Source organism: Bradyrhizobium sp. Leaf396, assembly GCF_001424605.1.
Lineage (GTDB): Bacteria > Pseudomonadota > Alphaproteobacteria > Rhizobiales > Xanthobacteraceae > Bradyrhizobium > Bradyrhizobium japonicum_C.
In genome coordinates this window covers 113,521-168,291 of the sequence record NZ_LMQJ01000001.1, presented here as the reverse complement: position 1 = coordinate 168,291, position 54,771 = coordinate 113,521, and the positions used below count along the sequence as shown (strand labels likewise).

The following is a 54,771-nucleotide window of genomic DNA, read 5'->3' as shown; positions in this document are numbered from 1 at the left end:
ATCTCGTCCATCTGGTCGGCCTTGTCGGGATCGGCCATCGCAGCCTCGAGCTCGCGCAGCTCGGCCGCGACTTCGCTGACGGGACCGGCGCCATCCATCACCTCGGCCACCGCGCTGCGGCCAGACATCTCGCCGACGTCCTGGTTGAAATAGCCGATGGTGATGCCGCGGTCGGTCGAGACTTGGCCCTCGTCCGGCAGCTCCTCGCCCGCGATCATCCGGAACAGCGTGGTTTTGCCTGCGCCGTTCGGGCCGACAAGGCCGATCTTCTCGCCCTTGTTGAGGGCGGCGGAGGCTTCAATGAACAGGATCTGATGGCCGGCTTGCTTGCTGACGTTGTCGAGGCGGATCATGGGGTCTTTGTGGGGGGATTTTGCGTTGCAGCGTCATAGGCCATGCGGGCCGCCAGGGGAAGCCCGGGACAGGCGAAGTCGACTGCAATCCCCCCGTTTAAGCCGCAGCTCGGAGGATTTTGGACCCAGATGATCCGGCTATCGGTGCTCGAGCTGTCGCCCGGCGCCGGTGATCGTCACTTCTTGAGAATACCCGTGTTGGTGTTTCCAAGCTGCTGGACCGCAGCATTTGCCGCGGGGGTGTTGTAGTTCGGTCGAGATCCACCGCCCTCCTGTGTAGGAGCGGCGACGCCAAGTCTCTCACCCGTGGTGCCCTGGCCTTTGGCATTGGCCGAGTTCGGACCTGGCGAGCCGCCGGTTCCGCTGAGTGTGGTCCCGTTCGACAGCGTCGAGCCACCGCCAGAGCCAGAACCAGCTGCGCTCGCCCCTCCGCCGGATGAAGAACCGCCTGAAGCGCCTCCTGAGCTTTGCGCCATGGCTAACGAAATGGTGCTCAGAAGAATGGCTGCGGCCAAAGCTGGAATTCTCATGTCCGTCCTCCGTCTGCCAGCCGGCTCCTGAACCGCTGGGTTCCTTGTCACGAAGAGCTCCTATCGCCGGCGCGCGATCCATGCTCCGGCCAGGAACGCAATAAGCAATGACCGTAACGGCGCCTTGACAGTGATCTCGCGCAGCTGGTCAGCCAGCCGCTTCGCGGCGTCTGCAGGCGGCGACCGGAGCTGCGGATCAAAAGCTCCGCTTTGCCCTCCGGAGCCCGACCGCAAGCTCGAACTCTGCTCTATGCCGCCCTGATCGTCCGTCAGCCCGGAGGCCTCTGTCATCGCGGCGGCTTCCTTCGTGTCCATGCCCATGCTCCAATCCTGCTGCGGTTGCAGAACAACCACGTCCTCTCGGGTACCCGTCCGACCCCGGCACCAATGGGAGCAGCTATGGCGTCGGCATCGACGCGAACTATATGTCTTCTCGAAAGCCTCGCCGTACCGCTCCCTTGAAAAAGCCCTTGCTGATCTTTCTGTTCCTTGTCTTCGCCCCGCTGACCGCATCCGCCGTCAGATATTTCTGGCTGGGCGATGGCCGCCAGAACTGGCAAACGGCCGATCGGTCGAGTGCCGGTCTCTTGACTGCCGCTGCCGATCACCCTGCAGCCGTCATACGGGTGTTCGGGGCGAGAACGGTGAGATGGCGCAGCATCTTCGCCATTCACACCTGGATCGTCGTCAAGGAGAAGGATGCGGCGACCTACACCCGGTACGACTACACGGCGTGGGGCGAGCCGCTCCGCACCAACGGCTTTGCTCCGGATGGGCGGTGGTTCGGCGCCGCGCCAGAAATCATCGTGGCAGTCGACGGAGAGCGAGCGGAGGCGCTGATCCCGAAGATCCGGCATGTGATCGAAAACTACAGGTTTCGATCCTACGGGGATTACAGCGTCTGGCCCGGTCCCAATTCGAACACCTTCGTGCAGGCCGCACTCGACTCCGTCCCTGAACTCCGGGCCGTCCTGCCGCCGACCGCGATCGGCAAGGACTTCCCGTACACCGGCAAATGGTTCGGCCTGACGGCCTCCGGAACGGGCATCTTTGCTTCGCTCGCCGGATACGTTGGCCTGTCCATTGGCTGGGTCGAAGGCGTGGAGATCAATTTCTTCGGCGCCGTTCTCGGCCTCGATATCCGCCGCCCGGCGCTCAAGCTGCCTGGCCTCGGCCGCCTTGGGGTAACGCCAGGCGCGTAACAGGCTCTCCTGTTGTTGCGGCTGTCAACGAAGCTGATCGGCTGCTACCTGAAATTGCACCAACTCGTCGGCGGGAATGCCGATTGCCGAGACGCACGAATAGACGTGACGATGCAGATCGATGAGACCGGGCATCACGATCTTGCCTGAGCGCGGTATGCTGCGGCGCTGATCGTTGCTCAAACATCGAACGTCAGCTCCGATCTGGTGCCGCGGCGACCTTCGCGATTCGATATGGTGAGTTTCGCCCCGACCTTCGCAAGCGCGAGCTTGACGATCGCGAGGCCCAGCCCGCTTCCGATCGGGCTCCTCAGCCTTCCCCGGAAGAAGCGTTTGCCGATCTGGTCGAGCTCGTCGGGAGGGATTCCCGGCCCCTCGTCCTCGATCGCGATGGCGTTCTTGCCAGCGCTCCAGACCACACGTCCTTCTCGAGTGTGCTGTACGGCGTTTTCATGCAAGTTCCGAAGCGCGAGTTGGAGGCATTCGGCATTCGTGTTGAGCACCATCGTTCGGACGCCGGCGTCGATCGTCACGGTCGTCCGCTCGTGCCTTGGCGTAGCGGCGACGATTTCCTCCAGAATGGGCCCGACCGCGACGGGCGCCAGCGGCGCGTTGACAGCGTCGGAATCCAGCCTTGCGATCGTCAGCAATTGGCGCACCAGGCGCGTGCTGCGATCGACCGCGGTTACGATCTGCTCGAGCGCACCACGGACGACCTGCGGATCATCGGCAGCCAGAGCCACCTGGGCCTGCGTCTTCAGGCCCGCGAGCGGCGTGCGCAGTTCGTGCGCGGCGAAGGCGGTTACCTCGCGTTCGTGCCGGCGTGCGGCCTCAACCCTGCTGAGAAGGCCGTTCAGGGCGAGGGCCAGCGGCCTGACCTCGGCCGGGGCCCGCTCGGTTTCCACCTGCCGCATGTCGTCCGGCTCCCGCGTGCCGAGGTCCTGAGCCATTTGTCGCAGCGGGCGCAGGCCCTGTCCGACACTCGCCCAGATCGCGGCACCGAGCAGCGGCGCGATCAGCAGCGCGGGCAGCATGAGTCCCTTGATCAGATCCGTCACCAGGCGTTCCCGCAGCCCGACACGGTCCCCGACCATCACCCGCAGATTGTGGTCGGCGTCCTCGACGGAGAACACGCGCCAGGGTTCGCCGTCGATGATCCGGTCCGAGAAGCCGGATGCGGCGGGCGAGAGCTGCTGGTCGGGCGCGCCGCTCGACTTGGCGACCATCCGGCCGTCGAGCGACCAGATCTGGCACGACAGCTGGCGTTCGTAGCTGCCGAGCGGCTGCGCGGCCGCAGGCACCGAGTTTCCGGGGAGATTGTCGAGTCCCGACGCCAGCGAGGCCACCATGCGCGCGGCCTCCTGCAGGCGCGTGTCGAGAACATGCTCTACCTCGTCGCGGCTTCCGACGTAGATCCAGACGACCGCCGCGACCCAGACGATCCCGGTCGCGGCAAGCAGTATCGCGAACAGTCTCAGTCTCAAGGACCTCATCGGACGGTCCCCATCCGGTAGCCCACGCCGCGCAGCGTCTGGATTGCATCCCTCCCGATCTTATTGCGGAGATTGTGGATGTGAACCTCGACTGCGTTGCTTTCCACGTCCTCCTGCCAGCCGTAGAGGCGTTCCTCCAGTTCGGCACGCGAGCGGACCTGCTCCGGACGCTCCATCAACGCTGCCAGGATGGCAAACTCGCGGCGCGACAGGTTGATCGGTTCGCCTGAGACGGTCGCCGAGAGATCGGCCGGTGAAAGCACGATGGCGCCGTAGGTCATCGTTGGACCCGCACGCCCGCCTTCCCGGCGGACGATGGCGCGCAGGCGCGCGGCCAATTCATCGAGATCGAACGGTTTCGCCAGGTAGTCGTCGGCTCCAGAATCCAATCCGGAGACCTTGTCGCCGACGCTATCGCGCGCCGTCAGGAGAAGAACGGGCGTCGCGTCCTGGCGTCCCCGGAGCCTGCGCAGCAAATCCAGGCCGCTTCCATCCGGCAGCATGATGTCGAGCACGACCGCCGAGTAGCGGGTCGTCGAGAGCGCGTTATCGGCGTCCTCGCAGGTGGCGACCGCGTCGACGGTTGCGCCCGTCAGAGACAGGCCCGCTCGCAGACCGTCGGACAGGATCGGATCATCTTCGACAACGAGTATGCGCATCATTTTCTCCGAGACTCCCCTCGGTCGCCCGCCTTAAGGCTGGCTTAAGGCAGACTATCCAAGTCGCGGCATCCGCTCACAAGACGCAGGGCCGCCACAGGATGCCGGGCTTTCATCGACTATCGGTCATATTGGTCGTTCTTCTGTCGTCCTCCTTCGCGGTGGCCCGGGCAGGAACGCCGCCTCCCGCCGACGAGGCGTTCCAATTGAAGGTTTCGCGCGACGATGCCGGGCTCTCCCTCGTCTGGGCGATCGGACCGGGCAGCTACCTCTACCGCGCCATGATCGCCGCCAACAACGCAGTGGTTCCCGGGACGCCCGTCGCGGTCCGGACGCCGCCGGGAGAACCCAAGGATGATCCGGACTTCGGGTCGCAGGAAATCTACCGGAACTCAGCAAAGGCCGAAATCGCATCCACCGATCTGCAAGGGCTGCACCAGATCGTAGTGACCTATCAGGGCTGTGCGGAAGAGTACCAGATCTGCTACCCGCCGGTCGCCAAGACGATCGATCTGCAGACGCTGGCCATCAAGAACCGCGACGACACCAGCGCGTTGTCGCCCGGATCCTCATCACCTTTCGTGGATGCTCCGGTCGCAGCCGGCGTACCGGAAGACGATGGTTTGAAGACGGCCGCCCTCACACCTGACGTGGACATCTCCTTCTGGGTGACGCTCGGCGGCACGCTGGCATCGTTCTTCGGCTTCGGCGTTCTGCTATCATTCTCACCCTGCACCTTCCCACTTGTGCCGATCTTCTTCGGCGTATTGGCCCGTTCGCAGGAGGAGCTTTCGTTCAGTCGCGGTCTCGCCCTGGCGGCGACTTTCGTCGGTGCGTCGGCATCGGCCTACGCGACGCTGGGCGCGTTCGCGGCCTGGTCCGGCTCCGGAGAGAACCTGCAGATCCTGCTGCAGACACCGCTCGCGCTTGGCGTGATCAGCGCGGTGCTCGTCATCCTTTCGCTGTCGATGTTCGGCTTATTCGACATCCAGCTGCCGGCCGCCTTTGTCGCGCGTATACCGGACGTGGCCTCCGGCGGCGGTCGCGGACCGCTGGCCGCCGCCGCCGTTCTCGGCTTCGGATCGGCGCTGATCGCGGGGCCCTGCGTCACACCTCCGCTTGCCACGGCGCTGCTGTATGTCGCCAGGACCGGCGACGTCGTGTGCGGCATGGCCGCCCTTTTCCTGTTCGGCGTCGGCATGGGCGTGCCGCTTCTCCTCTTTGGAGCGCTAGGGCCGAGATTCCTGCCCAGGCCCGGCCGCTGGCTCGTCCGTGTCAGGCATGGCTTCGGGTTCATCCTGCTCGCCGTCGCGATCTCGATCTTCTCTCGCGCTCTGTCGCAGCAGACCACGCTGCAGCTGTGGGGCGCGCTCGCGACGGGTATCTCCGTCTATTTCGGCACCCAGTTCCTGACAGCGCATAGTCGATGGAGGTTCGTCTCGATGGGCATGGCGAGCTTCGCGCTTCTGGTCGGCTCGGTCCTGATGATCGGCTCGGCGGACAACGACAATCCGGACGCGACGCGCATCCTCGACCAATTCGTGAGCCGCGACACCGGACCCGACCCCTCCGTCCGAACGATCCGATCGGTCGCCGCGCTGGACCATGAACTCGCCGCGGCGCGCGCCGACGAAAGGCCGGTCATGCTCGACTTTTCCGCCGACTGGTGCGTCGAATGCAGGGTCATGGATGCCGTCCTGCGCAAACCTGAAGTACGCAAACGGCTGCAAGACTTCAGGATAGTGCGTGCCGACGTCACCGCTGTCGACGACGCGAGCCGCGCCCTGATGAAGCGCTTCGGAATCGTCGGGCCGCCGACGATCCTGCTGTTCGGCGCACACGGAAGCGTCGATCCCACGACCAAAATCATCGGCGCCGTCGATGCCGACGCCCTGCTCGGAAAATTGTCGGCCGTCGCCTCGGCCGACTGACCCCAAACTCACGGAAGAAGAAAGGCAGACATGATTCAGCACATCTCCCGACGCACGCTCGCTCAGATGATCGCCGTCGCCGCCATCCCCTGCCTGGTCGGGCCCGCGCGCGCCGACGACGGCCCCTCCGAAGCAGACGTATCGCGCGAGGCGATCCTGTACGATCCCGCGGCACCGACCGCGGGAAACCCGAAGGGCGATCTGACGATCGTGGTTTTCTTCGACTATAATTGCCCCTTCTGCAAGCAAGCGGAGCCCGAGCTTGAGCGGTTGGTGAAGACCGATGGCAACATCCGCCTCGTCTACAAGGACTGGCCGATCCTAACGCCGGACTCGATCAAGGGCGCTCAGTGGGCTCTGGCCGCGAAGTATCAGAACCGCTACGACGCCGCGCACTTGGCAATGATGGGCATTCCCGGGCCGAAGATTCCCGCCGAGCGGATGCGGGAAGCGATCGCGAAGTCCGGCGTCGACATGGCTCGTCTCGATGCCGATCTCCAGGCCCACGGCGACGACATCACCAAGCTCCTGCGCCGCAATCTCGCCCAGGCGGACTCGCTGGGGCTGATGGGCACGCCCGCCTACATCGTCGGCCAGTACCGTGTGACGCAGGCCCTGAACTACGAAGGCTTCAAGCGCGTCGCTGCGGACGCGCGTGCCCGCGCGGCAAAGAAGTGAGCAACGCGGAGCCGCTCTCAAACCTGGCGTAGGCTGTAGATCGAAGCTTGCCGCCATCGGCGGTGGCACGCCGGGATCGTCGAATCTCGGAGGCACGCCTTCTCTCAAGGACGGACGCATGGAGCGTAGGATATTTCCCGGGACCGGGTACGCCGGCGTCCCTGATCAGCGATCTTCGCTACGACAAACTCGACTACGTCGGCTTCCGCCGGGCTGTCGCGAACCCGCGCCGACAGGCGGCGTCGAAGGAGCCGAAATGATGTCTCACAAGCGATGGGCGGTAGCTGCGGCGCTACTTCTGCCGATGGCGCTCGCAGGCTGTGTGTCCGGTTCCGACATCATGCCCAAGGCCGCGGCCTACGCGTCGACGTCCGGTTCTCGATATGATGCGGTCTCGGACGGAGACTACACTATTGCTGCTGTTCCTGCCCGCGACTTGAAGACTCGCTACATGCGTCAGCTCGTCGACGATCCGACCGGAGAGTCTGTCGGGACCGTTGTCGTAGATCCGAAGAACCGATTCCTCTACCTTGTGCAGGAAGGTGGCAAGGCATTGCGTTACGGCGTGGGCGTCGGCAGGGCCGGCATGGCGTGGTCAGGTACGGCCAAGGTAGCCATCAAACGTGAATGGCCGAGCTGGACACCGACCAGGCACATGATCGCCCGCGAGCCGAACAAATACGTCAAGTGGGCCCGAGGCATGGACGGCGGCACGCAGAACCCGCTCGGTGCGCGCGCGCTCTATCTGTTCAGAAACGGCAAGGACACGCTGTACAGGATTCACGGCACCAACGAGCCGTGGTCGATCGGCCAGGCGATGTCCTCCGGCTGCATTCGCATGATGAACCAGGACGTGATCGATCTGTACCGTCGCGTTCCATCGGGAACCAAGGTCGTGGTGCTTCCGGCCGCCGTGGAGTCCGCAGCCGCCCGCGAATGATTTCATGCCGCGATTGAGGTCCGACATGTCGTCACCGACGAGGCGAGTAACGCCAGCGCGACTTAGATCGCTTCGACCGCCGCCCTCAACTCACGGCGAACTTGTTCCGCGATGGCTCTCAGGGATTCGTTTTGTATCGCCTGCATTGACGCGACCGGATCGACCGCCGCGACCTCCGTCTTTCCGGCAACTTCCTGAACAATCACGTTGCACGGAAGCATGGTGCCGATCTTGTCCTCCGCCATCAGCGCCTCGTGAGCCATCTTTGGATTGCAGGCGCCGAGTATAACGTAGGGCCGGAAGTCGGCCCCGGTTTTCTCCTTTAGAGTCGACTGCACGTCGATCCTGGTCAACACCCCGAACCCGCGGCCCTTGAGCGCCGATATCGCTCGGTCGACGCCTTCCGCGAAAGGAACGTCAAGCTTCTTCGCGAAGTAGTAGGACATTCCAGACTCCTCTACTGGGTGACCGGCAGAGCTACGCCGGTACGGTCGCGTTCGTCCTACCGGTAGAAGCCCGAAGGGCCGCGTCGGCGCTTTCAGCCACGTGTCCGAAATCGCCTCTCAGCGCCATGAGGGCTCGGCGTTCCTCCTCGATTTCGTAGGACGTCCGGAAGCCCAGCTTTCTCAAAACCGGGACCGGAGGGCACCAGCCTTGGATCGCGTGCTGAAATAGAAAGCTCGTGACCAACGCCGGAAGGGCGAGCCAGCGCCGGCTGTTAGTGGCGGCCAACGCGATGCCGGCGAAGCCGATAACCGCGGCATTGGCTTCGATCGCCCTCTCGATATCCCACTCCTCGTCGATTTCACGCAGTCGGCCGGCGATCTGATCGCGGTGTTCGGCGAAATAGGCAACGTTGGCCTGCATCGTGCGTTTGATGCGCAGGTTGTCGCTTTCGGAAGAATGGAGAGGCACACGGTTTCGCGTCGTCGTCATGAATCCTCCACGCGTTGGCCCGACTACGCACGGGGTTTTGGTTTGTTCCTAATCTACATGGCGATAGGTTTGGTCCGCGCCGCCTGGGTCGGATCGCGGGAGTTGCTCCTCGCCAACATCGGCCCCAGCTCAAGCCGCTTCGCTCCCGAAACCTGCTTCGGCCCAAGGACACCGTTCAAACTTGAACAGCATTCATGTTCAATCGAGTGGCTGACACAACCGTGTGAGTACGGGTCCTACGCCCTTCTCATCAGCTTGAGCGAGGCCGCAAGGCGCAAGCTGCGTTTGCCGGCAAGTGCGATGCCTTCGAGCTCGCCGCTGTCTTCCGTGCAGGTTCCGGAGAACCCGATCCCGACCTCGAGGCCGCCGAACACCGGGTTCTCCCCCTTCGCCGGCGTATGCTCCTGGTTCAGCATCTCGCCCTTCCAGCGGCCGTCCGCCGAGGAATAGGAGCCAAGATAATAGAAGAACGCATCGCCGCCGAGGATGCGACCGTCGATCAGCAGCATCACTCCGGACAGTCCGGCATCGATGCCGTCCAGCGCGCTCAGCTTCATCCCGTAGAGCCCGTTGGCGATGCCGCCCGGCCCGACCGCACCGCTCGGAGGCAAGCCCTCGTCGTCAAGTCGCGTGAGATTGGCCCAGAATCTGGCGCCCGGCATCGTGTCCGAGCTGCCCTCCAGACGGATCTCGTTGCCATACAGCCGGCCGCGCGCCCCGATCGAGGCGACGTCCGCACCCATCAGCGGCTTGTAGTTGGGATCGTGGTTGTGCCGCTCGGTGATGACCCCGGCGATAATCTCGCCGTCGCGCTCGACGTACGTGCCTAGATGCGCAAACCCCGAATTGCCGCCCAGCATCTTGCCGTCGTGCAAGCACATGATGCTGCGGCCAAAACCGTCGTTGACGCCGTATTCAACCTTGTAGAGTCCGTCCAGCAACGTCATGAACCCGAAATCGGAAAGAATTGCGCGCTACCTAGCATCGTGGCCGGCTTGAAGCCACACGGCTTTTCCGCGCATGACCGCTCACGGGACCCTCAGCGCTACGATGCCAGTATGTCCCTGTTTTGCCCGACAGGTCAAATCGACTGCGCAAAATCCGCATTCGTGTGATTTCAGTGGCTCGGCTACTGTGCATGGGGTCGTTTTTCGATTTCGTGTGCGGCTCGCGCAAGAGACCCCGGACGCAGTCGGCATGACGCTTGAACCGGCTTCCTCCAAGGCACGACCAAGCGGCATGAATGCGACACCGCAAGCAGCCGATGACGAGCTCAGCGCGATCATCTCCAGCGCCGCAAGGCAGCCGCTGCTCGATGCGGCGTACGAGCTCTGGCGCCAGCGCCATCGCCTGGATACGATTGCGGGCCGGCCGACGGCCGAAGAGATCCGTTTCAACCGCACCCTCACCCCTGAGCAGCTCAGCGGCAAGTACCGCCAAGATCGCGACCACGCCCATGAAGGGCCGATGTTCGGCTATGTGAAGCGTGCCCATCCGCGCGCCGACGACCAGGCGATCCGGCAGGCCATCATGACCGCCGTCAAATTCGAGGATGAATACAACAAGCAATTCGACTGGAACGGCGATTTCTGGAATTGCGTGGTGCGCGCGGTGGCGCAGGCCGGGCGAAAATATCCGGACTATCTCGAGACCACCTACCGCGACGCCCGCAACGATCTTGCCTACCACATGAAGTGAGCTAGAAGCACAGCGTGGTGACGAGCTTGCCCTGCTTGTCCTTGATCGCATAGGGGCAACGAATGCGCTCCAGCGCCTTCCTGGCGTCCTCGTCGCCGAGCGCGGCGGCGCGCTCGTAGTACGCCTTCGCCGCCTCCTTGTCTTTCGCACCGCCGCGGCCTTCCTGTGCGAATGCGCCCATCCTCTCCAGCGCGCCGGGATGGTTTTGTGCCGCCGCCTTCTCGAACAGCGCACGCGCGGCGGCATCGTCCCTGGCGCCGCCCGAGCCTTCGGACAGCATCAGGCCAAGCTGGTACTGCGCTTCCGCATTGGTCTCAGCTGCCTTGCCGAGCAGCGCGCGCGCCTGGGCGGGGTCGGCCGGCGCGGCGCCACCTGCGCCGCCGAGCGCGGCGAGATTGCTGACGCCGCGAGGGTTGCCGGACTGCGCCGCCTTCTCGAACAGCTTTCTCGCTTGCCCTTCGTCCTTGGCAATGCCGGAGCCGGTGGCGTAGGCGACGCCGAGCTCGACCATGGCCGCACTCGATCCCTTCTCGGCAGCCTTGCGCCAGGCCGCAATCGCCTCGCCGGTCTGCCGGTTGGCCGCATGGGCTCGGCCGAGCGCGAACATGGCGCGGCGCGCTGACGGCGCGGCCTGCTTGCAGAACTTGATGGCGGTGGCGACGTCTGACGGCGCGATTTCCGTCACGCCCTTCACGTCCGCCGGTTTGTCGGGATCGCTGGGATCGGCGGCAATGCGGTCGCACAGGACGAGGTCGGCCGATTGCGCATGCGCCATCACGGGCACGGCAAGCGCGAAAATCATCGCGAGGAGATTGGTTCGCATAGTCGTTACGTTGCGTCCCCGCCCCGGCAAATTCAAGGCTCAAGTCTCGACCAGCAACGCAGACACGAGCGTCAGAGGAACGAGCATCATCACGATGCAAAAATCCGCCGGAGCTTTCGCTCCGGCGGATTGAGACCAACCCGGGCCAGCCCCCCAGCCCGGGCCGGGAGGATCTTAGGCGGCGGCCTTCTTGTCGGTCGGCACGGACGCGATCGTCTTCAGGATCTGCGAAGCGATCTGGTAGGGGTCGCCCTGCGAGTTCGGACGGCGGTCTTCCAGATAGCCCTTGTAGCCGTTGTTGACGAACGAGTGCGGAACGCGGATCGAAGCACCGCGGTCGGCCACGCCGTAGCTGAACTTGTTCCAGGGCGCGGTCTCGTGCTTGCCGGTCAGGCGCTTGTCGTTGTCCGGGCCGTAGACGGCGATGTGGTCCATCAGGTTCTTCTCGAAGGCAGCCATCAGCGACTCGAAATACTCCTTGCCGCCGACCTCGCGCATATAGGCAGTCGAGAAGTTGGCATGCATGCCGGAGCCGTTCCAGTCGGTGTCGCCGAGCGGCTTGCAGTGGAATTCGATGTCGATGCCGTACTTCTCGGTCAGGCGCAGCATCAGGTAGCGGGCCATCCACATCTGGTCAGCAGCGGTCTTGGAGCCCTTGCCGAAGATCTGGAATTCCCACTGGCCCTTGGCGACTTCCGCGTTGATGCCTTCATGATTGATGCCGGCAGCCAGGCAGAGGTCGAGATGCTCTTCGACGATCTTGCGGGCGATGTCGCCGACGAACTTGTAGCCGACGCCGGTGTAGTACGGGCCCTGCGGCGCCGGATAGCCGTATTCCGGGAAGCCGAGCGGACGGCCGTCCTTGTAGAAGAAGTATTCCTGCTCGAAGCCGAACCAAGCGCCGGGATCGTCGAGAATGGTGGCGCGCTTGTTGGACGGATGCGGGGTCTTGCCGTCGGGCATCATGACTTCGCACATCACCAGCACACCGTTGGTGCGCGCGCCATCCGGGAACACCGCGACCGGCTTCAGCACGCAATCGGAGCTGTGACCTTCGGCCTGCATGGTGGAGGAGCCATCGAAGCCCCAGAGCGGAAGCTGCTCGAGCGTCGGGAACGACGCGAATTCCTTGATCTGAGTTTTGCCGCGCAAATTCGGAGTCGGCGTATATCCGTCGAGCCAGATGTACTCGAGCTTATACTTGGTCATTGAGCCTCTCTGTAGATGATGCGAAAGGTTGGGGGCCCGGGAGGCCCCCGCACGTTTTGTACCCGGCCATCATCGGCCGGGCCTTCCCAAGCATTTGTCGTGCCAAAAGGACGCAGGGCGAGAGGTTTTCCGCGGAGCGGGTCTCTCCGTGTCACCGACGAGGCCCCACCTGGACTGTGCGTCATAGCGGCGCACCCTCGCGTGATGCTGCACGGCGGGAATGGCGGGGAAAGCGCCCGTTTCTCAAGCAGTGGACGGGCACTTTGAGGTTGCCGACCAAACGCGCATCAACGGCCGGCAATTTTCGCAAAGGCTGACACCCCTGCCCAGCAACCTTTGGAACGGCCTACGCGTTAGCCTTCGAGACGCTGCCTCGGAAGATGCAGCAGGCCGCCTGCCTACAAAATAAGCGGCAACTGATCTCCTTTTCAGCACTTTCCAATTCGGGAAGCGCGGCCGATATGGGGACTCCAGTAACCACAATCGAACGAGTCGGGCGCACCATGGAGGCCAAGGCGCTTCGACCAAGGAGAAATCGCAATGATGAACAATGGTCTAAGTCACGGATCTGCGAAGATCTATCAATTCCCCGCCGGGGGCCGCGCGGCTCTCGCCGGACGCCGCTATGGCGACACCCGCCTTCCTGCCGATCACGCTTCGCCGCCTTCGAACGTCTCGATTTGCAGCGACAGCTGGTATCATCAGGATGCAGTCGACGAAGCCAAGCCGAAATGGGACCGCTGATGCCTTTACTCGGTTTGAAAGCGCCGCACCCTCGCCGTCACGCGGTGGCAGTTCGAAAAGGACCGAAACAACGGAGTTTCGGTCCTTTTTGATTCCGGCGCGAACCACATCATTCAGATCACCGCGCAGGCCGTAACCGGGCGCTTCAGGTGCTTCACCGTCGTGGGCCCGGCCTTGGGAATCCTCAATGTGACCCCAGCCCCCGAATAGCGTATCCCCGAAACCGCCGGTCTCCTGGCCAGCGTGACCGGCTCACCGTCGATCTGGAGGAAGGCGCGCCTGTCGCCGTCATAAAGCCCGATAATGAACTGCGTACCATCGACACAGCGATAGGTCTGGAACGTCTGTGCGTCGGCCCGCCGTGCTGCCAGGATTCCGGCCACCAGCATGGTGACGACCAAAACAATGGCCTTGTGTCGGTCCATGTTCGCCCTCTCTAATGGACTCAAGGATGCCGTAGCGCATCCATGGAACCATAACCCAACCTGATCTCATGTCAGACTCTCCTGCCCGTCATCTTGCCCTGCAAGGCGCCAGCAATTTTCGCGATCTGGGCGGTTATCCGACCACCGACGGCCGCATCACGCGTTGGCGGCACATCTTCCGCTCCAATCATCTCGGCCAGCTCACCGCTGCCGACATCGAGATCGTCCGCGCACTGGGCGTCAGAAGCGCATTCGATTTTCGCGGGCTGGAAGAGCGCGCGGCCGGGCTCTGCGCCCTGAACGAGATCATGGTGCATCCGCTTCCGATCGAGCCGACCGTGGTGGCCGCGCTACGCACCGAACTCGCCCGGGGCAAGCTCACGGCGCCGGTGGCGCTGGAGCTCATGCGCGAGTCCTATCGCAACTATGTTCGCCACAACACGCACTGCTTTCGCGCGCTGTTCGGCCATCTGCTGGAAGACCGCGCGCCGCTGGTGATTCACTGCACCGCCGGGAAGGACCGGACCGGCTTCGCCAGCGCGCTGATCCTGCATGCGCTCGGCGTGCCCGATGACGTCATTGCCGAGGACTACCTCTTGACCAAACGGCACTACAGGCGCGACGTGTCAACCGCCTCGGATCTTCCCGCCGATGTTCTCGAGGCCATCGGCAGCGTCGATGCCTCCTATCTTGCTGCGGCTTTCGAAGCCGTCGGCCATGAATATGGCGATCTCGAAACCTATCTGCGCGATGGGCTCAAGCTCGGCGCGGCAGAGCGAAGCGCGCTAAAGGCTCGCTATCTGCAATCATAGGCGGCCGCGCCGGAGAACGACATGCAAGACAGAGTCCTGATAGTTACAGGCGCACGCGGCGCGCTCGGCAAGGTGGTCGTCGAGATCGCACAATCACGCGGCGCGCGCGTGGCCGGCATCGATCATGCACCGTCGCAAGAGTCCGCAACGCTTGAGGGCATCGAGATCGGCGGCATCGATCTGTCCGACGCGGCTCAAGCGAAAACTGCGGTCGATGCGGCGGCAAGGCATTTCGGCCGGCTCGATGCGCTGATCAACGTCGCCGGCGGCTTCGCTTTCGAGACTGTTGGCGACGGCGACATCAAGACCTGGCAACGCATGTACGCGCTGAATGTCCTGACTGCACTCAACACTTCACGCGCGGCGCTGCCGCATCTCGCCGCATCCAAGGCTGGCCGGATCGTCAACATCGGCGCAACGGGCGCGCTCCAGGCCGGCAGCGGCATGGGTCCCTACGCGGCGTCGAAAGCCGGCGTGCATCGCCTCACCGAAGCGCTTGCCGACGAGTGGAAGGGCAAGGTCACGGTCAACGCCGTGCTGCCTTCGATCATCGACACCCCGGCCAACCGCGCCGACATGCCGAAAGCCGACTTCTCCAAATGGGTGACGCCGCAGGAGCTCGCCGAAGTCATCCTGTTCCTCGCCAGCGCCGCCGCGAGCGGCGTCACAGGCGCCCTGATCCCCGTCGGCGGACGAGTCTGATCACGCACTGTCTGGTTGCTGGCCCGATTCAATCGGAGCCGAGAAGGCACTAGACTGGCCAACAACTGATTCTCCGACTCGGAACGACCTTGGAAACCGCGCTCTATCTGCCCGTCAAACGCTTCCTTGAGGAGCTCGGCTTTACGGTCAAGGGCGAGATCGGCGGCTGCGATCTCGTCGGGCTCAGCGCGGGCGATCCTCCGGTCGTTGTGATCGGCGAGCTAAAGCTTGCCTTCAATCTCGAACTGATCCTGCAGGCGGTCGATCGCGCGCCGGCCGGCGACGAAGTCTGGATCGCAGCCAAGATGTCAGCGCGTGGCAAGGGACGCGAGAACGATGCGCGCTACCGCAATCTCTGCCGTCGTCTCGGCTTCGGCATGCTGGGAGTGACCGATCGCGGCCAGGTCGAGGTGCTGGTCAAGCCGCCGACCGCGGCACCGCGGCGCGAGCCGAAGGTGCGCTCGCGGCTCGTCGCCGAGCATCAGCGGCGCCAGGGCGATCCGGTGCTCGGCGGCAGCACCCGCGCACCGATCATGACGGCGTATCGGCAGCAGGCATTGGCCTGTGCATCCGCGCTCGCCGAGGGTCCGAAGCCCGTGCGCGAACTGCGCGAACGCTGTCCCGACGCCGGAAAGATCTTGCTCAACAATGTGTATGGCTGGTTCGACCGCACCGAGCGGGGAATCTACGGACTCACCGAAGCCGGACACGCGGCTCTGAAACGTTGGCCCCAGCAGCGGGTTGGGGCTAATGCCGGTCCGGCGACACTGCCGTGACGCCGGCCAATGCATAGCTGAGATGCCACACCGATTTCATATTGCAATGCAACATTCTCGGCACTAGGTATCCCGGCATCACGATGAGGCCGTTATGAGCGCAGACTGGAACACCAAATATGGCACGCGGCGTGTCCGCCACGATCCGCCCACCTTGGACGAGGCAATCTTCGCCGCGGTCGGCATCACCGACGATCAGGCGCAGCAGGCCGAGATCGCCGCAGCCTTGATGGGAATGCCGCTCGACGTCGTCCAGGCCGAAGTGAAGAAGCAGGCTCGAACCAACAGCCGCCTCACCGCAACCCGCGTGATCGCCGGCGAGCAAGGCGCGCAGCGCTCCGTGGTCGTCGAGCGCCGCGTCGTCCGCCGTTTCGGCAACGACAAGCGCACCGGGACCTGAGCGTTTATTTCATACCCGGAATACGAAAGCGGACCGGCCTTGCCGGTCCGCTTGTGATTCCTGCCCGTTGTTTTCGGGCTATGCGGCGCGATTGCCGTACATGCTGGAGATCAGCTTCCAGCAAGTGCTGTTGAAGCTCAGGAGAGCACGCCCGGTCGTGAACGGCGAGGCTGCGAGATCGGCGAGTTCTGCCTCGGGCGTCTTGACGAGGTCGATCGTACCGGTCGACTCCCCGTGGCGGAAAGCCAGATGCGCGCCGAACTTCCGGGCGAGCGCCCGCATCGCGTGATTCTCGGCGCCCGTGGTGATCCGCAGCTGCTTGTAGCCTTTCCAGCGCGCCTCCGCGATCAGGCGACGGAACAGCACGGTGCCGACACCCTGGCGACGCGCGGAGGCTTCCACGCTGAAGGCGACTTCAGGCAAGCAATCACCTTCCGGCGGGTGCAGTTCGGCCGCGCCACGCACGACGCCATCGACGATATAGGCAACGATGACGGTGCCGTCCTCAGCGCAGCGGGCAGCGTAGCGCTCGATGAAGCTGTCATCGAGAAAGCCGTTGAAACGGTCGTGTCGGCTGGCGGCATCGAGCCTCAGCAAATGATCGCGCAGGAGCGGTAATTCTTCCTGCTGAATCAGGGTCCGCACATAGCCGGGAGCCGTGCGGACGGTATCTTCAAGTACCACGTCAGAACTCCTCTTGGTGTCCCTCGAGGAGGCGTTCGAATCCCTAGGCCCCCTATATTGTGCATCGCAGCATACTTTGCAAGACGAGGACCTGCCCAAGTTTGAGGCATGGAAAACGACCAATTCGTTAACAAAATCAGAGTCCCGTAGTCTTACAGGACGAGCTGAGTCTGGGTGACCACGGCAACGAGCTTGCCGTCTTCGGTCTCCAGCCGCGTGGTCCAGACCTGGGTCCGTCGTCCCCGATGGACCGGCGTTGCCGTGGCAATGACCGTGGTTCCCTCCTTCGCCCCACCGATGAAATTGGTCTTGCTCTCCAGCGTTGTCGTGCCCTTGGCATCTTCGGGCAGATTGATCACGGTAGCAGCCGCGCCAACGGAATCGGCCAGCGCCATCACCGCCCCGCCATGGATGGTGTGGTGAAGTGTGCAGAGATCAGGCCGAACCGTCATCCGCGCCACCACGCGATCCTTTCCGGCCTCGATGAACTCGACGCCCTTGAACTCGGCGAACGGCATCTTCATCGCTTTAAGTTTCTCGAGCGGCGTCATCATATCTCCTCCCAATTCGTTGTTCTCGCAGCGTGAATTGCTTGACGCGGCAAAGCAATGACCTCGGAGGTAATGGCCGTGCTGACATAGGCCCGCTGCGCCGACAGTCTCGTGTCCCGGACGCGCAGCGTTGCTGCGCCGCGTTCGGGCACAGCAGAGCTCACGTCACCGCATTCACGACCTGATATTCTGGCCGCCGCCACACCTCGTCCACGATCACCTCCTCGATGATCTCCGCGGCCCGCACAATCTCGATCTCACCTATGTAGAGCGGCGTAATCCCGAACCTCATGATGTCAGGCGCGCGGAAATCGCCGATGACCCCGCGGGCGATCAAGGCCTGCATCGCTGCGTAGCCGGCCTCAAAGGCAAAGGAGACTTGCGAGCCGCGATGCTCATGTGCCCGCGGGGTGACGAGCTTGAGCTGCGGGCAGCGGCGCTCGACTTCACTGATGAGGAGATCGCCCAGCGCCAGCGAACGCGCGCGGACCTCGGCGATATCGACACGGTCCCATACGTCCAGTGAGGCTTCCAGCGCCGCCATCGCCAGCACCGGCGGCGTGCCGACGCGCATCCGTTCGACGCCGCCGGCGGCCGCATAGGCGAGCTCGAACGCAAACGGCTTCGCGTGGCCCATCCACCCCGACAGCGCAGCACGGGCGCTCTCGGCATGCCGCGGCGAGACGTAGAGGAAAGCCGGCGCACCGGGACCGGCATTGAGATATTTGTACGTGCAGCCGGCGGCGAAATCGACGGCGCAGCCGGAGAGATCGACCGGCAGCGCACCCGCGGAATGGGCGAGATCCCAGACCGTGACGATCCCGAGCGCATGCGCTTTCGCGCTGAGCTTCGCCATGTCGTGGCGGCGTCCGGTGCGGTAGTCGACCTCGGTGATGTAGAGCACTGCAATCTCCTCCGACAGCGCAGCCTCAATCGCCTCCGGAGCCACCAGGCGCAATTGATGCCCGCGCCCGAGCGTCGCGATCAAACCCTCGGCCATGTAGAGGTCGGTCGGGAAATTGCCGGTGTCGGAGAGGACGACCCCGCGCGAAGCATTCATGTCGAGCCCGGCGGCGAGCGCCTGATAGACCTTGAGCGAGAGCGTGTCTCCGACCATCACCGAACCGGCTGCAGCCCCGATCAGCCGCGCGATCCGGTCGCCGAGATGACGGGGTTGGGCGTACCAGCCTGCGGTGTTCCAGGCGCGGATCAGCTCGTTCCCCCACTCGGCCGTGATGACGCGGTTGACGCGCTCGGCAACTCCGAGAGGCAGCGCGCCAAGCGAGTTGCCGTCGAGATAGATCACGCCGTCAGGCAGATGGAATAACGCCCTGGTGTCGTCGTAGACGCGAAGCCTGGCCATGACATCCCTACAGAATCGTCCGCACGCGCCAGAGCTCGGGAAACAGCTCGACCTCCAGCATACGCTTGAGATAGCTGACGCCGCCCGTGCCGCCGGTGCCGCGCTTGAACCCGATGACGCGCTCGACCGTGGTCACATGATTGAAGCGCCAGCGGCGGAAATAGTCTTCGAAATCGACCAGCTTCTCGGCCAGTTCGTAGAGCATCCAGTGCGTCTCCGGCGCCTCGTAGACGATGCGCCAGGCCTGCAGCACGCCTTCGTTGAAGCTGTGGGTCTCGCGAACATCGCGCGCCAGCACCGCCGCAGGCATCCTGAGCCCGTTCCGGTCGGCCAGGCGCAACACCTCGTCATAGAGGCTTGGCGTCGCAAGTTCGGCTTGGAGCAGCTTCGTCGTCTCCGCATCGTGCGCATGCGGCTTCAGCATGGCGTGATTGCGGTTGCCGAGCAGGAATTCGATCAACCGGTATTGGGTCGACTGGAAGCCTGAGGACTGCCCGAGCTGCGAGCGGAAGCGGGTATATTCGCTGGGCGTCATCGTGCGAAGCACGTCCCATGCCGCGTTGAGCTGCTCGAAGATGCGCGACATCCGCGCCAGCATCTTCATCGCGGGTTGCACCTCATCTCGCGAGATCGCTCGGCGCGCTGCGGTGAGCTCGTGAATGGCAAGGCGCATCCACAGCTCCGTGGTCTGATGCTGAATGATGAACAGCATCTCGTCATGTGCTTCCGAGAGCGGATGCTGCGCGCCGAGGATCGCATCCAGCGCCAGATAATCGCCATAGGACATCCGCCGGGCGAAATCGGTCTCGGCGCCTTCGCTCGTGGGATCGTAATTGCTGGACGTCATGACGGGTGCCTTTCGATCCATGTTCCCCGCTTCAGTCAAGGCCGATCAGGCGGGCTGTGATTGCCGACGACGCATCCTTCAGTCCGTCGACCACGGTAAAATGGTTCAGCCCTGGATCGATAACGAGGCGGGTGGGTACGTCGAAGCCGGTCCAGATATTGGCCATCAGATCCGACTGGCGAATGAATTCGGGCCGTTCGCCGCCGCCGACCCAGGCGGTCAGGGGCGAATGCCCGCGCGGCAGATGCAGCGCCGCGCTTTCCAGCGTCGCCTCCTCCATCGTCATGCGTAACGTCTCGTTCATCCTGGTCTTGAGCAGCGGACGCAGATCGTGCAGGCCGCTGATCGAAAGCGTGCCGGCAATGCGATTGTAGACGGCGGGCTCCAGCCGGCTGTCGTCGCACAGCATGCGCGTGACGAGATGGCCGCCCGCGGAATGTCCCGCGAGCCGGATCGGCCCTGGTATGAGCGCTGCCGCTTTGGTGATTGCCGCGGCGATCTCTGCAGTGATATCGGAGATGCGTGCGGCCGGAGTCAGCGTGTAGCTCGGCAGCGCCACCGTCCAGCCGTGATGCCGCGCGCCTCCGGCGAGATCGGTCCAGGCCGATTTGTCGAAGCGCATCCAGTAGCCGCCATGCACGAAGACGACGAGGCCCTTGCTGTCGCCATCGGGCAGGATCAGATCGAGCTTCTGGCGCTCGCCGGCGCCATAGGCGATGTCGGAGCGAAATTCCTTCAGCCCCGCGCGGTAGGCCGCCGCCCGCTCCGCCCAGAGTGCCGGCAGCTTGTCCGAGCCCGGGACATGGGCCGAATTGGCATAAGCATCGTCCCAATCGCGCATTGTGACTCCACCGTCTCGTCCAGCGATCGGGCGCCAGTCTGCCACCGGTCAGGGCAGCATCCTAGTCTTTATTTTAAGCTTAAAGGATTAGCGAAGCCGGTGGATGGGCAGCGAGAAGCGCCCCTCCCGTTTGGTTGGCGGCGGTGCGAGAGCGCCTTGCCCACCTACTATCATCCGTCATCGCGAGCGCAGCGAAGCAATCCAGAACCTATCCAGGGCGGCAGTCTGGATTGCCTCGTTGCAAGAAGTCCTCGCAATGACGGTGGAGAGACGCCTATGCCTTCTCCACCCCGCACCACTCGGCAATGAACAGGGCCATCGCCTTGGTCGTCTTCCTCAGTGATTCCAGGTCGACGAATTCGTTGAAGCCGTGCATCTCGCCGCCGCTGGCACCGAAGCACAGGCTCGGAATGCCGTGGTTGAGGCCGTAGAAGCGCGTGTCGGTGAGCGCGGTGAAGACGAGATCCTCGACCGCACCGCCATAGACGGCGTTGAAGGCCTTGCCGAACGCGGTTTCCGGCGCGGCGGCGTCGGTCAGTTCGTAGCCTTCCGACAGGAAGCCGGACCATTCAATCTCCGGCGGATTGTTGGCGAGGAAGCGGTGGTTACGCGCTGCAGCAGCGACACAAGCCGTGATCTCCTTCTGGTGATCGGCGATCGACCAGCCCGGCAATACGGCAATGCGGCAATCGACGTCGCACCAAGCGGGGACGCTCGAGGCCCAGTCGCCGCCCTTGATGATGCCGGGATTGAAGTTGATGGGATGGTTGAGCGTCTTGAAGTGACGATCGGCCTTGGCCCGCTCGTTCCATTCGATCTCGAGCTTTTGCAGCGCCTGGATCAGGTGATACGCCGCCATGATCGCGTTCGCGCCGGAGCCTGCGAAGGCCACGTGGGTTGGATGTCCCTTCACGCGCAGGCGAAACCAGATCACGCCGACCTGCGAGCGGACCATCTTGCCGCCTGTCGGCTCCGGAATGAAGCAGGCGTCTGCGCGATAGCCGCGCTGAAGCGTCGAGAGTGCACCGACCCCGGTGCTCTCCTCCTCGATCACCGACTGAAAATGAATCCGTGCCGTCGGCCTCAAACCCGCGGCCTTGATCGCGTCCAGGGCGTAGAGCGCACCGATCGTGCCTGACTTCATGTCGCAAGCGCCGCGGCCGAACATCTTGCCGTCCTTGATGACCGGCGAGAATGGCGGCGTGTCCCACAGTTCCAGCGGGCCCGCCGGCACCACGTCACAGTGCCCCTGGAGGATCAGCGATTTGCCGGCATTGGTTTGTGGACGGTAAGTACCCACCACAGAACGCGCCTTCGAAAAGTCGTGCTCGATCGGACCGAAGCCGCGCAGATCCTTCAGATCGTCGACGTTGATGTGCCAATCGTCGACCTCGTAGCCGCGTTCGCGAAGGAGGTCGCCGATCATGTCCTGGCAGGGCCCCTCAGCCCCGCGGGTCGAAGGGATCGCGACGAAATCGCGGGTGGTTGCAAGCTGAGCTTCGAAGCCGCTATCGACGGCGTCAAGAATCCTCTGCTGCGTTTCGGCATTCATCTGGCAACTCCAATCGGCATTCGGATCATCGATGCCGCGCAACCTACTCGATTTCAGCCGTTCGGGTACTCCACAAAATAAGCATCCCGCAATGCATCTTCGAGCAGCCGGCCTTCCCTATAGCCATTCAGCGTCGCAGGCCGGCTGACGCCGTCGAGCAGGCGCGGGCACGGCTCCGGGGGGCCGAGCACGGTGCGGACCGGGATGCGCTCGGCGTAGATGGGCAACGCATAGTCCTCGTCGTCGTCAGCTACACCCTTGGCGCGGATCTTGGCCGAGGCCTCCTCGATCTCCATCGCGATAAAGGACGTTGCCTTGATCTCCTGCGTGGTGCTCTGGCGCAGACTCGCCGTGCGGCCCGGGAAAAAGCGGTCAACCATCGCGATCACCGCGCGGTCCTTCTCCTCGGGATCAGTGACGAGATAGGCAGTACCGAATGCCATGACCGCGCGGTAATCGGCGGAGTGGTTGAAGCCGCAGCGCGCTAGGACGAGGCTGTCGAGATGAGCGACCGTCAGGCAGACGCGCTCGCCCTTGCTCTGGTTGCGCAACATCCGGCTGGCGCTCGATCCGTGCCAGTAGAGCCTGGTGCCCTCGCGCCAGAAGAAGGTCGGCGTGCAGTAGGGCTGTCCATCGATGACGTAGGAAACGTGGCAGAGCATCGAGGAGTCCAGGATGCGATGAACCGTCTCATGATCGTAGAAGCCGCGATCGTGCCGGCGCTTCACTTGGTTGCGCGCCGATGTCGGATAGGAATCTGAGGTCTCGGTCTGGCTCACGGCCGCTCCTGTTCGGATTGGAAGAACTGCAAGGAGTTGTAGCCGCGTATTTGGTCTGCGATAGTTCCAATTCCATGCAAAAAATTCCAACCAATTCCCCCTCGCCTGGCAAGGCGGAGCTGCCCCTCGACCTCACGGGGCCGCACATCACTGCGGGTGCTTCCGCAGCGCACCGTCTGTACCAGGCCCTATGCGAGATGATCGTCTCCGGTCTCGTGAAGCCCGGCGAGGCGCTGCCGCCATCGCGGACGCTGGCCAGGCAGACCGGGTTTCGGCGCAATGCCGTCGTCACCGCCTATGAGCGCCTGATCGCCGACGGCTTTGCCGACGCAACCGTCGGTTCCGGAACGTTCGTGGCCGCACGCATTCCCGCGAGGGCGGCAGAAGCGAATAGGCCGAAGGTCGTTGTCGAAACGCCGAGGCAGGGCGCGTTCGCGCTTGGCTGCACCCATATCGACGAGCGCGCTCTGCAGCGCTTTCGGGCCTTCGTCGGCCGCCGCATGCGCGCGTTCGGGTCCGAGCACCTGCATTACGGCGACCCGCGCGGCAGTCGGGAGCTGCGCGCTGCGATCGCCGACCATCTGTTGTCAGCGCGAGGCCTGCGCTGCGATCCCGATCAGATCATGCTGACATCGGGCACGCTGCACGCGTTGCGCATCGTTTTGAGCGGAATCCTGAAATCCAACGACCAGGTCTGGTGTGAGGATCCCGGCTATCCCGCCGCTCGCAACACCATCGCGCATTGCGGCTACCGCGCCGTGCCCGTTCCCGTCGACGAGCATGGGATGCGTGTCGCCCGAGGCCGTATCGCGGCGCCAGCCGCGCGCGCGGCATACGTCACACCTTCGCACCAGTTTCCGCTTGGCATGCAGATGTCGATGCCCCGGCGGCTCGAGCTTCTGGAGTGGGCGAGGCAAACCGGCGCATTTGTGATCGAGGACGATTACGACAGCGAGTTCCGCTATGACGGCGCGCCGCTCATGTCGCTCGCGGGCATCGATCGCCTCCAGCGCGTGATCTACCTGGGCACGTTTGCCAAGACGCTGTTTCCGGGCCTGCGCATCGGCTATTGCGCCCTGCCCGAACGCCTGGTCGCAGTGGTAACGGCAGCGCGCGCCGCACTCGACCGCTTTCCCGGCACACTGATGGAAGGCGCGGTGGCGGACATGCTCAATTCCGGCGCATTCGCCGCAAATCTTCGGCGCGTGCGCAAAATCTATCGCGAGGCGCGCGATGTGCTCGCCCAGACGCTGGAAGTCGCATCCGATGGCGCACTTTCGGTGCCGGTGCCCTCACAGGGCCTGCATCTTGTCGCCCGGTTCGATCCTTCGGTCGCCCTGTCGGTGCCAGCGCAGGCCAAGCGTGCGGCCAACGCAGAAGGCTGGCTCTTGGCCGACACCTATTCGCGCGCGCCCCCGCTGCCTGGCTTCGTGTTGGGATTTTCCGGCCATGCGGTTCCACAGCTCGTCGCCTCAGCCGAACGACTGGCCCGCGAATCGCGAACTGCCTTGCGTCGCGGCAGATCCGCCCACCGGGGGTAGCAAACGTTCACTATGAGAATCGGCTGCGGCTGCCTACAGTGCAGGCTCGATGTCGGGATTTCTCACCATGCTGTTGGGCCGTGCGGTCTGCCTCTCGCTCCTGATCGCCACGACGCCGGTCGTGACGGCAGACGCAGCTACGGTCGGACGCGAGCAGGATATCGGCGATCTCAAGCTGGGCCAGCGCGTGCAAGTGGATGATGGAACCTGCCCCGCCGGTCAGGTCAAGGAAGTGCGCGGCGCCAGGATGACCGACAAGGGGGTGGCGCGGACCAGCACTTGCGTGCCGCGCTACGGCCCCAAATCGAAATGACGAGCTGAAGCGCTACTTTGCCGGATCGAACATGCACTGCAAGGTCGGCTTGGCGATCTTGGTGAAGGTCGGGCCGATCTCGCTCTGCTTGGAGGCCGGCACCCAATCGGTCTCAATGGTGGGCACGCCCGTCTCGCTGATGCCGCGCAACAGTGCTTCACGCAGATCGCGGTCCTCGACGGCCGCGGCGGCGTGATCGTGCAGGCAGCCGCAGACCTCCTCCGGATGTTCCCAGCGCCCGAGCATGTGCGGGGCGCATTGGCGCACGAATTCGCCGCGTGGATCGGGAAGCCTGGAGGGTGCGCGCGCTTGCGCTTGAACGGAACCGATCGTCAGCAGAAACACGAAGGCTGCGGCGCAGAGACGTAGCAACATGATTGCCTTTGCCAGCTGTTTTCTCGTGCGCGGTCAGGAGCGCGCGGCGACCATGACCTGCTTCGCGGTCGCGGCCGGCGAGCCGCTGTACTGGAAGGTGCCGATTCCGGGGAGATTGCCGTCGGGCGTCCCCGCCAACGACGGGCCGGCGAGCACAAAACCGAAGGCCAGGATGAAGCTGAGCGCGCGCATGATCGTGTGTCCCAATTCAGTGGCGTCGGTACGCCGTCGTCGTTGTGAAGCTGATAACCATGGGCGGTTTCCTGGATGATGCGCCAAAAGCTGAAAATGGTTTCGTCTTGGTGAGAATTGTTTCGTCCGTCGCTGGACAACGAAGCAATTCTCAGAAAACGCCAGTCATTTCAGAGGGGGCGAGCTGCAGGTCAAAGTGGTCTGCCAGGTTCCGGCTCAGTTGCCGGAGACGTACGACGCAGACGCCGTCATGCCCTCGCCTTGAACGCTTCACACGCATTTTACGTTTCTCTGCTGAAAGGAGCGGCAAACGGGGGCTGGACTCCATCGAACCAGCGGTGGTTCGGCAGCGACCCAAGCCATCGGAACCAAGACGCCCGGAACACCGGGCGCATTCACGTGAGGGATGGCCACCATGATGGCGGGAAATCGCGCAACGCCGCGCGATGCGGATCCGGGGACGGACCGCGGGGATCAACCACCCATTCGCGGCAGCGCCGGCGAAATGGCGCTGCAATCAAGCCGGGGCTTCGAGGCCGCACCGCAGATGTTCGTGCGTCTGACCGGTTCGCATCTCGCGAAGCTGCGCGATCGGGACTGAGCGAGCGCAAGGCGCCGCAGGAGCGACGCCAACGCATTACTGCGTGAAGAACTCGCCGCACTTCTGCACGTTCACGTCCGCCGTCCCCCATGGCATAATCGGCACCGTCGAGGTCGAGTTCTTGGGCGATCCTTCGATCAGCCTGTCCGAATAGACCATGTAAACCAGCACGTTGCGCTTGGCGTCGCAGCCGCGTACGATCTGCATCTTCTTGAAGAACAGCGAGCGGCGTCGACGGAACATGTCGTCGCCCTGCTCCATCTTGTTCTTGAACTTGATCGGGCCGATCTGGCGGCAGGCGAGCGAGATGTCGGAGACCTCCTCGGCAAGGCCGAGCCAACCCTTGAAGCCGCCCTTCTCCGGCACCGTGAAATGGCAGGCGACGCCCTCGACCTCGGGATCGTCGATACCGTAGGTCGCAAGCTTGTCGTTCGGGCTCATCCATTTGAACACGGTGGAGCGGCGGAAGATCAGATCGGGCTCATCGGCTGCAGATGCCGACGCCATTGGCGCGGTCAGGGCAAGGAGGAATAAAGCAAGACCTTTCAGACGGATGCCGGAAAGAATGCGGAAACGAGATGACATGAAGTTCTCCGGTAACAAGTCCCCGCAATGTAGGAACGCAAGCGACGATCAGGAAGGTGACGGACCGCGAGAGGCAGCCGCCGTTTACCGCTCCGTGAGGCTTTTTTGCTACGCCTTGGATAAGAGTGACGGACGGCAGAACCGCCCTGCTGGTGAACGCGTATTCCCTTCGCGAGACTAACGTCTGATTTGGATTATGGATTCGAGGATGAACAGCGTGAGCGGGTCGGATTCTTCTGCCAAGCAGGGGCGGCTGTGGCAGATCGCCATTGTGACGGCGGCGGGTGTGATCGGCGCGACCAGCCACGCAGACGCAGCGTATTATTATTGGACGGACTATTCCGACGGGTCCTATTACGCTCGACCGGATCGCTATCCCGAGATACCGCGACAGAAGCCGCAAAAGCGCGGCACGGCAAGCAAGAAGGAAAGCATCGTCGAGAAGGAAGCCGGCACCAAGCCGCAAGGACCGCTCATCATCGTGGTCTCGATCGACCGGCAGAAGGTTACGGTCTACGACCGCAGCGGCATGTTCGCGGAATCACCGGTGTCGACCGGCATGAAGGGCCATTCGACGCCGATGGGTGTGTTCAGCGTCATTCAGAAGCATAAATTCCACCGCTCCAATCTCTATAGCGGCGCGCCGATGCCGTACATGCAGCGGATCACCTGGTCCGGCGTCGCCATGCATGCGGGCGCACTGCCAGGCTATCCGGCCTCGCATGGCTGCATCCGGATGCCGATGTCGTTCGCGATGAAGATGTGGAACTGGACCCGGATGGGTGCGCGCGTGATCGTGGCGCCTGGCCAGATGTCGCCGCAAAGCTTCTCCCACCCCTTGCTCGCCTCCGTGCGCGTGCCGCCGCAGCCGACGGTGAGCCTCGAGCCGCAGACCAACGGCGACAAGATCGAGAAGACCGTCGCCGAAAGCAGGCCGGTGGAGACCAAGACCGCCAGCGCCGACAGCGTGCTCGATCTTCGCTCGTCCGTCGGCCTTGTCGTCATGTCGGATGTGACCACGGGCAATACGCCGGCGCGCGAAGCCGCCACGCCGGCCAAGTCGGCCGAGGCACCCGACGCGGCCAAACCCCAGTCGGAAGGCGCGGTGAAGCCCGCCGACGACAAGGTTGAGGCTGTCAAGACCGGGCCGGGCAAGACAGAAGCGGTGGGCGCCGCAACGACGCCCGGTGCACAAGCCACAGCACCGGCGCCCGCGGCCTCGCCCGATGCGAAGACGGACGCGACACGCGTTACTGAACCTGCGCCTGTGTCAAAGCCGGATGCGCCGAAGCGGGCCGGCCAGATCGCGGTCTTCATCAGCCGCAAGGATTCCAAGCTCTATGTGCGGCAGAATTTCGCGCCTCTGTTCGAGGTACCCGTCACGATCGCGCCCAGCGACCGGCCGCTCGGCACGCATGTCTTTACCGCGGAGGTCGACAAGGCCGATTCCAATACGCTGCGCTGGTCGGTGGTGTCGCTGCCCGTCTCAGCCCGTTCCGCGGCACGAGCCGATGACAGCCGCCTTGCGCGCCGCCGGCAGGGCGCAGTGATGCCGATTGCCGCCAAGCCCGTAATCGCGCCGGACAGCCCGGCTGACGCCCTTGACCGCATCTCGGTCCCCGCCGACACCATGGCGAAGATCAGCGAGATGCTGACGTCAGGCGGCTCGATCATCGTCGCGGACCAGGGCATCAGCCAGGGCGAGACCGGCGAAGGCACCGATTTCATTGTCCGCCTGTATTAGCCCTTGGTCGTTCCGATAACGCGGTGTTGACGAGGCAGATCGTTACGGCGGAGTAGCATGCCCCTCGGATCATTTCGGGGGACGCCGTCATGATGAATCGCAGGACCATGCTCAGCGCGACGCTTGCAAGCGTGCTCGCGCCGGCAACACGCGCCTTTGCCGATGGCGGCATGAGCCGGGTCTCGGCCTACGCGTTCTCCTTCCCGGCCCTGTCGGGCGACGATATCCGCCTCGCCGCCTTCACCGGCAAGCCGCTGCTGGTGGTGAACACCGCCTCGCTCTGTGGCTACACGCCGCAATATGCCGGCCTTCAGGAACTCTGGGACGAATTTCGCGATCGAGGACTCACCGTGATCGGCGTTCCCTCCAACGATTTCGGCGGACAGGAACCCGGCGGCTCCAACGAGATCACGCAGAAGGCGCATCACCAATATGGCGTTACCTTCCCGGTCACGGCCAAGGCCGTCGTCATTGGAGCGCAAGCACACCCCTTCTACAGATGGGCGGCTGCGGCGCGACCAAAGGACGCCCCGCGGTGGAACTTCCATAAATATCTGATCGGCCGCGATGGCTATATCGCTGACGTCTTTCCGTCAGCAGTGGAACCGCCCGATACGCGAATCAAGACTGCCATTGCCAAGGCACTGGCCGTCAGTTGAGCGGGTGCGCCATCCGGCTGGGCACAATTGTGCCGGCGGATCAAACAGCCGTTGCAATGGCGATGGCCCACCATCTAGGCTAGGATTCGTTTGGCAGGATGGTTCTGCGGCAGGCGAAAAGCCGCGGCGGAACAACGGGATCAATCTCGAGGACAACACCATGCGTGTGGCGGCAGGACTGATTTTGGCAGGCGCAATGTCCATGGCGATGACCGGCGCATCATGGGCGCAGACACCGGCTGCCAAGCAGGCGGGTGCAACGCAGGTCGCACCGGCGGCGATGCCAGTCGCGTCAGCGCCCCCGACAGGCCCGGCAGCCGCTCCCGCGACAGGCGCCGCGCCGACGGGGTTCGTCAATCCGCCCCCGCCCAAGCAGGCGCCGCAGCCGGCCCGCGCAGCCTGCAACACGCCGGGCGCGCTGGGGGTTGCCCGCACCGTCGAGATCGACACCACGGGCGGTCCGGGCTTCGGCTTCGAGCACTTCAAGGAGCTCGACTTCCTGCGCGACAAGGAAGTGGTGCTGACCTTCGACGACGGCCCGTGGCCGCGCAACACCCCCGCAGTCTTGAAGGCGCTCGCGGACGAATGCACCACCGGAATCTTCTTCATCATCGGCAAGCACGCGACCTACGAGCCGGAGATCCTCAAGCAGGTCTACGCAGCCGGCCACACCGTCGGCGCCCATACCTGGTCGCACGCCAACCTCAACAACAAGAAGCTCAACGAAGCGCAGCGCAAGGACGAGATCGAGAAAGGCTTTGCGGCGGTGAAGTGGGCGCTCGGCGGCATTTCGCCCGCGCCGTTCTTCCGCTTCCCGGCGCTGCAGCATCCGCCCGAGATGGTCACGTATCTCGGCAACCGCAATGTTGCGAGCTTCTCCTGCGACATCGACTCGTTCGACTTCAAGGCCTCCAAGCCCGAGAAGATCGTCGAGACCGTGATGAAGAAGCTCGATACCAAGGGCAAGGGCATCATCCTGATGCACGACTTCCAGAAGCACACGGCTGAGGCCCTACCCGAGCTGCTCAAGCGGCTGAAGGCCGGCGGCTACAAGGTGGTGGCGATGCGCGCCAAGTTCCCGGCCTCGACGTTGCCGGAATACGACCAGGAGCTGCTCAAGGACCTCAAGCTGCCGACGGTGAGCCAGCGCCCCGTCAATTCCGTGGTGACGACCGTTTCCGAATAGAAGGCAATTGTCTTTCCGCATCGAAGGCTACGTCATCGTCTCCGCGGACGGCATGCTTGCCGACGCCGATCGCGTGATGCCGGACAGCCTGAAGTTCGAAGGCGACAAGCTGTTCTTCGAGCAGGCGCTCGATCGCGCCGCGCTGATCGTGCATGGTCGGCACTCGCACGAGCAGCAGCCGAATTCGCCAAAGCGCAAGCGGCTGATCCTGACCCGGAAGATCAGGGATCTCACCGTCGATCCGGAGATGCCGAATGCGACGCTGTGGAATCCGGAGCATGCTAGCTTCGAGGCGGCCTGCGCCTTCGCGGATGTCGCCTCCGGCACGGTCGCCATCATCGGCGGTCCGGTCGTGTTCGACATGTTCATGGACCGCTACGATACGTTCTGGCTGTCGGAAGCCCCGCATGTGCGGCTGCCTGGCGGCGAAGGCTGTTTTGTCGATGTCCCCGAGCGAACGCCCCATGAGGTGCTGGCTTCGCACGGAATGAAGCCGGACGCGCCGTACCTGCTCGACGCGGCGCACGAGGTGACTGTCACGCCGTGGCGACGGTGAGTCTCCGATCGAAATCGGAAAACAACCCCATGCACAGTACCGGCAACCAGATACCTCTTCGTATCCTGTTCGAATGTCGGTCATAATGGGTCCCGCCGCCGGCCGGCGCAAAGCCGGCTGGCATATGTGCCGAGGTCCGATAATCGGCCCCGACGGCGGTGATGGCGCTATAGCCAATGTCCGCGCCGATGCGTCAAGACGGGCTCACGGCCGAGACACACCGTATCAATAGACTGAGACGAAAGCGCAAGACTGGATGGGCATTGGAACGAGGCGGCCCGCCTCAGAGAGGCCGCAGATGGTGCACGAACGAGCCATTTCCCTTTGCCGCATATCAACTTCCACCCGGACATGATTGCCCAGCCGACCTCCCGCGTCTAACGTCGGCCCAGACGCGACAAGGCCAGCATGACCGACCACGGTACGACGACGACAGGTCCGGCAGACGCCTCCGGACTGACTGACGACGCAGCCCCGATTTCCTCCTTGTTGCCCGCCTTCGGCTTCACCGCCGATCAGATGGATGGGGATGCGAACGTCGCCGCCTGGCGGAGGCCGTCGCCACGCTGTTCGAGATCGACGAGCTCGCCGCGGGCGAACCGGGCCCGTTTCGCGCCGACATCCGCTCCTACGCCATGGGGCCGGTGCTGATCGGGTTGAGCCGAGCCAGCGGCCAGCGTTTCCGCCGGACAGCTGAAACGATCGCGCGCAGCGGCGTCGACCATATCATCCTACAGCTCTACGTGACGGGCGGCTTTGACGGCGTCGCCGGCGACCGGCCGATGCAGGTGGGCGCTGGCGACATCTGCCTGTTCGACCTCGCCCAGACCCTGGAGACCCGGGCGACGCCATTCGAGAACGTCACGCTGGTCGTACCGCGTCCGATGTTCGGCACCCATCTCCTGCGCGTCGACGATTTGCACGGCCTCGTCCTGCCGGGCAGCAGCGTGATCGCAAGGCTCCTGGCGGGACATCTCACCGCCCTGTTCGAATTCGCGCCGCGCATGACGCTCGACGAATGCCAATCGGTGGTCGAGGGCACGGTGTCGCTGGTGGCCGCCTGCCTGCGCAACGAAATCGAACGTAGCGATATCGACGCAGGTCATCCTGGCGCCGCGAACCCGTCCTTGATGCGGATCCGCCAATACATCGAAGCCGGACTTGCCAGCGAGGATCTGTCGGCCACTTCGATCGCGGACCATTTCGGCCTGTCCCGGGCCTCACTGTACCGACTGTTTGCGCCCGTCGGCGGCATCGCCGACTACATCCGCAGCCGCCGGCTGCACCGCGCCTTCTTCGATCTCGCCAATTCGGGCGGCCGAGGCCTGCGCATCAGCGAGGTCGCCCGGCGCTGGCAGCTCGGCAGCGACGCGCATTTCGCGCGCTCGTTCAAGGCAGCCTACGGCATCACGCCCCGCGCGGCGCGCGAGGCCGCATTGCTCGGCCTGCAGCGCGGCACCGATGCAACGAACAGCGCAACGATTTCCCGCTGGATGCGCGAGATCGCTCCACCGAGAGCGGATTGATCGCTACACGTCGCCGTAGGCCGCCTCGGCCGGACGCGTGGTGCGGCCGTAGCCGATGATCATGCAGAGCGCACCGATGATCGACAGGTTCTTGAGCGCATCGACCAGCATCTTGGCGTTGTCGGGCGCCGCCATGTTCCAGAAGTCGTAGAACATCACGGTCGCGACGGCGACGTAGATGATCAACAGCATCGCGAAGAAGCGCGCGCCGAAATTCAGTGCGATCATCAAACCGGCCAAGATCTCCAGCGCTCCGATCGCGATCGCCAGCAGCTGCGGCGTGGTCATCGCGGTCGCCGCCTCGACCTGCTTGGCATAAGGCGCGACCGCGTCGGGCACCACGAGCTTGGTGGCGATGAAGTCCGCGGTGGCCTGGATGGCGAACAGCTTGGTCGCGCCCGTGTAGATGAACAGCACGGCGAACAGGATTCGCCCGAAAGTCACGAACGCTGGCATGATCGGCCTCTTGGTAGGAGCGCTACGGCACGGAACGCGTAAGTGGATTATGAAGAGTCGTGCGTCGGTTTACAAACGAGGAAATGGAGAGCTGGCAAGGAATTCAAAGTTGCCGGTCTCTTCCCTTCTCCCCTTGTGGGAGAAGGGACAAGCACCTCGCGCGGCGCAGCAGCCTGCCGCTACGTAAACAACGTCGGCTGCTGCCGGGCTGCGCGCTCCTGCGCTTCCACGACCGCGACGGCCGTCATGTTGAGGATGCCGCGCGCGGTTACCGACGGCGTCAGGATATGCGCGGGGCGCGCCGGGCCAATCAGGATCGGGCCGACGGGAAGCGCGTCCGCCAGCGACTTGATCATCTGATAGGCAACGTTGGCGGTGTCGAGGGTCGGCATGATCAGGATGTTGGCCTCGCCCTCCAGCTTGGAGTGCGGCAGCACCATTCGCCGAGCCGCGGCCGAAAGCGCGGTGTCGCCCTGCATCTCGCCGTCGGCCTCGATCTCCGGATGCTTCTCCTTCAACAGCTGGGTCGCTCGCCGCATCTTGCGCGAGGACTCGGTGTCATAACTGCCGAAATCCGAGTGCGAGACGAAGGCGATCTTGGGCTTGATGTTGAAGCGCTGCACGTGAACCGCCGCGAGCGACGCGATCTCCGCGAGTTCTTCCGCGCTCGGGTTGGGCCGCACCTGGGTGTCGGCGATGAAGAAGGCGCCTTTGCTGGTGATCAGAAGCGCAAGCGCCGCATAGTCGCTGATCCCAGGCGAGAAGCCGACGATCTCCCGGACATGGCGCAGATGGCTCATGTAGCGGCCCTCGACACCGCAAAGCATGGCGTCCGCCTCGCCGCGCACCACCGCAAGCGCGGCGATCACGGTGTTGTTGGTGCGCACCACCGTCCGCGCTGCATCCGGCGTCACGCCGCGACGGCCGGCGACCTCGACGTAGGATTGCACGTAGGAGCGGTAGCGCGGGTCGTCCTCGGGATTGACGAGGTCGAAGTCCTTGCCGGCGCGGATCGACAGGCCGAAGCGATTGATGCGCGCTTCAACGACGGAAGGACGGCCGACCAGGATCGGCCGCGCCAGGTTCTCCTCCAGCACCACCTGCGTGGCCCGCAGCACGCGCTCGTCCTCGCCCTCGGCATAGATCACGCGCACCGGCTGGGTCTTGGCCTTGGCGAACATCGGCTTCATGACGAGGCCGGAGCGGAAAGCGAAGCGCTCGAGCAGCGCAGTGTATTCGTCGAAATTGGTGATCGGGCGCGTCGCCACGCCGGACTCTATCGCGGCCTTCGCCACAGCCGGCGCGATGCGCAGGATCAACCTCGGATCGAACGGGCTTGGGATCAGGGACCCCGGGCCGAAGCCCTGCGTCTCGCCGGTGTCGAACCCCTGCGCGACCGCATCCGACGGTGCCTCGCGCGCAAGCTGCGCGATGGCCTCGACCGCGGCCTGCTTCATCTCCTCGTTGATTGCGGTGGCGCCGACATCGAGCGCGCCGCGGAAGATGAAAGGAAAGCAAAGGACGTTGTTGACCTGGTTCGGGTAGTCCGAGCGGCCGGTGCAGATCATGGCGTCGGGGCGCGCCTTTCGTGCCTCCTCAGGCATGATCTCCGGCACGGGATTGGCGAGCGCCATGATCAAGGGCTTGTCGCCCATGGCTTTCGCCATCTCGGGCTTGAGCACGCCGGGTGCCGAGAGCCCGATGAAGATGTCGGCGCCGCCGATGACGTCGGCGAGCGTGCGCTTGTCGGTCTTCTGCGCATAGACCGCCTTCCAGCGGTCCATCGAGGTATTTCGTCCCTCGTGCACGAGGCCGTCGATGTCGCAAACCCAGATGTTCTTGCGCTGTGCCCCCATCGACACCAGCAGGTTCAGCGTCGCGATCGCGGCAGCCCCCGCGCCCGATGCAACGATCTTGACCTCGGACAGCTTCTTGCCGTTCAGCCTGAGGCCGTTGGTGATGGCCGCCGCGACGATGATGGCGGTGCCATGCTGGTCGTCATGGAACACCGGGATCTTCATGCGCTCCTTCAGGCGCGCCTCGATCTCGAAACATTCCGGTCCGCGGATGTCTTCCAGATTGATGCCGCCGAAGGTCGGTTCGAGCGCGGCAACCGTCTCGACCACGCGGTCAATCGTGTCGGCGGCAATTTCGATATCGAACACGTCGATGCCGGCGAATTTCTTGAACAGGACCGCCTTGCCTTCCATCACCGGCTTGGACGCCAGCGGGCCGATATTGCCGAGGCCAAGCACTGCGGTGCCGTTCGAGACGACGGCCACCAGATTGGCGCGTGTGGTGAGCGTGGCCGCCTCGGCCGGGTTCTTGGCGATCTCTGTGCAGGCCGCGGCAACGCCCGGAGAATAGGCCAACGCGAGATCGCGCTGGTTGGCAAGCGGCTTGCTCGCCTGGATCTCGAGCTTTCCGGGGCGCGGCAAACGATGATAGGCCAGCGCCGCCTGGTGGAGATCATCAGAATAGGACGACATGCGGTGTCTCGCCTCGCGTTACCGGCCTTCAATCAAGTGCCCCGGCCAGCCGCCACATTGCGGTATTCCGGCTCATGGAAACCGGATGAAGCACGGCCGGCCGCCCGGTGGCAACATCCGAATGCGATCTGGTCAACAGACTATCCGCGCCGTCATTGCGAGCCATCGGGTCCGCGCAGCGCGCGGCCCGATGACAGGCTCCGCGAAGCAATCCAGAGTCCCTCCGCGGAAACATTCTGGATTGCTTAGCTGCACTCGCAATGACGATGTTGCGGCACCTGGCGCAATACTTGTCGTATGGCGTCGCGGTGCCATAGCGGCCCGCTCACTTCTGCGGCAGGTTCACCCGGATGTGCAGCTCGCGGAGCTGCTTGGTGGTGGCCTCCGATGGCGCGCCCATCAGGAGGTCCATCGCCTGCTGGTTCATCGGGAAGAGCGAGATCTCGCGCAAGTTGGTGGTGCCACAGAGCAGCATCACGATGCGATCGACGCCGGCGGCCATGCCGCCATGCGGCGGCGCGCCGTACTGGAAGGCGCGGTACATGCCGCCGAAGCGCTCGACCACTTCCTGCTCGCCGTAACCTGCGATCTCGAACGCCTTCACCATCGCTTCCGGCACGTGGTTGCGAATGCCGCCAGAAGCGATCTCGTAGCCGTTGCAGGTGATGTCGTACTGGAACGCCTTGATCGTCAGCGGGTCCTGCGACTTGAGCGCGTCGAGGCCGCCCTGCGGCATCGAGAACGGGTTGTGCGAGAAGTCGACCTTCTTGTCGTCCTCGTTATACTCGTACATCGGGAAATCGACGATCCAGGCGAGCTCGAACCGCTCCTTGTCGGTGAGGTTCAGTTCCTCGCCGACCTTGTTGCGGGCAAGACCAGAGAACTTCCAGAACTTGTCGGGATCGCCGGCGACGAAGAAAGCGGCGTCGCCTTCCTTGACGCCGAGCTGCGCGCGGATCGCAGCCGTGCGCTCGGGCCCGATGTTGTTCGCGAGGGGACCTGCGCCCTCGCCGCCCTCGCGCCACATGATGTAGCCGAGGCCGGGCTGTCCCTCGCCCTGCGCCCACGAGTTCATGCGGTCGCAGAACGCGCGGCTGCCGCCGCCCGGTGCCGGGATCGCCCACACCTGGTTCTTGGGATCTTCGAGCATGCGCGCGAACACCTTGAAGCCGGAGCCGCGGAAGTGCTCGGAGACGTCCTGCATCTCGATGGGGTTGCGCAGGTCCGGCTTGTCGCTGCCGTATTTGCGCAAGGCTTCCGCGAACGGAATCCGGCGCCAGCCCTTCGTGACCGGCTTGCCCTTCGCGAACTCCTCGAACACGCCGGTGATGACGGGCTCCATCGCCGCGAACACGTCTTCCTGCGTGACGAAGCTCATCTCGACGTCGAGCTGGTAGAACTCGCCCGGCAGACGGTCGGCGCGCGGATCCTCGTCGCGGAAGCAGGGCGCGATCTGGAAATAGCGATCGAAGCCCGACATCATCAGCAGCTGCTTGTACTGCTGCGGCGCCTGCGGCAGCGCGTAGAACTTGCCGGGATGAATGCGCGAGGGCACCAGGAAGTCGCGCGCACCCTCCGGCGAGGACGCGGTCAGGATCGGCGTGTTGAACTCGAAGAAGCCCTGCCCCTCCATCCGCCGGCGCATCGACTTGATGATCTCGACGCGCGTCATGATGTTCTGGTGCAGTTTTTCGCGACGCAGGTCCAGGAAGCGATATTTGAGCCTGATGTCTTCAGGATATTCCTGATCGCCGAACACCGGCAGCGGCAGGTCGCCGGCCGGGCCGAGCACCTCTATCTCGCTGACATAGACCTCGACCTTGCCGGTCGGCAGGTCGTCGTTGTCGGTGCCCTCGGGGCGGCGGCGCGCCTTGCCGTCCATCCGCACCACGTATTCCGAGCGCAGCTTTTCGGCCAGCGAGAACGCCGGCGAGTCCGGGTCGACCACGCACTGGGTCAGGCCGTAATGGTCGCGCAGGTCGATGAACAGCACGCCGCCATGGTCGCGGACGCGATGGACCCAGCCCGACAGGCGGACCGTCTCGCCAATGTTGCTCTCGCGGAGCGCGCCGCATGTATGTGACCGGTAGCGATGCATGGTCGTCCCAAAATCAATGTCAAAGGAAGCGAATCGAACCGCCTGTCACGGCCGGTCCGAAGTTGCGGCAGGGTTTACCCGACGGGACCCAAGGCGGCAACCAAGGGAACGCCCTGTTTTGGACCTCCACTGCCATTTTTGGCTTATCAGAGTCCGAGCCTTTGCCATCAGGCGTTCCAGCCCTATCTTAAGCCCATGACGGTCCATTTCCCCTTCCAGAACTCCTATTCGGCACTGCCGGACAGCTTCTTTGCCCGCGTCGCACCGACCCCGGTCGCCGCTCCCCGGCTGATCAAGCTGAATCGGCCGCTGGCGCTCCAGCTCGGGCTCGACCCCGACCTGCTGGAGACCTCGGAAGGCGCCGAGATCCTGGCCGGAAAGACGGTTCCCGCCGGGGCCGAGCCCATCGCCATGGCTTACGCCGGCCACCAGTTCGGTCATTTCGTGCCGCAGCTCGGCGACGGCCGCGCCATCCTGCTCGGCGAGGTGATCGACAGAGACGGTGTCCGCCGCGACATCCAGCTCAAGGGCTCGGGCCCCACCCCGTTCTCCCGCCGCGGCGACGGCCGCGCCGCGCTTGGTCCGGTCCTGCGCGAATACATCGTCAGCGAAGCGATGCACGCGCTCGGCATTCCCACCACGCGCTCGCTCGCTGCCGTCGTCACCGGCGAGCGCGTCATCCGCGAGACCGCGCTGCCCGGCGCGGTGCTGACCCGCGTCGCCTCCAGCCATATCCGCGTCGGCACCTTCCAGTTCTTCGCCGTTCGCCGCGACACCGAGGCGATCCGCCGGCTCGCCGACCACGTCATCGCGCGCCACTATCCGGACCTGCTTCATGCCGAGCGGCCCTACCACGCCCTGCTCGCAGCCGTCGTCGAGCGCCAGGCCAATCTCATCGCACGCTGGCTCCTGGTCGGCTTCATCCACGGTGTGATGAACACCGACAACTCGTCGATCTCGGGCGAGACGATCGACTACGGTCCCTGCGCCTTCATGGACGCCTACAACCCCGCGCAGGTGTTCTCCTCGATCGACGAGATGGGCCGCTACGCCTATGCCAACCAGCCGCGCATCGGCCTGTGGAATCTGACGCGCCTCGCCGAATGCCTGCTGCCGCTGTTCTCGGACGAGCAGGAGAAGGCGGTCGCGGAAGCCCAGGACATTCTCGGCGCCTTCTCCGACACGTTCAGCGCGGCGTATCAGGCGGGCCTGCGCAGGAAAGTCGGCCTCTTCACTGAGCGAGATGGCGACGAGGCACTGATCCAGGACCTGCTCGACGCGATGGCCAAGAACCAGGCCGACTTCACCCTCACCTTCCGCAAGCTCGGCGACGCGGCGGCTGGCGACGCAGCCGACTCGCGCGCGCAGTTCATGGAGCCCGCAGCCTTCGACGAATGGGCCGGCCGCTGGCGCGCGCGTCTCGCGCTGGAGCCGCAGAGCGCCGCCGAGCGGCAAGCCGCCATGCTCGCCGTCAACCCGATGTTCATCCCGCGCAACCACCACGTCGAGGCCGTGATCCAGGCCGCGGTGAACGACGACGATTACGCGCCGTTCGAGGAACTGGTGAAGGTGCTGGCGAAGCCGTTCGAGGATCAGCCCGAGTACGCCGCGTATGCCGATCCCCCGCTGCCGGATCAGCGGGTGCTGCAGACGTTCTGCGGGACGTGAGCCACAAACTCGGTGCGAGGGTGGATCAGCCGAAGGCGTCATCCACCACTTCCCACAATACGCGGCAAATAAAGAGGTGGATTTCACTTCGCTAATCCACCCTGCGACGTCCGCGCTTGTGGACGCCGGAACCGCTGTCATCAAACTGAAACACACGCGCTCTAACCGCCTGTCAGGGTCGTCTTGCCGGAGGCGCCCATCCTTCAACAGTCCTGACAAGCGCCATGCCCTTCAAGTTCATCCACGTCACTGACACGCATCTCGCAAATCCCGGCTCGACGCTCTATGGCCTCGACCCGCGCGCCCGGTTGGATGCGGCGATCGCGGACATCAACAAGCACCAGTCCGATGCTGCCTTCGCAGTGGTGACCGGCGATCTCACCCATTGGGGCGAGCCGGAGTCCTACGTCAACTTCGCCGAGGCGATGGCCGCGTTGAAGATTCCCTACATCGCGATGGTCGGCAATCACGATCGCCGCGTTACCTGCCTCGACGCGCTGAAGGCCGCGCCGCGCGATTTCAACGGCTTCGTGCAGGGCACGCGCACGACCGAGCATGGCCTGTTCGTTTTCCTCGACACTCTGGACGAGACCAGCCATGCCGGCGAGATGTGCGAGAGGCGCCTCGGCTGGCTGGCGAGCACGCTCGCCGCCGCGCCTGCCGACATGCCGTTCGTCGTGTTCATGCACCACCCGCCGTTCCCGGTCGGCGTGCACGCGATGGACGAGATCGGGCTGAAGCAGAGCGCGGAGTTCGCCGAGGTGATCGCGCCCTACCGTTCGCGCATCCGTCATCTGTTCTTCGGCCATGTGCACCGGCCCATCTTCGGCAGCTTCGGCAAGATCCCGTTCTCGACGCTGCGCGGCACCAACCATCAGGTCTGGTTCGAGCTCGACCAGAACGCACCGCACCTCGCCAGCCACGAGCCGCCGGCCTACGGCGTGGTGCTGATCGACGACGAGAACCTCGTCGTGCACAGCCACGATTTCCTCGACGAGAATCTGCGCTTCCCCTTCGCCCCGCCGGCGGGAATGGACGGCCGCGATTACGCGCTCAATTTTCCCGGCGCGGTGAAATGAGCCTCGCCGAACCCGCGGCTCTCCCGGTCGCGACCTCGGCGGCGCCGCGACCGCAAGTCCTGAAGCGCTTGACGAGCAGCTTCAAGGCCTCGCTGCCGGCCTATCTGCTGCTCTTGCCTTCGCTGGTCTTCCTCGCGCTGTTCACCTATGGCGCGATGGGGCGCGTGCTCATCGATGCGCTCTATCAGCGCACGACGCCGAAGGCGCCCGTCCGCTTCGTCGGGCTCGACAACATCAGCGCCGTACTTGCGGACCCCGCCTTCACCGGCGCCGTCGTCAACAATCTCATCTACGCCGTCGGCACCACGATCCCGGGCATCGCCCTTGCGCTGTTGTTCGCGCTGGCGCTGTCGCGGACCCACGCCGTGAGCAGCGCGTTGCGCGCCGCGCTGTTCCTGCCGGTGCTGATCCCGATGGTCGCGGCGTCCGCGCTGTTCCTGTTCATCTTCCTGCCCAATGTCGGCCTGCTCGACTATTACATCGGCCGGCTGCTGCCGGTGCTGCCGAACTGGCTCGGCGATCCCGACATCGCGCTCACTGCGATCATGATCATCACGGTCTGGAAGAACGCCGGCTATTACATGCTGTTCTTCCTCGCCGGCCTCCAGGCCGTGCCCGAGGACGTCATGGAGGCCGCGCATCTCGATGGCGCGGGGCCGTATCGACGCCTGCGCCATATCATCCTGCCGGAGCTCAAGCCGACCTTCCTGTTCGTCACCGTCATTGCCACGCTCAACGCTGTGACGCAGGTCGACCACGTCTTCGTCATGACCCAGGGCGGGCCATCGAACTCGACCAATCTCGTGCTGTTCTACATCTACCAGCAGGCGGTCGAGCATTACGACATCGGCAAGGCCTCGGCCGCGACGCTGCTGACGCTTGCCGTGCTGATGGGTCTCACCGCACTTTCCTTTCGCACCCTGGCGAACCGCGAGGGCGGGGCATGAAGCTGTTCGACCGCCTGTTCAGGGACGCCCCGCTCGCCACGCGCGGCGAGATCACGCCCAAGCTCGGCTTTGCGCTGACCGTGCTGCTCGCCATCGTCTGGCTGATCCCGTTTCTCTGGATGGGCGTGGCGACGTTGCGTCCGCCGTCCGACGGCATCAACCTGATGGCCGAACTGCTGCCGAGCCTCAACCCGACGCTCGACAACATCAGGGATGCCTGGGAGATCGGCGATTTCCCGCGCTACACGCTCAACACCACGATCATCTGCGCCGGCATTTTGCTGGTGCAGTTCGTCACGATCACGCTGGCGGGCTTTGCCTTCGCGCGCCTGAACTTCGCCGGCAAGACGCTGATCTTCTACCTGTTCCTGATGCAGCTGATGCTGGTGCCCGTGCTGCTGATCGTGCCGAACCTGTCGCTGGTGGCGCAGCTCGGCCTCTACGACACGCTCACCGGCGTCATGATGCCGTTCTTCGCCTCCGCCTTCGGCACCTTCCTGATGCGCCAGGCGTTCGAGGCGATCCCGACCGAGCTGGAAGACGCCGCACTGATCGATGGCGCCGGCCTGCTCCAGCGCATCCGCCACATCTACGTGCCGCTGTCGATGCCGAGCTTCTCGGCGTTTGCGATCATTTCCGTGACCAGCCACTGGAACGACTTCCTGTGGCCGCTGATGGTGATCAATTCGCCGGACAAGCGGCCGCTCACGGTCGGCCTCTCCGTCTTCACCAAGACCGCCGAGGGCACGCAGGCCTGGGGCACCATCGCGGCCGGCACGCTGATGGTGATCGCGCCGCTGCTCGTCACCTTCCTGATCTTCCAGAAGCGATTCATCAGCTCTTTCGTCACCTCAGGCATCAAATAGGAGATTTTCCGATGCTGTTCTCCCGCAGGCTCATGCTCGGCCTTGCCATCGCAGGCACGATGGCAGGCTCCCTCGCCGTCCCGGCGAAGGCTGAAGGCCCGACCGAAATCGACCTGTTCTTCCCCGTCCCCGTCGACGGCAAGCTCGCCCGCGACATGGGCACCCTGATCAAGGAGTTCAACGAGACCCATCGCGACGTCAAGGCGACCGCGGTCTACACCGGCTCCTATGACGACACGCTGATCAAGACGCGCGCCGCGATCAAGGCCGGCAAGCCGCCGGCCGCCGTGATCATGTCGGCGAACTTCCTGCTCGATATGCAGATCGAGAACGAGCTCACCAACCTCGACAGCCTGATCGCCGCCGACGGCAGCACCAAGGAGAAGTTCCTGGGCCAATTCTTCCCGGCGCTGCACGGCAACGCGGTGATCAACCGATCGGTCTACGGCGTGCCGTTCCACAACTCGACGCCGCTGCTCTACATCAACGCCGACAAGGCCAAGGAAGCCGGTCTTGATCCGAGCAAGCCGCCGCAGACCTGGGCCGAGCTCACCGACTGGGCCAAGAAGCTCACCAAGCGCGACGGTGACAAGGTGACCCAGTGGGGCATCGCCATTCCCTGCGCCTATGATTATTGCGGCTGGATGATGGAAACGCTCACCATGAGCAATGGTGGGCGCTACTACAATGAAGAGTTCGGCGGCGAGGTCTATTACGACACGCCCTCGATGCTGGGGGCGCTCACCTGGTGGAACGACCTCGTCTACAAGCACAAGGTCCACGCGCCCGGCGCCACCCCCGGCCCGGCCGTCAGCACCTCCTTCATCTCAGGCAATGCCGCGATGATGATGCTGTCGACGGGCTCGCTGACCTACGTTCGCGACAACGCCAAGTTCGCCTACAAGGTCGCCTTCATCCCCCGCAACGTCCGCAACGCCGTGCCGATCGGCGGCGCCTCGCTGATCGTGCCGGCAGGGCTCGAGGCCGACAAGCAGAAGGCCGCCTGGACGCTGATCAAGTGGATGACCTCGCCCGAAAAGAGCGGCTGGTGGAGCCGCGCCACCGGCTATTTCGCGCCGAACATGGCCGCGTACAAGACACCCGAGATGGTCGACTTCCTGGGCAAGAACCCGGACGCGAAGACCGCCGTCGATCAGCTCGACGTCGCAAAGCCCTGGTTCGCGACCTACAAGACCGTCCCGGTGCGCAAGACCCTTGAGGACGAGGTGATGCTGGTCCTCAACGGCAAGAAGCAGCCGAAGGAGGCTCTCGCTGCCGCGCAGAAGGCGGCCGACGAGACGCTCAAGCCATACAATGCAGAGACGTCGCTGAAGCTGCCGTAAGGCCGCTTACGACGACGAAGAGCTTCGGCGCTCCGCGATGCGGGGCGCCGAAATCGTTTGGGCATTCCAATCCATTAACCCCCTGTCCACCATCCCATCCGCCCCGCTGCCGGTAACCACGAGAATTAACAGACCCTCAACAGACCCCCGACAAGTCTAGCAATGTTTCTGGAGGTTTCGCCGTGGATCTGTTGGTTATCGAGTTCCTGGGACTGGCTCTGGTCGTCATGTGCGTGCTGGTGGTGGCGCTGCCGTGCGCCCGGAAATCCTCGCAGCGCGTGCGATACGAGTAGGTCGTCGGCGGAGAACAGCGATTCCGGCCCGATTGCAAGGCTCGAATTCGCATCGAGCCCCTTGACATCACAGCACTTTCGGCAGAACGGCTGATGGCAAGTGTCATGGGCCGTTCATGGATTTGATTACCACCACCGCTGACCTCGCGGCTGCCTGCAGCCGACTGGCCAAGCACCCCGTCATTACCGTCGATACCGAGTTCCTCCGCGAGACCACCTATTACCCGCTGCTGTGCGTGGTGCAGATGGCCAGCCCCGAGGAGGCCGTCGTGATCGACGCGCTGGCCGAGGGCATCGACCTCAAGCCGTTCTTCGAGCTGATGGGCAACGAAGGCGTTCTGAAGGTCTTTCACGCCGCCCGTCAGGACATCGAGATCGTCTGGCACCAGGCGGGCATCATCCCGCATCCGGTGTTCGACACCCAGGTTGCCGCGATGGTACTGGGCTACGGCGACAGCATCGCCTATGACGCGCTGGTCGAGAAGGTCACCGGCCACCGCCCGGACAAGACCCACCGCTTCACCGACTGGTCGCGGCGACCGCTGACCAAGGAGCAGATGCACTACGCAGTCTCCGACGTCACGCATTTGCGCGAGGTTTTCGCAGCGCTTGACGCCGACCTGAAGAAGCGCCGCCGCAGCGAGTGGGTCTCCATCGAGATGGAGGTGCTGACCTCGCCCCGCACCTATGATTTCCACCCCGAGCGCGCCTGGGAGCGGCTGAAGACGCGGGTGCGCAAGCCCAAGGACCTCGCGGTACTGATGGAGATCGCGGCCTGGCGCGAGCAGGAGGCACAGAGCCGCGACGTGCCGCGCGGCCGCGTGCTGCGCGACGAAGCCGTCACCGACATCGCGACCCACGCGCCGACTACGCTGGAGAAGCTCGCGCATCTGCGCTCGGTGCCGAAGGGATTCGAGAAATCCAAATGGGGCGCGGACATCATCGCCGCTGTCGAGCGCGGGCTGGCGCGGGATTTCTCGAAGCTGCCCAAGCTGGAGAAACCGCGCAACAATTCCAACGGCGCCGCCATCGTCGAGCTGCTGAAGGTCTTGTTGCGGATGACCGCGGAGCGCCACGCGGTCGCAAGCAAGGTGATCGCGACCGTCGACGATCTCGAGGAGATCGCGGCGGACGATGAGGCCGACGTGCCGGCCCTGCGCGGTTGGCGCCGCGAGCTGTTCGGCGACGCCGCGCTGAAGCTGAAGCGCGGCGAGCTCGCACTGGCAATCGAGAAAGGCCGCGTGATCGGGGTGCAGCGGGCCTAGGGTCGGTGCTCCACATCGTCATCGCAAGCGTACCGAAGCAATCCAGACTGTTCCGGCGGTCTGGATGGCTTCGTCGCTTCGCTTCCTCGCCATGACGAGGAGAGAGCGAGACCTTACGCCGGCGTCAGCTTGGCCACTTCGCCCTTCATGTCGTTCAGCACGCCCGAGATCGCGGCGATCAGCTCGTCGATCTGGGCCTTGGTCGTGATCAGCGGCGGGCAGATCGCGATGGCATCGAGCATGTTGCGCGAGATCACGCCGCGCTCCTGGAGCATGCGGCTGGCGATGCCGCCGACGGCACCGGGCGTGCTGGCGGCGCTCTTGCGTCCCTTGTCGAGCACGAGCTCGATCGCTGCGATCATGCCGACGCCGCGGACCTCGCCGACCAGCGGATGGCTGGTGAGCTCGCGCAAGCGGCCCTGCATGTAGCCGCCGAGCTCGGCTGCGTGGGCGACCAGGCCGCGCTCCTCGATGATCTTGAGGTTTTCGAGCGCGATCGCCGATCCGACCGGATGGCCGCCCGCGGTGAAGCCGTGGCCGAGCACGCCGATCTTGTTGCTCTCGTCGGCGATCGGCTCGAACATGCGGTCGTTCATGATGATCGCCGAGAATGGGAAGTAGCTGGAGGTGATCTGCTTGGAGACCACCATCGCATCCGGCTTTATCCCATAGGTCTCGCAGCCGAACATCTTGCCGGTGCGGCCGAAGCCGCAGATCACCTCGTCGGCGACCAGCAGGATGTCGTACTTCTTCAGGACCGCCTGGATCTTGTCCCAGTAGGTCGCCGGCGGCACGATGACGCCGCCCGCCCCCATCACCGGCTCGCCGAAGAAGGCCGCGATCGTATCAGGCCCTTCCTTCTGGATCAGCGCATCGAGCTCTTCCGCCCGCCGCGTCGCAAACGCCTCCTCGCTCTCGCCGGGCGCACCGTCCTTGTAGAAATGCGGCGAGCCGGTGTGCAGGATGTTGGGCAGCGGCAGGTCGAAGGAGCGGTGATTGTTCGGCAGGCCCGTGAGGCTGGCCGATGCAATCGTGACGCCGTGATAGGCACGCATACGGCTGATGATCTTCTTACGCTGCGGCTGGCCCAGCGAATTCGAACGATAGGCGATGAGCTTGAGGACGGTGTCGTTGGCCTCCGAGCCGGAGTTGGTGAAGAACACCTTGCTCATCGTGACAGGCGCGATCGCGACCAGCTTCTCGGCGAGGTCGATCGAGGGCCCGTGCGATTTGGCCGAGAACGTATGGTAGAACGGCAGCGCCTGCATCTGCTTGTACGCAGCCTCGACCAGCCGCTTCTCGTTGAAGCCGAGCCCGACGCTCCACAGGCCGGCCATCGCTTCGAAATAGCGCTTGCCCGCCGCGTCGAACACATAGGGTCCCTCGCCACGCTCGATCACCAGCGGACCAGCCTGCTGATGAGCGCGCGCGTTGGTGTAGGGATGGAGCTGATAGGCCACATCCCGGGCCTCTTGCGAATTGGGCAGCATGGACATTTGCGCAGATCCTTGAAAGCGTCACCTCGCCGGAGCAGCCGGCGTCATCACTCGATGGCACGCACCTTGGCTATTGCCACAGCGCAAAACTTGCAACGCTAATTCGTCGGCAGCAGCCGCCCAGCAGCGATGCACAAAGCCGCACACGGCCGGCCCGCGCCGCGGCAGCCCTCACGCCGCGCCGTCGTCGTCCCCACCGTCGGTGGCGGCACCGGCTTCCCTCACCTCCACCAGGGCCATCGAGAGCAAATAGGCCGTCGTACGAAGACCAAGCCTGCGCGCCCTCTCGGCGGCACGCGACAGATCGTTCGCCAGCTCCCTGAGTTCGTCTCCCCGTGACAATCCCTCACCCCGTCGGCGGCCACCTAAACCGCAACAGCGCCGCTGGTTCTGATCAGTTCGGCGCTGGACTGGACTGTAGCAAAATTCCCGATGACATTCACCACCGCATTCCTGTAGGCGGCTGCATCATCCGTGCCCGGCTGCCGGCAAGCCACGGCGTCAATGACCACTTGGTAGCGGTGACTGCGGTGAAACCCGTCAACGGCCGTGGCCAGGATGGTCTCGTCCAGCGAGAAGCCGATCAGAACGCACCGCATCGCCCGGATACTGGACATATGATCCACGAACCGCGCCGAGCTGTAGGCCGACGGCAGTGGATGCTCGAACGTCATCTCTCCCGGGTGCGGCTTGGTTTCTGCGATCCAATCGGTCAGCCTGGATGCCGGATTGAACCAAGCCGCCTGTGCGATACGCTTCAGATGCATCACCGGCCACAGATTGCTGCGCCACAGCATCAGGAGTTCCAGGCAGCGCGCCATTGCCGCATCGCCGTCAAAGATGACATGGCGGCGGCCGGGGGTCAGATATTCGACCTGAAGATCCGCACAGATCAGGATCGGCGGATCATCATGGATGGACGTCAGCATTGTGTTGCGCAGAGCTGCACCAGTTTCAGCGGTCGGCGAGTGCGAGGTCCCGCAGCGGCGAGGTCACCGCCCGCCCCGCCGAGGCATCGAGGACGCCGGGCCGATCCCAATCGCCCTCAGGACGGATGATCACATAGGGATCGCTGTCTAGCGTGATGGCGTCCGGGCCGGGCTCGATCTCCAGCAACATCTCCGTATAGGAAAAATCCGAGAAGGTGATCTTGCGGTTGTGACCGAGCGGCTTGGCGCCGAAATGGGCCCAGAAATCGACCAGCCGGTCCTGCGCCTGGCCATAGATCTTGCGAAAACCCTTGCGCTTCACATAGTCGACACTGGCCTGCACCAGCTTGAACGAAACGCGTGAGCGGCGGTATTGGTGCCGCACTGCCAGGCGTTCCACCTTGGCGAAATCGCCGAAGAAGCGCACCCGCAGGCAGCCCGCGGGCTCATTACCGACGAAGCCGATGAAATGCGCGGCGACCATGTCGTTACCGTCGAACTCCTCCTCGAAGGGACAATCCTGCTCGGCGAGATAGACCGCCGAGCGGATGGCGGTCACCAGCATGAGATCATTTGGATCGCGCGCGAGGCGGATGGTGATCGCGCGGGAACAAGGCTTGGCGACAGGAATCCTAGTACCGTGCATCTGCAAAGCTCCTTGATTGGATCATCGCGCCCGGCATGCGCATCGGCTGCCGATGCCAGGGACGCTCGTAACACCACAGGTCGGGTTGAAAGCTCGGAACGGGCGCAAAGCCCGTCGCCCTCATGATGTCGCGTCCGGCCACCGTTGAGGGCTGCGCATAGCAATCCGCGCCGCGAAACCTTATCTGCCTGAGATGAGCCGCGGCCTTGCCGAGACCGGCGATGCCGCGCCCCGTGGCGGCGATCGCCCAGATGTAGATAGCAGCGACGTCCTCGTTCGCCGACGCGAGATAACGCGTCTCCGGCGCGGTGAGGCAGATCTCGTCGAGCAGCAGCGCATCGTGGCCGCGGTCATTGAGAAACAAGAAGGCCATGCCGCCGACGAGCTTGCCTTTCCGGCTGAACGTCAAAATGCTTTGAGGATCGAGAGTGAAGTATCGCGCAAGCTCCACCGTTCCGATCTGCACGCCCGGCACCAGCCGGCGCGCCATTTCCGAAAGTGTCGCAATTTCGGAAAATTGCGCACAGCGAACGTCGACATCCGGGCTCAGCGGCAAGGCATCGAAATCATGCCTTGCGGCAAACGAGCCCCTTTCCATACTCATATCACGCCTCTATCGTTCGAGGCTTTCGTGCCCCGCTATGGCCATGAGCTTAGCGGCTGGGGATCAGGAGTATGCAGCAGTTATTGCACCGGGGTGCTGCGATGATGCAGCACCGTGAAGAAGCCCTGGATGCGTCCTGGGACGATTTGAAGCTGTTTTTAGCGTGCGCAAAATACAAAAGTTTTCGCAATGCGGCCGAAGAGCTCGGCCTCACCTCCACGACCCTGATGCGCCGCATCGACCGGCTGGAAGAGAGCATCGGGTGCAAGCTGTTCCTGCGCGACCAGAGCGGACTCACGCTCAGCGATGAAGGCACCGCGATGATCGCCGACGTTGCACATATGGAGCGTCATGCCTTCAACGTCTTCCGCCGCGCCTCGCGATCGTCGAGCGACACGTCAGGCACCGTGCGCGTCGCTGTGACGGAAGGCCCCGGCAATTTCTGGATCCTGCCACGACTGATCGATTTCCAGAAGACCTACCGCAAGATCACGGTCGATCTGCGTTGCGCGATGGAGCAGGCCGACGTCGCGCGGCTTGAATCGGACATTGCCATCCAGCTCGAACCGCCGACCAATCCCGACCTGATCGTTGCCAAGCTCGGCCGCCTGCACATCTATCCTTTCGTCTCCAAGGAGTACCAGAACCTCTACGGCGTCCCGGCGACGCTCGCTGAGCTGAAGAACCATCGCATCATCAAGCAGAGCGCGCCGCAGGTCGACGACGGCGCCTATGCTCGCGTGCTCGGATTGAACTCGCTCGAGGGCATCGTCGGGATCAAGACCAATTCGTCGGTCGGCGTGCTCTACGCCGTCGAGCGCGGCGCCGGCATCGGCTTCCTGCCGACCGTGTCGATCGCGCTCGGCGCGCCGCTCGTGGCCGTCGATCTCGGCGTCAGCCACCACGCCGATCTGTGGCTGACCTATCACAAGGAGTTCCGCAGCTCCGAACGTCACAAGATCGTAGTCGACTGGCTGAAGAAGATCTTCGATGCCAGGACCTATCCCTGCTTCCGCGACGAGTTCATCCATCCGGACGCGCTGGTGCCGATGATGACGGCTGCGCGCGAAGGGTTTGGTTTGGCAGGCTATGTTGCGGCGACGCCGACCTGAACGCAGGCGAGCGTCGGCTCACCATTTGTATTCGAAGCCGGCCGTGCCCTGATGCGAGGTCAGTTCGTTGCGGAACTTGCCGTCGTAATTGACGTAAAGCCGTGCCACGTTGGTCAGGCTGAGCGAGGCCGAGGCACCGGCATCCATGCCGTAGCGGCTCTCGCCGATGCCGGGGACAATGATGCTCTGGGCGCCCAGGCTGACCTGAACCGACCCCAGATCCTGGTAAAAATTGTCGACGAACTTGCCGTAGGCCGAAAGGTCCAGAACCTTCTGCTCAATGATGAAATAGCGGCCGACCTCCGCCCCGATCATCACACGCGCGCGAGAGAGCGCCGTTGAGCCGACGTTGAGCGGGGCGAGGCCGCCGGCCTCCTGAAACGCGGCGCTCGTGGCGCGCACATATTCGAGCGCGCCCTTGGGCACGATGCGCATCTGGTCCTTGGTCCAGTAATAGCTGATCTCGGTCAGCGCGCCGTCAACGGCGGCGCGATAGCCCGCGGTCGCAAGGCCGAGGCCGGTGTCGCGGGAGGAATGAACCTTGCCGAAGCCGTGCACCACGGCAAAGGCCCAAGTCCAGGGGCCCTTGTCGGCCGAGCCGCTGAAGCCGAGCTGGGTCAGGTCGAGCGTTGCGGATTGCAACGCCAGCGGCACATCGATGTCGGTGTGGCTCTGGTCGATCGAAAAGCCGATGTTGACGCCCGGCGCAAGCCGCGCGCCGAAACCGGCGACGCCGCCAACGGTCTTGCGCTTGTCGCCGACGAAGTCACCTTGCGCATCCGTCCGGACAGAGATTCCGTAGCCCTCGAACCAGGTGCGGTAGCGCGGATCTTCCGTGCTCGCGGACGCGCCGCCGCCGCCGGGATTGGTGCGAAACGCGCGGTTGATACCGCCTGAAGCCTGGTTGCCGAGCCGCTCCAGGAACCCCGAGCCGAGGTTGAGCGCGCTGTTGCCGGCCGACTGATCGTAATTCGTCGACATCGGCGACGGGATCGGGGTCGGTGACGGCGTGGGCGTCGGGGTCGGGGTGGGCGTTGGGCTTTGCGCGAAGCTCGGGGTCGCTGCCGCCATCATCACGACCACCGCGAACGCCATTGCGATCGCAGCCACGATCCGGGGAACGCGGACCAGCCCGATCGTCTGCCGTGTCCCGGAGAGCTGCGCGGCGCAGCGCATGACGATGAATCCCGAAGCAAAGTGGCGGCGCGCGAATACAACACGAACCCGCGGCGCGAGCGGCGATTTGTGCCGAACTACCCGGGAGCGTCAATCGGTCGAAGCGCTGCGACAGGGCCTATTGCCTTCGATTGTGGTTCCGCTGCCACAGGTCGTAAATTGCAGACGAACAGGCCCGCATCGGCCTTGAAATCCGCGCGCAGCTTGCTCGCGCGCGATTTTCATGTTGCAATGCTGGACACAATCGGAATTGGCCGCTGCGCTGTGCGTTTCGCGACGTTGAGACTCAAGACTCGAACAGACTTCCGGAAGCCCGCTTGTGGCGTGGCACGCGAAAAGCGGCCGCGTCTTTTTTGTATCTAGTGGAGGAGACTAGCGATGCCGCAAAAGGGCACCGTCAAATGGTTCAACCCGACCAAGGGCTATGGGTTCATCAAGCCGAACGGCGGCGACAAGGATGTGTTCGTCCACATCTCCGCCGTCGAGCGTGCCGGACTCTCCACCCTCAACGAGAACCAGGTGGTTGAATTCGACCTCGTGGAGAACCGCGGCAAATCATCCGCGGAGAACCTCAAGGTCTCCTGATGTCGCGCAGCGCGCGGGAAATCATGACGTTGCCCCCGGCTTTGCCGGGGGATTTTGTTCTTGGAGGCACCCAGACGCGGAGGGCGCTTCAGCTCACCACCGGCGCAATCAGAAAATTCTCCGACGCCGCGCTGCCCGCCGTCTTGCACACATCGCCCTCGATCCGGACCTTGCCGCTCGCGAGCAGCCGCAGCGCTTCGGGATAGATGCGGTGCTCGACCTCGAGGATGCGTTCCGACAGCGTATCCCCGGTGTCGTGATCGCCGACGGGAACCGCGCCCTGCATCACGATCGGGCCGGCATCGGTCTCGGGGATCACGAAATGCACAGTCGCGCCGGACAACTTCACACCGGCGCGCAAGGCCTGGCCGTGCGGGTCGAGGCCGGGGAAGGACGGCAGCAGCGAGGGGTGGATGTTGAGCATGCGCCCGTACCAGGCCTTGGTGAACTCGGCGGTGAACAGGCGCATGAAGCCGCCAAGACAAATCAGCTCGATGCCGTGCCGATCGAGGGCTGCCTGCAGCACTTTCTCGAATCCGGCGCGGTCCTTGCCGAACGGCTTGCTCTCGATCACCTCAGTCTTCACGCCGCTCGCCCGGGCCCGTTCGAGCCCGGGCGCATCGGCCTTGTTCGAGATGACGAGCGATATCTCCGCCGGAAAATCCGCAGCGGCGGCGGCCCTGATCAGCGCAGCCATGTTGGAGCCGCGCCCGGAGATCAGGATGGCGACCCGGCGCTTCATCACAGCGCCCGTCATTACAGCGCCAGATCGAGGTGGCCGTTATAGACGACCCGATGCTCGCCCTCGGCCGGGATCACGGTGCCGAGCTGCGCCACCGTCTCACCGGCGTCGGTGAAGACCTCGACGACCTGGTCGACCCTATCGGGCTCGACGATCGCGATCATGCCGATCCCGCAATTGAAGGTGCGCAGCATTTCCAGCTCGGCAATGCCCGCCTGCCCGGCCAGCCATTTGAACACCGGCAGCACCGGCAGGCGCGCGAGGTCTATGCCGACGCCGAGGTGCTTCGGCAGCACGCGCGGAATGTTGTCGGTGAAGCCGCCGCCGGTGATGTGGGCGAGCCCCTTCACCGCGCCGGTCTCGCGGATCGCGCGCAGGCAGGACTTGACGTAGAGCTTCGTCGGCGTCAGCAGCGCGCCGCCGAGCGTCATCACGGGCGCGAACGGCGCCTGCGCCGCGAAGCTGAGACCGGATTGCTCGACGATCTTGCGCACCAGTGAGAAGCCATTGGAATGCACGCCCGACGAGGCGAGCCCGATCACGGCATCGCCGGCCGCGATATCCTTGCGCGGCAGCAGCGTGCCGCGCTCTGCAGCGCCGACGGCAAAGCCGCCGAGGTCGTAGTCGCCATCCTTGTAGAGGCCCGGCATCTCGGCCGTCTCGCCGCCGATCAGGGCACAGCCGGATTCGCGGCATCCCTCCGCGACACCAGCGACGATCGCGGCAGCGGCCTCGGGGTCGAGCTTGCCGCAGGCGAAATAATCCAGGAAAAACAGCGGCTCGGCACCTTGCACGACGAGGTCATTGACGCTCATGGCAACGAGATCGACGCCGATGCCGCCGTGCAGCCCGGTCTCGATCGCGATCTTGACCTTGGTGCCGACCCCATCGGTAGCGGCGACAAGGACCGGATCCTTGAAGCCTGCCGCCTTCAGGTCGAACAGGCCGCCGAAGCCGCCGATCTCGGCGTCCGCGCCCGGCCGCGCGGTGGCGCGCACCATCGGCTTGATCAGGTCGACCAGGCGGTTGCCCGCGTCGATATCGACGCCTGAATCGGCGTAAGTGAGCCCGTTTTTGCGGTCGGTCATGCCCGATTTCCAGTGGGTTTGCGGCTGGTTACGTCGAATTCCGGGGACGCGCAATGGCTCGCATGGCGCCCCGCTCTATACTATGTAGATATCAACCGGTTCAGCCTCCCAAGGGGGGCGGATTCGAGGTCAAGCCGGGGCCGGGAAAGCGCTTTCGTGAGTATTCCGAACATCATTACCCTGGGCCGCATCATGCTGGTCCCGATCATTGTCTGGGCCATCGTGTCGAGCCAAATGGAGGTGGCGTTCGCCGTCTTCCTGATTGCCGGCGTCAGCGATGCCGTGGATGGTTTCCTGGCCAAGCGCTTCAACATGACGAGCGAGCTCGGGGCGCTGCTCGATCCGCTCGCGGACAAGGCGCTGCTGGTCTCGATCTACATGGCGCTCGGCATCTGGGGCGCGATACCGCGCTGGATCGTGATCCTGGTGGTCTCCCGCGACATCATGATCGTTGCCGCCGTGATCGTATCCTGGCTGTTCGACCGACCGGTCGAGATGAAGCCGTCGAAGGTGTCCAAGCTCAACACCGTGGCCCAAGTGGCGTTCGCGGCGCTGGTGCTGGCGGCGCTTGCCTTCGGCTTCAAGCCGGCCCCTTATGATATGATCCTGATGGGCCTCGTCACGGTCTTCACGCTCTCCTCCGTGTCGCTCTACCTCGTCGAGTGGCTGCGGCACATGAGTACGATCGAGGCCAAATGAGCCGGGATGCGGCCCCGCAAAAGGCCAAGTCTCGCAAGATCCAGTCTCGCAAGATCAAGGTCTCGCACGAACAAGTGCCGCACGATCAAGTCGAACCCTCTTCAAACGGGCCGGCGCGCCGGCATGGAGCAAAACAAGCGTGGCAGGCCGCGTTCACCCCCGACAATTGGCATTTTCGCTCCCGCATGCGGAGAGCCTCAGCCGGGACAACTTCCTCGAAGGCCCCGCCAATGCGGCCGGTCTCGGCCTGATCGACAGCTGGCCGGAATGGCCGAACCGGATCATGTGGCTGGCCGGTCCCGAGGGAAGCGGCAAGAGCCATCTCGCCGCGATCTGGGCCGAGGAGGCCGGTGCCCGCTCGACCACCGCCAATGCGCTGACCGCCGCCGGGGTCCCCGGTGCGCTCGCCACCGGCGCGCTGGTCGTGGAAGATCTCAGGGCAAACGATTTCGACGAGCGCGCCCTGTTTCACATGATGAATCTCGCCCGCGAGGACGGCGCCTACGTCCTCCTCACCGGACGCGAGGCGCCGGCCTCGCTGGAGATCGAGCTGCGCGACCTGCGCTCGCGTCTGCGTGCCGTGCCGGTGGTCACGCTGCAGCCCCCCGACGACCAGCTCTTTCGCGGCCTCATCGTCAAATTCTGCGCCGACCGCCAGCTCACCGTGGACGAGAGCGTAGTCAGCTACCTCGCCACCCGCCTGGAGCGGTCCTCGGCCGCCGCCCGGCGGGCCGTGGAGCTGCTCGACAGCGAAGCCCTGCGGCTCGGCCGCCCCGTCACCCGGGCGCTGGCCGCCGAGCTCTTGCGGGACGTCTGATTGGCCCGCCAGCCCCCAAGGCGCCTTGAGGCCGCTTGACGGGACCGAGGGGCGGAACATCAATGTCATCGAAACGTCATCGCTGTAACACATGCTCCCCGGGGTTTTGCGCATAAGTCGCAAAGTGAGGCGAGACAGGATGGACCGACTTCTAATGGACTCTGCGC

At 64.2% G+C, this 54,771-nt stretch carries 61 protein-coding genes (2 of these 61 cut by a window edge); 29 read left to right on the top strand and 32 right to left on the bottom strand.

The window, feature by feature from the left end:
• Window positions 1-353, bottom strand: the 5' portion of a protein-coding gene (locus ASG57_RS00830; RefSeq protein WP_057195509.1) for an ABC-F family ATP-binding cassette domain-containing protein. The gene continues 1,270 nt to the left of window position 1, outside the view; 353 of the gene's 1,623 nt are visible here — the first part of the coding sequence; the start codon lies at window positions 351-353; its stop codon lies off the left edge, out of view.
• Window positions 354-943: 590 nt separating this feature from the next.
• Window positions 944-1,198, bottom strand: a complete 255-nt coding sequence (locus tag ASG57_RS00820) for a hypothetical protein (protein WP_028145829.1) — start codon at window positions 1,196-1,198, stop codon at window positions 944-946.
• A gap of 155 nt (window positions 1,199-1,353) precedes the next feature.
• Between ASG57_RS00820 and ASG57_RS00815 the strand changes: the two genes are divergently transcribed.
• Window positions 1,354-2,085, top strand: coding sequence for a DUF3750 domain-containing protein (locus ASG57_RS00815; RefSeq protein WP_057195508.1), 732 nt, complete (start codon window positions 1,354-1,356; stop codon window positions 2,083-2,085).
• 24 nt (window positions 2,086-2,109) lie between these two features.
• On the opposite strand, the gene ASG57_RS37465 is transcribed toward ASG57_RS00815, so the two are convergent.
• Genes ASG57_RS37465 through ASG57_RS00805 form a run of 3 tightly spaced genes read right to left on the bottom strand, consistent with a single transcriptional unit; the run spans window position 2,110 to window position 4,237 of the window.
• On the bottom strand, window positions 2,110-2,268 hold the full coding sequence (locus tag ASG57_RS37465) for a hypothetical protein (RefSeq protein ID WP_156402549.1): 159 nt from the start codon (window positions 2,266-2,268) through the stop codon (window positions 2,110-2,112).
• Entirely contained in the window at window positions 2,265-3,578 is a 1,314-nt protein-coding gene (locus ASG57_RS00810) for an ATP-binding protein (protein ID WP_057195507.1), read from the bottom strand. Before ASG57_RS00810 ends, ASG57_RS37465 begins: the two co-directional genes overlap by 4 nt.
• Window positions 3,575-4,237, bottom strand: coding sequence for a response regulator (locus tag ASG57_RS00805; RefSeq protein WP_024338040.1), 663 nt, complete (start codon window positions 4,235-4,237; stop codon window positions 3,575-3,577). Before ASG57_RS00805 ends, ASG57_RS00810 begins: the two co-directional genes overlap by 4 nt.
• A 101-nt stretch (window positions 4,238-4,338) precedes the next feature.
• On the opposite strand from ASG57_RS00805, the gene dsbD reads away from it, so the two are divergent.
• The 3 genes from dsbD (at window position 4,339) to ASG57_RS00790 (ending at window position 7,786) form a co-directional block, all read left to right on the top strand.
• Entirely contained in the window at window positions 4,339-6,168 is a 1,830-nt protein-coding gene (gene dsbD, locus ASG57_RS00800) for a protein-disulfide reductase DsbD (protein WP_063996979.1), read from the top strand.
• Window positions 6,169-6,210: 42 nt separating this feature from the next.
• Window positions 6,211-6,846, top strand: a complete 636-nt coding sequence (locus ASG57_RS00795) for a DsbA family protein (protein ID WP_057195599.1) — start codon at window positions 6,211-6,213, stop codon at window positions 6,844-6,846.
• Between the two features lie 256 nt (window positions 6,847-7,102).
• Window positions 7,103-7,786 (top strand): L,D-transpeptidase, encoded by a 684-nt coding sequence (locus ASG57_RS00790; protein WP_349510050.1) that lies wholly within the window; start codon window positions 7,103-7,105, stop codon window positions 7,784-7,786.
• Window positions 7,787-7,848: 62 nt separating this feature from the next.
• Here ASG57_RS00790 and ASG57_RS00785 read toward each other — a convergent pair whose 3' ends face one another.
• The 3 genes from ASG57_RS00785 to ASG57_RS00775 form a co-directional block, all read right to left on the bottom strand.
• On the bottom strand, window positions 7,849-8,232 hold the full coding sequence (locus tag ASG57_RS00785) for a DUF302 domain-containing protein (RefSeq protein ID WP_057195505.1): 384 nt from the start codon (window positions 8,230-8,232) through the stop codon (window positions 7,849-7,851).
• Between the two features lie 31 nt (window positions 8,233-8,263).
• The gene (locus tag ASG57_RS00780; RefSeq protein WP_057195504.1) at window positions 8,264-8,722 is read right to left on the bottom strand and encodes a DUF2892 domain-containing protein; all 459 of its coding nucleotides are present in this window, start codon (window positions 8,720-8,722) and stop codon (window positions 8,264-8,266) included.
• Window positions 8,723-8,958: 236 nt separating this feature from the next.
• Complete coding sequence (locus ASG57_RS00775) at window positions 8,959-9,663, bottom strand: hypothetical protein (protein ID WP_024338046.1); 705 nt, start codon at window positions 9,661-9,663, stop codon at window positions 8,959-8,961.
• A gap of 256 nt (window positions 9,664-9,919) precedes the next feature.
• Here ASG57_RS00775 and ASG57_RS00770 point away from each other — a divergent pair, with 256 nt between their 5' ends.
• Window positions 9,920-10,420, top strand: coding sequence for a hypothetical protein (locus ASG57_RS00770; RefSeq protein WP_156402548.1), 501 nt, complete (start codon window positions 9,920-9,922; stop codon window positions 10,418-10,420).
• 1 nt (window position 10,421) lies between these two features.
• On the opposite strand, the gene ASG57_RS00765 is transcribed toward ASG57_RS00770, so the two are convergent.
• On the bottom strand, window positions 10,422-11,243 hold the full coding sequence (locus ASG57_RS00765) for a tetratricopeptide repeat protein (RefSeq protein ID WP_057195503.1): 822 nt from the start codon (window positions 11,241-11,243) through the stop codon (window positions 10,422-10,424).
• A 174-nt stretch (window positions 11,244-11,417) separates the two neighbouring features.
• Window positions 11,418-12,452, bottom strand: a complete 1,035-nt coding sequence (locus ASG57_RS00760; protein WP_024338049.1) for a glutamine synthetase beta-grasp domain-containing protein — start codon at window positions 12,450-12,452, stop codon at window positions 11,418-11,420.
• Between the two features lie 540 nt (window positions 12,453-12,992).
• On the opposite strand from ASG57_RS00760, the gene ASG57_RS00755 reads away from it, so the two are divergent.
• The gene (locus ASG57_RS00755; RefSeq protein WP_024338050.1) at window positions 12,993-13,196 is read left to right on the top strand and encodes a DUF2735 domain-containing protein; all 204 of its coding nucleotides are present in this window, start codon (window positions 12,993-12,995) and stop codon (window positions 13,194-13,196) included.
• 113 nt (window positions 13,197-13,309) lie between these two features.
• Here the strand turns inward: ASG57_RS00755 and ASG57_RS00750 are convergent, their stop codons facing one another.
• The gene (locus ASG57_RS00750; RefSeq protein ID WP_024338051.1) at window positions 13,310-13,621 is read right to left on the bottom strand and encodes an MliC family protein; all 312 of its coding nucleotides are present in this window, start codon (window positions 13,619-13,621) and stop codon (window positions 13,310-13,312) included.
• Window positions 13,622-13,689: 68 nt separating this feature from the next.
• Between ASG57_RS00750 and ASG57_RS00745 the strand changes: the two genes are divergently transcribed.
• From ASG57_RS00745 to ASG57_RS00730, 4 genes are all read left to right on the top strand, one after another.
• Window positions 13,690-14,433, top strand: coding sequence for a tyrosine-protein phosphatase (locus ASG57_RS00745; protein WP_024338052.1), 744 nt, complete (start codon window positions 13,690-13,692; stop codon window positions 14,431-14,433).
• Window positions 14,434-14,454: 21 nt separating this feature from the next.
• Window positions 14,455-15,135 (top strand): SDR family oxidoreductase, encoded by a 681-nt coding sequence (locus ASG57_RS00740; protein ID WP_024338053.1) that lies wholly within the window; start codon window positions 14,455-14,457, stop codon window positions 15,133-15,135.
• Window positions 15,136-15,224: 89 nt separating this feature from the next.
• On the top strand, window positions 15,225-15,911 hold the full coding sequence (locus ASG57_RS00735) for a DUF2161 domain-containing phosphodiesterase (protein ID WP_024338054.1): 687 nt from the start codon (window positions 15,225-15,227) through the stop codon (window positions 15,909-15,911).
• 94 nt (window positions 15,912-16,005) lie between these two features.
• On the top strand, window positions 16,006-16,311 hold the full coding sequence (locus ASG57_RS00730) for a hypothetical protein (RefSeq protein ID WP_024338055.1): 306 nt from the start codon (window positions 16,006-16,008) through the stop codon (window positions 16,309-16,311).
• A 78-nt stretch (window positions 16,312-16,389) separates the two neighbouring features.
• Here the strand turns inward: ASG57_RS00730 and ASG57_RS00725 are convergent, their stop codons facing one another.
• From ASG57_RS00725 to ASG57_RS00695, 7 genes are all read right to left on the bottom strand, one after another.
• The gene (locus ASG57_RS00725; RefSeq protein ID WP_024338056.1) at window positions 16,390-16,995 is read right to left on the bottom strand and encodes a GNAT family N-acetyltransferase; all 606 of its coding nucleotides are present in this window, start codon (window positions 16,993-16,995) and stop codon (window positions 16,390-16,392) included.
• 152 nt (window positions 16,996-17,147) lie between these two features.
• Entirely contained in the window at window positions 17,148-17,546 is a 399-nt protein-coding gene (locus tag ASG57_RS00720; RefSeq protein ID WP_024338057.1) for a PaaI family thioesterase, read from the bottom strand.
• A 160-nt stretch (window positions 17,547-17,706) separates the two neighbouring features.
• Window positions 17,707-18,909, bottom strand: coding sequence for a kynureninase (gene kynU, locus ASG57_RS00715; protein ID WP_024338058.1), 1,203 nt, complete (start codon window positions 18,907-18,909; stop codon window positions 17,707-17,709).
• Window positions 18,910-18,916: 7 nt separating this feature from the next.
• On the bottom strand, window positions 18,917-19,756 hold the full coding sequence (gene kynA, locus ASG57_RS00710) for a tryptophan 2,3-dioxygenase (protein WP_057195502.1): 840 nt from the start codon (window positions 19,754-19,756) through the stop codon (window positions 18,917-18,919).
• 31 nt (window positions 19,757-19,787) lie between these two features.
• Window positions 19,788-20,597 carry a hormone-sensitive lipase gene (locus ASG57_RS00705; RefSeq protein ID WP_024338060.1) on the bottom strand — a complete coding sequence of 270 codons (810 nt, stop codon included), beginning with the start codon at window positions 20,595-20,597 and terminating at the stop codon, window positions 19,788-19,790.
• 274 nt (window positions 20,598-20,871) lie between these two features.
• A complete protein-coding gene (locus ASG57_RS00700; RefSeq protein ID WP_057195596.1) occupies window positions 20,872-22,149 on the bottom strand; it encodes an ArgE/DapE family deacylase in 1,278 nt (425 codons plus the stop codon).
• Window positions 22,150-22,202: 53 nt separating this feature from the next.
• Window positions 22,203-22,928, bottom strand: coding sequence for a pyridoxamine 5'-phosphate oxidase family protein (locus ASG57_RS00695; RefSeq protein WP_024338062.1), 726 nt, complete (start codon window positions 22,926-22,928; stop codon window positions 22,203-22,205).
• A gap of 74 nt (window positions 22,929-23,002) precedes the next feature.
• On the opposite strand from ASG57_RS00695, the gene pdxR reads away from it, so the two are divergent.
• Together pdxR and ASG57_RS00685 are read left to right on the top strand one after the other, a co-directional pair.
• A complete protein-coding gene (gene pdxR / locus ASG57_RS00690; RefSeq protein WP_024338063.1) occupies window positions 23,003-24,469 on the top strand; it encodes a MocR-like pyridoxine biosynthesis transcription factor PdxR in 1,467 nt (488 codons plus the stop codon).
• Window positions 24,470-24,536: 67 nt separating this feature from the next.
• Window positions 24,537-24,782, top strand: a complete 246-nt coding sequence (locus tag ASG57_RS00685; protein ID WP_024338064.1) for a DUF6719 family protein — start codon at window positions 24,537-24,539, stop codon at window positions 24,780-24,782.
• A gap of 12 nt (window positions 24,783-24,794) precedes the next feature.
• Here ASG57_RS00685 and ASG57_RS00680 read toward each other — a convergent pair whose 3' ends face one another.
• Both ASG57_RS00680 and ASG57_RS38525 read right to left on the bottom strand, forming a co-directional pair.
• Entirely contained in the window at window positions 24,795-25,157 is a 363-nt protein-coding gene (locus ASG57_RS00680; protein ID WP_024338065.1) for a hypothetical protein, read from the bottom strand.
• Between the two features lie 33 nt (window positions 25,158-25,190).
• Window positions 25,191-25,349, bottom strand: coding sequence for a hypothetical protein (locus tag ASG57_RS38525; RefSeq protein WP_200948523.1), 159 nt, complete (start codon window positions 25,347-25,349; stop codon window positions 25,191-25,193).
• A 415-nt stretch (window positions 25,350-25,764) separates the two neighbouring features.
• Between ASG57_RS38525 and ASG57_RS00675 the strand changes: the two genes are divergently transcribed.
• Entirely contained in the window at window positions 25,765-25,950 is a 186-nt protein-coding gene (locus tag ASG57_RS00675) for a hypothetical protein (protein WP_057195595.1), read from the top strand.
• Between the two features lie 36 nt (window positions 25,951-25,986).
• On the opposite strand, the gene ASG57_RS00670 is transcribed toward ASG57_RS00675, so the two are convergent.
• Entirely contained in the window at window positions 25,987-26,535 is a 549-nt protein-coding gene (locus ASG57_RS00670) for a CreA family protein (protein WP_024338067.1), read from the bottom strand.
• A 208-nt stretch (window positions 26,536-26,743) separates the two neighbouring features.
• Between ASG57_RS00670 and ASG57_RS00665 the strand changes: the two genes are divergently transcribed.
• The 5 genes from ASG57_RS00665 (at window position 26,744) to ASG57_RS00645 (ending at window position 32,206) form a co-directional block, all read left to right on the top strand.
• On the top strand, window positions 26,744-28,279 hold the full coding sequence (locus ASG57_RS00665) for a L,D-transpeptidase (RefSeq protein WP_057195501.1): 1,536 nt from the start codon (window positions 26,744-26,746) through the stop codon (window positions 28,277-28,279).
• Between the two features lie 89 nt (window positions 28,280-28,368).
• Window positions 28,369-28,938: a glutathione peroxidase gene (locus ASG57_RS00660; RefSeq protein ID WP_057195500.1), complete on the top strand. Its 570-nt coding sequence runs from the start codon at window positions 28,369-28,371 to the stop codon at window positions 28,936-28,938.
• 160 nt (window positions 28,939-29,098) lie between these two features.
• The gene (locus tag ASG57_RS00655; RefSeq protein WP_024338070.1) at window positions 29,099-30,124 is read left to right on the top strand and encodes a polysaccharide deacetylase family protein; all 1,026 of its coding nucleotides are present in this window, start codon (window positions 29,099-29,101) and stop codon (window positions 30,122-30,124) included.
• 7 nt (window positions 30,125-30,131) lie between these two features.
• A complete protein-coding gene (locus tag ASG57_RS00650) occupies window positions 30,132-30,680 on the top strand; it encodes a dihydrofolate reductase family protein (RefSeq protein WP_024338071.1) in 549 nt (182 codons plus the stop codon).
• Window positions 30,681-31,225: 545 nt separating this feature from the next.
• Window positions 31,226-32,206 (top strand): helix-turn-helix domain-containing protein, encoded by a 981-nt coding sequence (locus ASG57_RS00645; RefSeq protein ID WP_502690720.1) that lies wholly within the window; start codon window positions 31,226-31,228, stop codon window positions 32,204-32,206.
• 3 nt (window positions 32,207-32,209) lie between these two features.
• Here the strand turns inward: ASG57_RS00645 and ASG57_RS00640 are convergent, their stop codons facing one another.
• The 3 genes from ASG57_RS00640 to aspS all read right to left on the bottom strand — a co-directional run bounded on the left by ASG57_RS00640 (window position 32,210) and on the right by aspS (window position 37,249).
• Complete coding sequence (locus ASG57_RS00640; RefSeq protein WP_057195499.1) at window positions 32,210-32,662, bottom strand: DoxX family membrane protein; 453 nt, start codon at window positions 32,660-32,662, stop codon at window positions 32,210-32,212.
• A 179-nt stretch (window positions 32,663-32,841) separates the two neighbouring features.
• Window positions 32,842-35,151, bottom strand: a complete 2,310-nt coding sequence (locus ASG57_RS00635) for an NADP-dependent malic enzyme (RefSeq protein ID WP_024338074.1) — start codon at window positions 35,149-35,151, stop codon at window positions 32,842-32,844.
• A gap of 325 nt (window positions 35,152-35,476) precedes the next feature.
• Window positions 35,477-37,249 (bottom strand): aspartate--tRNA ligase, encoded by a 1,773-nt coding sequence (gene aspS, locus ASG57_RS00630; protein ID WP_057195498.1) that lies wholly within the window; start codon window positions 37,247-37,249, stop codon window positions 35,477-35,479.
• A 195-nt stretch (window positions 37,250-37,444) separates the two neighbouring features.
• Between aspS and ASG57_RS00625 the strand changes: the two genes are divergently transcribed.
• The 6 genes from ASG57_RS00625 (at window position 37,445) to rnd (ending at window position 44,710) form a co-directional block, all read left to right on the top strand.
• Window positions 37,445-38,917, top strand: coding sequence for a protein adenylyltransferase SelO (locus tag ASG57_RS00625; RefSeq protein WP_057195497.1), 1,473 nt, complete (start codon window positions 37,445-37,447; stop codon window positions 38,915-38,917).
• A gap of 224 nt (window positions 38,918-39,141) precedes the next feature.
• Window positions 39,142-39,996, top strand: coding sequence for a phosphodiesterase (locus ASG57_RS00620; RefSeq protein WP_057195496.1), 855 nt, complete (start codon window positions 39,142-39,144; stop codon window positions 39,994-39,996).
• Window positions 39,993-40,943 (top strand): carbohydrate ABC transporter permease, encoded by a 951-nt coding sequence (locus ASG57_RS00615; RefSeq protein ID WP_057195495.1) that lies wholly within the window; start codon window positions 39,993-39,995, stop codon window positions 40,941-40,943. The genes ASG57_RS00620 and ASG57_RS00615 overlap by 4 nt, the downstream gene beginning before the upstream one ends.
• The gene (locus ASG57_RS00610; protein WP_057195494.1) at window positions 40,940-41,809 is read left to right on the top strand and encodes a carbohydrate ABC transporter permease; all 870 of its coding nucleotides are present in this window, start codon (window positions 40,940-40,942) and stop codon (window positions 41,807-41,809) included. The genes ASG57_RS00615 and ASG57_RS00610 overlap by 4 nt, the downstream gene beginning before the upstream one ends.
• Window positions 41,810-41,820: 11 nt before the next feature.
• The gene (locus ASG57_RS00605) at window positions 41,821-43,152 is read left to right on the top strand and encodes an ABC transporter substrate-binding protein (RefSeq protein WP_057195493.1); all 1,332 of its coding nucleotides are present in this window, start codon (window positions 41,821-41,823) and stop codon (window positions 43,150-43,152) included.
• Window positions 43,153-43,561: 409 nt separating this feature from the next.
• Window positions 43,562-44,710 (top strand): ribonuclease D, encoded by a 1,149-nt coding sequence (gene rnd, locus ASG57_RS00600; protein WP_024338081.1) that lies wholly within the window; start codon window positions 43,562-43,564, stop codon window positions 44,708-44,710.
• A gap of 113 nt (window positions 44,711-44,823) precedes the next feature.
• Here the strand turns inward: rnd and ASG57_RS00595 are convergent, their stop codons facing one another.
• The 5 genes from ASG57_RS00595 to ASG57_RS00580 form a co-directional block, all read right to left on the bottom strand.
• Complete coding sequence (locus tag ASG57_RS00595) at window positions 44,824-46,206, bottom strand: aspartate aminotransferase family protein (protein WP_057195492.1); 1,383 nt, start codon at window positions 46,204-46,206, stop codon at window positions 44,824-44,826.
• Window positions 46,207-46,377: 171 nt separating this feature from the next.
• A complete protein-coding gene (locus ASG57_RS38520) occupies window positions 46,378-46,548 on the bottom strand; it encodes a hypothetical protein (RefSeq protein WP_196232358.1) in 171 nt (56 codons plus the stop codon).
• Between the two features lie 23 nt (window positions 46,549-46,571).
• A complete protein-coding gene (locus ASG57_RS00590; protein ID WP_024338083.1) occupies window positions 46,572-47,135 on the bottom strand; it encodes an isochorismatase family protein in 564 nt (187 codons plus the stop codon).
• 25 nt (window positions 47,136-47,160) lie between these two features.
• Entirely contained in the window at window positions 47,161-47,781 is a 621-nt protein-coding gene (locus ASG57_RS00585; protein WP_024338084.1) for a GNAT family N-acetyltransferase, read from the bottom strand.
• On the bottom strand, window positions 47,768-48,385 hold the full coding sequence (locus ASG57_RS00580) for a hypothetical protein (protein ID WP_024338085.1): 618 nt from the start codon (window positions 48,383-48,385) through the stop codon (window positions 47,768-47,770). Before ASG57_RS00580 ends, ASG57_RS00585 begins: the two co-directional genes overlap by 14 nt.
• Before the next feature lie 71 nt (window positions 48,386-48,456).
• Here ASG57_RS00580 and ASG57_RS00575 point away from each other — a divergent pair, with 71 nt between their 5' ends.
• The gene (locus ASG57_RS00575; protein ID WP_024338086.1) at window positions 48,457-49,497 is read left to right on the top strand and encodes a LysR family transcriptional regulator; all 1,041 of its coding nucleotides are present in this window, start codon (window positions 48,457-48,459) and stop codon (window positions 49,495-49,497) included.
• Between the two features lie 18 nt (window positions 49,498-49,515).
• On the opposite strand, the gene ASG57_RS00570 is transcribed toward ASG57_RS00575, so the two are convergent.
• Window positions 49,516-50,673, bottom strand: a complete 1,158-nt coding sequence (locus tag ASG57_RS00570; protein WP_024338087.1) for an autotransporter outer membrane beta-barrel domain-containing protein — start codon at window positions 50,671-50,673, stop codon at window positions 49,516-49,518.
• A gap of 378 nt (window positions 50,674-51,051) precedes the next feature.
• Here ASG57_RS00570 and ASG57_RS00565 point away from each other — a divergent pair, with 378 nt between their 5' ends.
• Window positions 51,052-51,258: a cold-shock protein gene (locus ASG57_RS00565; RefSeq protein ID WP_024338088.1), complete on the top strand. Its 207-nt coding sequence runs from the start codon at window positions 51,052-51,054 to the stop codon at window positions 51,256-51,258.
• 88 nt (window positions 51,259-51,346) lie between these two features.
• Here ASG57_RS00565 and purN read toward each other — a convergent pair whose 3' ends face one another.
• Entirely contained in the window at window positions 51,347-52,000 is a 654-nt protein-coding gene (gene purN, locus ASG57_RS00560) for a phosphoribosylglycinamide formyltransferase (RefSeq protein WP_024338089.1), read from the bottom strand.
• A gap of 14 nt (window positions 52,001-52,014) precedes the next feature.
• Complete coding sequence (purM, locus tag ASG57_RS00555; RefSeq protein ID WP_024338090.1) at window positions 52,015-53,088, bottom strand: phosphoribosylformylglycinamidine cyclo-ligase; 1,074 nt, start codon at window positions 53,086-53,088, stop codon at window positions 52,015-52,017.
• A gap of 156 nt (window positions 53,089-53,244) precedes the next feature.
• On the opposite strand from purM, the gene ASG57_RS00550 reads away from it, so the two are divergent.
• The 3 genes from ASG57_RS00550 to ASG57_RS00540 all read left to right on the top strand — a co-directional run.
• Window positions 53,245-53,787: a CDP-alcohol phosphatidyltransferase family protein gene (locus ASG57_RS00550; RefSeq protein ID WP_024338091.1), complete on the top strand. Its 543-nt coding sequence runs from the start codon at window positions 53,245-53,247 to the stop codon at window positions 53,785-53,787.
• Between the two features lie 139 nt (window positions 53,788-53,926).
• Window positions 53,927-54,604 carry a P-loop NTPase family protein gene (locus ASG57_RS00545; RefSeq protein ID WP_024338092.1) on the top strand — a complete coding sequence of 226 codons (678 nt, stop codon included), beginning with the start codon at window positions 53,927-53,929 and terminating at the stop codon, window positions 54,602-54,604.
• A 154-nt stretch (window positions 54,605-54,758) separates the two neighbouring features.
• Window positions 54,759-54,771 carry the beginning of an RNA degradosome polyphosphate kinase gene (locus ASG57_RS00540; RefSeq protein ID WP_024338093.1) on the top strand. 2,177 nt of this gene lie beyond the right edge of the window, so the window shows 13 of its 2,190 coding nt (coding positions 1-13); the start codon lies at window positions 54,759-54,761; the stop codon falls past the right edge of the window.

Bases quoted from the DNA above. Each gene is read 5' to 3' on its own strand.
- ASG57_RS00640 (WP_057195499.1), bottom strand. From the start codon at position 32,662: ATGCCAGCGTTCGTGACTTTCGGGCGAATCCTGTTCGCCGTGCTGTTC.
- ASG57_RS00745 (WP_024338052.1), top strand. From the start codon at position 13,690: ATGTCAGACTCTCCTGCCCGTCATCTTGCCCTGCAAGGCGCCAGCAAT.
- dsbD (WP_063996979.1), top strand. From the start codon at position 4,339: ATGCCGGGCTTTCATCGACTATCGGTCATATTGGTCGTTCTTCTGTCG.
- ASG57_RS00675 (WP_057195595.1), top strand. From the start codon at position 25,765: ATGATGGCGGGAAATCGCGCAACGCCGCGCGATGCGGATCCGGGGACG.
- ASG57_RS38525 (WP_200948523.1), bottom strand. From the start codon at position 25,349: ATGCGCGCGCTCAGCTTCATCCTGGCCTTCGGTTTTGTGCTCGCCGGC.
- ASG57_RS00785 (WP_057195505.1), bottom strand. From the start codon at position 8,232: ATGTCCTACTACTTCGCGAAGAAGCTTGACGTTCCTTTCGCGGAAGGC.
- rnd (WP_024338081.1), top strand. From the start codon at position 43,562: ATGGATTTGATTACCACCACCGCTGACCTCGCGGCTGCCTGCAGCCGA.
- ASG57_RS00575 (WP_024338086.1), top strand. From the start codon at position 48,457: ATGCAGCAGTTATTGCACCGGGGTGCTGCGATGATGCAGCACCGTGAA.
- purM (WP_024338090.1), bottom strand. From the start codon at position 53,088: ATGACCGACCGCAAAAACGGGCTCACTTACGCCGATTCAGGCGTCGAT.
- ASG57_RS00805 (WP_024338040.1), bottom strand. From the start codon at position 4,237: ATGCGCATACTCGTTGTCGAAGATGATCCGATCCTGTCCGACGGTCTG.
- ASG57_RS00790 (WP_349510050.1), top strand. From the start codon at position 7,103: ATGATGTCTCACAAGCGATGGGCGGTAGCTGCGGCGCTACTTCTGCCG.
- ASG57_RS00720 (WP_024338057.1), bottom strand. From the start codon at position 17,546: ATGACGCCGCTCGAGAAACTTAAAGCGATGAAGATGCCGTTCGCCGAG.
- ASG57_RS00780 (WP_057195504.1), bottom strand. From the start codon at position 8,722: ATGACGACGACGCGAAACCGTGTGCCTCTCCATTCTTCCGAAAGCGAC.
- purN (WP_024338089.1), bottom strand. From the start codon at position 52,000: ATGAAGCGCCGGGTCGCCATCCTGATCTCCGGGCGCGGCTCCAACATG.
- ASG57_RS00820 (WP_028145829.1), bottom strand. From the start codon at position 1,198: ATGGACACGAAGGAAGCCGCCGCGATGACAGAGGCCTCCGGGCTGACG.
- ASG57_RS00705 (WP_024338060.1), bottom strand. From the start codon at position 20,597: ATGCGCGATTGGGACGATGCTTATGCCAATTCGGCCCATGTCCCGGGC.
- ASG57_RS00590 (WP_024338083.1), bottom strand. From the start codon at position 47,135: ATGCTGACGTCCATCCATGATGATCCGCCGATCCTGATCTGTGCGGAT.
- ASG57_RS00605 (WP_057195493.1), top strand. From the start codon at position 41,821: ATGCTGTTCTCCCGCAGGCTCATGCTCGGCCTTGCCATCGCAGGCACG.
- ASG57_RS00700 (WP_057195596.1), bottom strand. From the start codon at position 22,149: ATGAATGCCGAAACGCAGCAGAGGATTCTTGACGCCGTCGATAGCGGC.
- ASG57_RS00615 (WP_057195495.1), top strand. From the start codon at position 39,993: ATGAGCCTCGCCGAACCCGCGGCTCTCCCGGTCGCGACCTCGGCGGCG.
- ASG57_RS00665 (WP_057195501.1), top strand. From the start codon at position 26,744: ATGAACAGCGTGAGCGGGTCGGATTCTTCTGCCAAGCAGGGGCGGCTG.
- ASG57_RS00755 (WP_024338050.1), top strand. From the start codon at position 12,993: ATGATGAACAATGGTCTAAGTCACGGATCTGCGAAGATCTATCAATTC.
- ASG57_RS00670 (WP_024338067.1), bottom strand. From the start codon at position 26,535: ATGTCATCTCGTTTCCGCATTCTTTCCGGCATCCGTCTGAAAGGTCTT.
- pdxR (WP_024338063.1), top strand. From the start codon at position 23,003: ATGCAAAAAATTCCAACCAATTCCCCCTCGCCTGGCAAGGCGGAGCTG.
- kynU (WP_024338058.1), bottom strand. From the start codon at position 18,909: ATGGCCAGGCTTCGCGTCTACGACGACACCAGGGCGTTATTCCATCTG.
- ASG57_RS00680 (WP_024338065.1), bottom strand. From the start codon at position 25,157: ATGTTGCTACGTCTCTGCGCCGCAGCCTTCGTGTTTCTGCTGACGATC.
- ASG57_RS00635 (WP_024338074.1), bottom strand. From the start codon at position 35,151: ATGTCGTCCTATTCTGATGATCTCCACCAGGCGGCGCTGGCCTATCAT.
- ASG57_RS00770 (WP_156402548.1), top strand. From the start codon at position 9,920: ATGACGCTTGAACCGGCTTCCTCCAAGGCACGACCAAGCGGCATGAAT.
- kynA (WP_057195502.1), bottom strand. From the start codon at position 19,756: ATGACGTCCAGCAATTACGATCCCACGAGCGAAGGCGCCGAGACCGAT.
- ASG57_RS00730 (WP_024338055.1), top strand. From the start codon at position 16,006: ATGAGCGCAGACTGGAACACCAAATATGGCACGCGGCGTGTCCGCCAC.
- ASG57_RS00760 (WP_024338049.1), bottom strand. From the start codon at position 12,452: ATGACCAAGTATAAGCTCGAGTACATCTGGCTCGACGGATATACGCCG.
- aspS (WP_057195498.1), bottom strand. From the start codon at position 37,249: ATGCATCGCTACCGGTCACATACATGCGGCGCGCTCCGCGAGAGCAAC.
- ASG57_RS00625 (WP_057195497.1), top strand. From the start codon at position 37,445: ATGACGGTCCATTTCCCCTTCCAGAACTCCTATTCGGCACTGCCGGAC.
- ASG57_RS00570 (WP_024338087.1), bottom strand. From the start codon at position 50,673: ATGCGCTGCGCCGCGCAGCTCTCCGGGACACGGCAGACGATCGGGCTG.
- ASG57_RS00765 (WP_057195503.1), bottom strand. From the start codon at position 11,243: ATGCGAACCAATCTCCTCGCGATGATTTTCGCGCTTGCCGTGCCCGTG.
- ASG57_RS00595 (WP_057195492.1), bottom strand. From the start codon at position 46,206: ATGTCCATGCTGCCCAATTCGCAAGAGGCCCGGGATGTGGCCTATCAG.
- ASG57_RS00655 (WP_024338070.1), top strand. From the start codon at position 29,099: ATGCGTGTGGCGGCAGGACTGATTTTGGCAGGCGCAATGTCCATGGCG.
- ASG57_RS00610 (WP_057195494.1), top strand. From the start codon at position 40,940: ATGAAGCTGTTCGACCGCCTGTTCAGGGACGCCCCGCTCGCCACGCGC.
- ASG57_RS00565 (WP_024338088.1), top strand. From the start codon at position 51,052: ATGCCGCAAAAGGGCACCGTCAAATGGTTCAACCCGACCAAGGGCTAT.
- ASG57_RS00620 (WP_057195496.1), top strand. From the start codon at position 39,142: ATGCCCTTCAAGTTCATCCACGTCACTGACACGCATCTCGCAAATCCC.
- ASG57_RS00660 (WP_057195500.1), top strand. From the start codon at position 28,369: ATGATGAATCGCAGGACCATGCTCAGCGCGACGCTTGCAAGCGTGCTC.
- ASG57_RS00585 (WP_024338084.1), bottom strand. From the start codon at position 47,781: ATGCACGGTACTAGGATTCCTGTCGCCAAGCCTTGTTCCCGCGCGATC.
- ASG57_RS00685 (WP_024338064.1), top strand. From the start codon at position 24,537: ATGCTGTTGGGCCGTGCGGTCTGCCTCTCGCTCCTGATCGCCACGACG.
- ASG57_RS00750 (WP_024338051.1), bottom strand. From the start codon at position 13,621: ATGGACCGACACAAGGCCATTGTTTTGGTCGTCACCATGCTGGTGGCC.
- ASG57_RS00740 (WP_024338053.1), top strand. From the start codon at position 14,455: ATGCAAGACAGAGTCCTGATAGTTACAGGCGCACGCGGCGCGCTCGGC.
- ASG57_RS00580 (WP_024338085.1), bottom strand. From the start codon at position 48,385: ATGAGTATGGAAAGGGGCTCGTTTGCCGCAAGGCATGATTTCGATGCC.
- ASG57_RS00810 (WP_057195507.1), bottom strand. From the start codon at position 3,578: ATGAGGTCCTTGAGACTGAGACTGTTCGCGATACTGCTTGCCGCGACC.